This is a genomic window from Pseudomonas sp. NPDC088444 (genome assembly GCF_044900175.1).
GTDB lineage: Bacteria > Pseudomonadota > Gammaproteobacteria > Pseudomonadales > Pseudomonadaceae > Aquipseudomonas.
The window spans coordinates 114,856-172,526 of sequence record NZ_JBJDNK010000009.1; the positions used below are offsets into that span (position 1 = coordinate 114,856).

Annotated in this window: 52 protein-coding genes and 1 riboswitch (2 of these 53 only partly in view); of the genes, 26 read left to right on the forward strand and 26 right to left on the reverse strand. The window is 60.3% G+C overall.

The window, feature by feature from the left end; genetic code table 11:
* A protein-coding gene (gene tkt, locus ACI2KB_RS18605) for a transketolase (protein WP_404636661.1) crosses the window boundary here: on the reverse strand, positions 1-1,966 show its 5' portion. 32 nt of this gene lie to the left of the window's left edge; only the first 1,966 of its 1,998 coding nucleotides appear in the window; the start codon lies at positions 1,964-1,966; its stop codon lies off the left edge, out of view.
* Between the two features lie 259 nt (positions 1,967-2,225).
* Here tkt and ACI2KB_RS18610 point away from each other — a divergent pair, with 259 nt between their 5' ends.
* The 4 genes from ACI2KB_RS18610 (at position 2,226) to ACI2KB_RS18625 (ending at position 6,845) form a co-directional block, all read left to right on the forward strand.
* Positions 2,226-3,221 carry an ArsR/SmtB family transcription factor gene (locus ACI2KB_RS18610; RefSeq protein ID WP_404636662.1) on the forward strand — a complete coding sequence of 332 codons (996 nt, stop codon included), beginning with the start codon at positions 2,226-2,228 and terminating at the stop codon, positions 3,219-3,221.
* Positions 3,222-3,241: 20 nt separating this feature from the next.
* Positions 3,242-4,432 (forward strand): methionine adenosyltransferase, encoded by a 1,191-nt coding sequence (gene metK, locus ACI2KB_RS18615; protein ID WP_404636663.1) that lies wholly within the window; start codon positions 3,242-3,244, stop codon positions 4,430-4,432.
* 260 nt (positions 4,433-4,692) lie between these two features.
* Positions 4,693-6,378, forward strand: a complete 1,686-nt coding sequence (ligB, locus tag ACI2KB_RS18620; RefSeq protein WP_404636664.1) for an NAD-dependent DNA ligase LigB — start codon at positions 4,693-4,695, stop codon at positions 6,376-6,378.
* A 62-nt stretch (positions 6,379-6,440) separates the two neighbouring features.
* Positions 6,441-6,845 carry a DUF1090 domain-containing protein gene (locus ACI2KB_RS18625; RefSeq protein WP_404636665.1) on the forward strand — a complete coding sequence of 135 codons (405 nt, stop codon included), beginning with the start codon at positions 6,441-6,443 and terminating at the stop codon, positions 6,843-6,845.
* Between the two features lie 153 nt (positions 6,846-6,998).
* Here ACI2KB_RS18625 and ACI2KB_RS18630 read toward each other — a convergent pair whose 3' ends face one another.
* From ACI2KB_RS18630 to ACI2KB_RS18640, 3 genes are all read right to left on the reverse strand, one after another.
* Complete coding sequence (locus ACI2KB_RS18630; protein ID WP_404637013.1) at positions 6,999-7,451, reverse strand: c-type cytochrome; 453 nt, start codon at positions 7,449-7,451, stop codon at positions 6,999-7,001.
* A 98-nt stretch (positions 7,452-7,549) separates the two neighbouring features.
* Positions 7,550-7,936: an MAPEG family protein gene (locus ACI2KB_RS18635; RefSeq protein ID WP_404636666.1), complete on the reverse strand. Its 387-nt coding sequence runs from the start codon at positions 7,934-7,936 to the stop codon at positions 7,550-7,552.
* 30 nt (positions 7,937-7,966) lie between these two features.
* Positions 7,967-8,806, reverse strand: a complete 840-nt coding sequence (locus tag ACI2KB_RS18640; protein WP_404636667.1) for an EamA family transporter — start codon at positions 8,804-8,806, stop codon at positions 7,967-7,969.
* 236 nt (positions 8,807-9,042) lie between these two features.
* On the opposite strand from ACI2KB_RS18640, the gene ACI2KB_RS18645 reads away from it, so the two are divergent.
* From ACI2KB_RS18645 to otnI, 6 genes are all read left to right on the forward strand, one after another.
* A complete protein-coding gene (locus ACI2KB_RS18645; RefSeq protein WP_404636668.1) occupies positions 9,043-9,861 on the forward strand; it encodes a DeoR/GlpR family DNA-binding transcription regulator in 819 nt (272 codons plus the stop codon).
* Between the two features lie 212 nt (positions 9,862-10,073).
* Positions 10,074-11,108 carry an L-threonate dehydrogenase gene (gene ltnD / locus ACI2KB_RS18650; protein ID WP_404636669.1) on the forward strand — a complete coding sequence of 345 codons (1,035 nt, stop codon included), beginning with the start codon at positions 10,074-10,076 and terminating at the stop codon, positions 11,106-11,108.
* Positions 11,109-11,118: 10 nt separating this feature from the next.
* Complete coding sequence (gene otnK, locus ACI2KB_RS18655; RefSeq protein WP_404636670.1) at positions 11,119-12,411, forward strand: 3-oxo-tetronate kinase; 1,293 nt, start codon at positions 11,119-11,121, stop codon at positions 12,409-12,411.
* Positions 12,408-13,046: an aldolase gene (locus ACI2KB_RS18660; protein ID WP_404636671.1), complete on the forward strand. Its 639-nt coding sequence runs from the start codon at positions 12,408-12,410 to the stop codon at positions 13,044-13,046. Before otnK ends, ACI2KB_RS18660 begins: the two co-directional genes overlap by 4 nt.
* A 91-nt stretch (positions 13,047-13,137) precedes the next feature.
* Positions 13,138-14,595 (forward strand): SLC13 family permease, encoded by a 1,458-nt coding sequence (locus ACI2KB_RS18665; RefSeq protein WP_404636672.1) that lies wholly within the window; start codon positions 13,138-13,140, stop codon positions 14,593-14,595.
* A gap of 18 nt (positions 14,596-14,613) precedes the next feature.
* Positions 14,614-15,405 carry a 2-oxo-tetronate isomerase gene (gene otnI / locus ACI2KB_RS18670; protein WP_404636673.1) on the forward strand — a complete coding sequence of 264 codons (792 nt, stop codon included), beginning with the start codon at positions 14,614-14,616 and terminating at the stop codon, positions 15,403-15,405.
* Positions 15,406-15,531: 126 nt separating this feature from the next.
* On the opposite strand, the gene ACI2KB_RS18675 is transcribed toward otnI, so the two are convergent.
* Positions 15,532-15,936 (reverse strand): acyl-CoA thioesterase, encoded by a 405-nt coding sequence (locus ACI2KB_RS18675; RefSeq protein WP_108237708.1) that lies wholly within the window; start codon positions 15,934-15,936, stop codon positions 15,532-15,534.
* 200 nt (positions 15,937-16,136) lie between these two features.
* Positions 16,137-16,238, forward strand: a riboswitch (S-adenosyl-L-homocysteine riboswitch).
* Positions 16,239-16,259: 21 nt separating this feature from the next.
* On the opposite strand from ACI2KB_RS18675, the gene ahcY reads away from it, so the two are divergent.
* The 5 genes from ahcY to ACI2KB_RS18700 all read left to right on the forward strand — a co-directional run bounded on the left by ahcY (position 16,260) and on the right by ACI2KB_RS18700 (position 22,932).
* The gene (ahcY, locus tag ACI2KB_RS18680; protein WP_404636674.1) at positions 16,260-17,669 is read left to right on the forward strand and encodes an adenosylhomocysteinase; all 1,410 of its coding nucleotides are present in this window, start codon (positions 16,260-16,262) and stop codon (positions 17,667-17,669) included.
* Positions 17,670-17,863: 194 nt separating this feature from the next.
* Positions 17,864-18,709, forward strand: coding sequence for a methylenetetrahydrofolate reductase [NAD(P)H] (gene metF, locus ACI2KB_RS18685; protein WP_404636675.1), 846 nt, complete (start codon positions 17,864-17,866; stop codon positions 18,707-18,709).
* A 107-nt stretch (positions 18,710-18,816) separates the two neighbouring features.
* Complete coding sequence (locus ACI2KB_RS18690) at positions 18,817-19,905, forward strand: hypothetical protein (protein ID WP_404636676.1); 1,089 nt, start codon at positions 18,817-18,819, stop codon at positions 19,903-19,905.
* 82 nt (positions 19,906-19,987) lie between these two features.
* Positions 19,988-20,812: a substrate-binding periplasmic protein gene (locus tag ACI2KB_RS18695; protein WP_404636677.1), complete on the forward strand. Its 825-nt coding sequence runs from the start codon at positions 19,988-19,990 to the stop codon at positions 20,810-20,812.
* Positions 20,813-21,021: 209 nt separating this feature from the next.
* Positions 21,022-22,932 (forward strand): DEAD/DEAH box helicase, encoded by a 1,911-nt coding sequence (locus ACI2KB_RS18700; protein ID WP_404636678.1) that lies wholly within the window; start codon positions 21,022-21,024, stop codon positions 22,930-22,932.
* Positions 22,933-23,181: 249 nt separating this feature from the next.
* Here the strand turns inward: ACI2KB_RS18700 and ACI2KB_RS18705 are convergent, their stop codons facing one another.
* The 3 genes from ACI2KB_RS18705 to ACI2KB_RS18715 all read right to left on the reverse strand — a co-directional run bounded on the left by ACI2KB_RS18705 (position 23,182) and on the right by ACI2KB_RS18715 (position 26,497).
* Positions 23,182-23,778, reverse strand: a complete 597-nt coding sequence (locus ACI2KB_RS18705; protein WP_404636679.1) for a YceI family protein — start codon at positions 23,776-23,778, stop codon at positions 23,182-23,184.
* A 25-nt stretch (positions 23,779-23,803) separates the two neighbouring features.
* Positions 23,804-24,355, reverse strand: a complete 552-nt coding sequence (locus tag ACI2KB_RS18710) for a cytochrome b (RefSeq protein WP_404636680.1) — start codon at positions 24,353-24,355, stop codon at positions 23,804-23,806.
* 363 nt (positions 24,356-24,718) lie between these two features.
* On the reverse strand, positions 24,719-26,497 hold the full coding sequence (locus ACI2KB_RS18715) for a flavin monoamine oxidase family protein (protein ID WP_404636681.1): 1,779 nt from the start codon (positions 26,495-26,497) through the stop codon (positions 24,719-24,721).
* 213 nt (positions 26,498-26,710) lie between these two features.
* Between ACI2KB_RS18715 and ACI2KB_RS18720 the strand changes: the two genes are divergently transcribed.
* On the forward strand, positions 26,711-28,117 hold the full coding sequence (locus ACI2KB_RS18720; protein WP_404636682.1) for an adenosylmethionine--8-amino-7-oxononanoate transaminase: 1,407 nt from the start codon (positions 26,711-26,713) through the stop codon (positions 28,115-28,117).
* Positions 28,118-28,293: 176 nt separating this feature from the next.
* The gene (locus tag ACI2KB_RS18725) at positions 28,294-29,013 is read left to right on the forward strand and encodes a 16S rRNA (uracil(1498)-N(3))-methyltransferase (protein WP_404636683.1); all 720 of its coding nucleotides are present in this window, start codon (positions 28,294-28,296) and stop codon (positions 29,011-29,013) included.
* 154 nt (positions 29,014-29,167) lie between these two features.
* Here the strand turns inward: ACI2KB_RS18725 and ACI2KB_RS18730 are convergent, their stop codons facing one another.
* The gene (locus ACI2KB_RS18730; protein WP_404636684.1) at positions 29,168-29,785 is read right to left on the reverse strand and encodes a hemolysin III family protein; all 618 of its coding nucleotides are present in this window, start codon (positions 29,783-29,785) and stop codon (positions 29,168-29,170) included.
* 167 nt (positions 29,786-29,952) lie between these two features.
* Between ACI2KB_RS18730 and ACI2KB_RS18735 the strand changes: the two genes are divergently transcribed.
* Positions 29,953-30,873: a LysR substrate-binding domain-containing protein gene (locus ACI2KB_RS18735; RefSeq protein WP_404636685.1), complete on the forward strand. Its 921-nt coding sequence runs from the start codon at positions 29,953-29,955 to the stop codon at positions 30,871-30,873.
* Positions 30,874-31,079: 206 nt separating this feature from the next.
* Here ACI2KB_RS18735 and madM read toward each other — a convergent pair whose 3' ends face one another.
* From madM to pilG, 15 genes are all read right to left on the reverse strand, one after another.
* On the reverse strand, positions 31,080-31,844 hold the full coding sequence (gene madM / locus ACI2KB_RS18740; protein WP_404636686.1) for a malonate transporter subunit MadM: 765 nt from the start codon (positions 31,842-31,844) through the stop codon (positions 31,080-31,082).
* Between the two features lies 1 nt (position 31,845).
* Positions 31,846-32,289: a malonate transporter subunit MadL gene (gene madL / locus ACI2KB_RS18745; protein ID WP_404636687.1), complete on the reverse strand. Its 444-nt coding sequence runs from the start codon at positions 32,287-32,289 to the stop codon at positions 31,846-31,848.
* Positions 32,290-32,358: 69 nt separating this feature from the next.
* The gene (mdcH, locus tag ACI2KB_RS18750) at positions 32,359-33,294 is read right to left on the reverse strand and encodes a malonate decarboxylase subunit epsilon (RefSeq protein ID WP_404636688.1); all 936 of its coding nucleotides are present in this window, start codon (positions 33,292-33,294) and stop codon (positions 32,359-32,361) included.
* On the reverse strand, positions 33,291-33,929 hold the full coding sequence (locus ACI2KB_RS18755; protein ID WP_404636689.1) for a malonate decarboxylase holo-ACP synthase: 639 nt from the start codon (positions 33,927-33,929) through the stop codon (positions 33,291-33,293). The genes mdcH and ACI2KB_RS18755 overlap by 4 nt, the downstream gene beginning before the upstream one ends.
* Positions 33,923-34,723, reverse strand: a complete 801-nt coding sequence (gene mdcE, locus ACI2KB_RS18760; protein WP_404636690.1) for a biotin-independent malonate decarboxylase subunit gamma — start codon at positions 34,721-34,723, stop codon at positions 33,923-33,925. The genes ACI2KB_RS18755 and mdcE overlap by 7 nt, the downstream gene beginning before the upstream one ends.
* Positions 34,720-35,571, reverse strand: coding sequence for a biotin-independent malonate decarboxylase subunit beta (locus tag ACI2KB_RS18765; protein ID WP_404636691.1), 852 nt, complete (start codon positions 35,569-35,571; stop codon positions 34,720-34,722). The genes mdcE and ACI2KB_RS18765 overlap by 4 nt, the downstream gene beginning before the upstream one ends.
* Entirely contained in the window at positions 35,564-35,863 is a 300-nt protein-coding gene (locus tag ACI2KB_RS18770; RefSeq protein ID WP_404636692.1) for a malonate decarboxylase subunit delta, read from the reverse strand. The genes ACI2KB_RS18765 and ACI2KB_RS18770 overlap by 8 nt, the downstream gene beginning before the upstream one ends.
* Positions 35,863-36,750 (reverse strand): triphosphoribosyl-dephospho-CoA synthase, encoded by an 888-nt coding sequence (locus ACI2KB_RS18775; RefSeq protein WP_404636693.1) that lies wholly within the window; start codon positions 36,748-36,750, stop codon positions 35,863-35,865. Before ACI2KB_RS18775 ends, ACI2KB_RS18770 begins: the two co-directional genes overlap by 1 nt.
* Positions 36,750-38,423, reverse strand: coding sequence for a malonate decarboxylase subunit alpha (gene mdcA, locus ACI2KB_RS18780; protein ID WP_404636694.1), 1,674 nt, complete (start codon positions 38,421-38,423; stop codon positions 36,750-36,752). Before mdcA ends, ACI2KB_RS18775 begins: the two co-directional genes overlap by 1 nt.
* Before the next feature lie 284 nt (positions 38,424-38,707).
* Positions 38,708-39,196, reverse strand: a complete 489-nt coding sequence (locus ACI2KB_RS18785) for a chemotaxis protein CheW (protein ID WP_404636695.1) — start codon at positions 39,194-39,196, stop codon at positions 38,708-38,710.
* Entirely contained in the window at positions 39,189-45,164 is a 5,976-nt protein-coding gene (locus tag ACI2KB_RS18790) for an Hpt domain-containing protein (RefSeq protein WP_404636696.1), read from the reverse strand. The genes ACI2KB_RS18785 and ACI2KB_RS18790 overlap by 8 nt, the downstream gene beginning before the upstream one ends.
* Positions 45,165-45,200: 36 nt before the next feature.
* The gene (locus ACI2KB_RS18795; RefSeq protein ID WP_404636697.1) at positions 45,201-47,243 is read right to left on the reverse strand and encodes a methyl-accepting chemotaxis protein; all 2,043 of its coding nucleotides are present in this window, start codon (positions 47,241-47,243) and stop codon (positions 45,201-45,203) included.
* Between the two features lie 219 nt (positions 47,244-47,462).
* Entirely contained in the window at positions 47,463-48,002 is a 540-nt protein-coding gene (locus ACI2KB_RS18800) for a chemotaxis protein CheW (RefSeq protein ID WP_404636698.1), read from the reverse strand.
* A 16-nt stretch (positions 48,003-48,018) separates the two neighbouring features.
* Positions 48,019-48,384: a twitching motility response regulator PilH gene (gene pilH, locus ACI2KB_RS18805; RefSeq protein ID WP_404636699.1), complete on the reverse strand. Its 366-nt coding sequence runs from the start codon at positions 48,382-48,384 to the stop codon at positions 48,019-48,021.
* A 45-nt stretch (positions 48,385-48,429) separates the two neighbouring features.
* The gene (pilG, locus tag ACI2KB_RS18810; protein ID WP_404636700.1) at positions 48,430-48,840 is read right to left on the reverse strand and encodes a twitching motility response regulator PilG; all 411 of its coding nucleotides are present in this window, start codon (positions 48,838-48,840) and stop codon (positions 48,430-48,432) included.
* Between the two features lie 260 nt (positions 48,841-49,100).
* Between pilG and gshB the strand changes: the two genes are divergently transcribed.
* From gshB to ACI2KB_RS18845, 7 genes are all read left to right on the forward strand, one after another.
* Positions 49,101-50,054 (forward strand): glutathione synthase, encoded by a 954-nt coding sequence (gene gshB / locus ACI2KB_RS18815; RefSeq protein WP_404636701.1) that lies wholly within the window; start codon positions 49,101-49,103, stop codon positions 50,052-50,054.
* Positions 50,055-50,332: 278 nt separating this feature from the next.
* The gene (locus ACI2KB_RS18820) at positions 50,333-51,235 is read left to right on the forward strand and encodes a TonB family protein (RefSeq protein ID WP_404636702.1); all 903 of its coding nucleotides are present in this window, start codon (positions 50,333-50,335) and stop codon (positions 51,233-51,235) included.
* Between the two features lie 196 nt (positions 51,236-51,431).
* Positions 51,432-52,001: a YqgE/AlgH family protein gene (locus tag ACI2KB_RS18825; protein WP_404636703.1), complete on the forward strand. Its 570-nt coding sequence runs from the start codon at positions 51,432-51,434 to the stop codon at positions 51,999-52,001.
* Positions 52,001-52,441, forward strand: a complete 441-nt coding sequence (gene ruvX / locus ACI2KB_RS18830; RefSeq protein WP_404636704.1) for a Holliday junction resolvase RuvX — start codon at positions 52,001-52,003, stop codon at positions 52,439-52,441. Before ACI2KB_RS18825 ends, ruvX begins: the two co-directional genes overlap by 1 nt.
* Before the next feature lie 104 nt (positions 52,442-52,545).
* Positions 52,546-53,070, forward strand: coding sequence for a bifunctional pyr operon transcriptional regulator/uracil phosphoribosyltransferase PyrR (gene pyrR, locus ACI2KB_RS18835; RefSeq protein ID WP_404636705.1), 525 nt, complete (start codon positions 52,546-52,548; stop codon positions 53,068-53,070).
* A 12-nt stretch (positions 53,071-53,082) separates the two neighbouring features.
* Positions 53,083-54,087: an aspartate carbamoyltransferase catalytic subunit gene (locus ACI2KB_RS18840; protein WP_404636706.1), complete on the forward strand. Its 1,005-nt coding sequence runs from the start codon at positions 53,083-53,085 to the stop codon at positions 54,085-54,087.
* Positions 54,084-55,355: a dihydroorotase gene (locus ACI2KB_RS18845; protein WP_404636707.1), complete on the forward strand. Its 1,272-nt coding sequence runs from the start codon at positions 54,084-54,086 to the stop codon at positions 55,353-55,355. Before ACI2KB_RS18840 ends, ACI2KB_RS18845 begins: the two co-directional genes overlap by 4 nt.
* Before the next feature lie 156 nt (positions 55,356-55,511).
* Here the strand turns inward: ACI2KB_RS18845 and ACI2KB_RS18850 are convergent, their stop codons facing one another.
* Positions 55,512-55,931 (reverse strand): NINE protein, encoded by a 420-nt coding sequence (locus tag ACI2KB_RS18850; protein WP_404636708.1) that lies wholly within the window; start codon positions 55,929-55,931, stop codon positions 55,512-55,514.
* 250 nt (positions 55,932-56,181) lie between these two features.
* Between ACI2KB_RS18850 and ACI2KB_RS18855 the strand changes: the two genes are divergently transcribed.
* The gene (locus ACI2KB_RS18855) at positions 56,182-56,904 is read left to right on the forward strand and encodes a C40 family peptidase (protein ID WP_404636709.1); all 723 of its coding nucleotides are present in this window, start codon (positions 56,182-56,184) and stop codon (positions 56,902-56,904) included.
* A gap of 159 nt (positions 56,905-57,063) precedes the next feature.
* Here ACI2KB_RS18855 and ACI2KB_RS18860 read toward each other — a convergent pair whose 3' ends face one another.
* Positions 57,064-57,671 carry the 3' portion of a type IV pilus twitching motility protein PilT gene (locus ACI2KB_RS18860; RefSeq protein ID WP_081565107.1) on the reverse strand. The gene runs 427 nt beyond the window's last position, so 608 of the gene's 1,035 nt are visible here — the last part of the coding sequence; the start codon falls outside the window, past its right edge; its stop codon occupies positions 57,064-57,066.

Below are 57,671 nucleotides of genomic sequence, written 5' to 3' on the forward strand. Positions count from 1 at the left end.
TGACGTTTTCCAGCGTGAAGCCAAACTCTTCGAACAGCGCCGCCGCAGGAGCGGACTCACCGAAGGTGGTCATGCCGATCACGCGACCTTCCAGACCGACGTACTTGTACCAGTAGTCAGCGTGAGCGGCTTCGATGGCGATACGGGCGCTGACTTCCAGCGGCAGAACGGACTGCTTGTACAGCGCGTCCTGGCTTTCGAAGACGCTGGTGCATGGCATCGAAACAACACGCACGTTCTTGCCGTCAGCGGTCAGCTTGTCGAATGCCTGAACGGCCAAGCCGATTTCCGAACCGGTCGCGATCAGGATCAGGTCCGGCTCGCCGTTGCAGTCGCGCAGTACATAACCACCCCGGTTGATGTTCTCCAGTTGCTGCGCATCACGAGCCTGATGCGGCAGGTTCTGGCGGGAGAAGATCAGCGCCGACGGACCGTCGTTACGCTCGATGGCGTGTTTCCAGGCTACGGCCGACTCCACGGCATCGGCTGGGCGCCAGGTGTCCAGGTTCGGCGTGGTGCGCAGGCTGGTCAGTTGCTCGATAGGCTGGTGCGTCGGACCGTCTTCGCCCAGACCGATGGAGTCGTGGGTGAACACATAGATCGCGCGCTGTTTCATCAGCGAGGACATGCGCACCGCGTTGCGGGCATATTCCATGAAGATCAGGAAAGTCGCGCCGTACGGAACGAAACCGCCGTGCAGGGCGATGCCGTTCATGATGGCGCCCATGCCGAATTCGCGCACACCGTAGTGCAGATAGTTGCCGCTGGCGTCTTCGCCAGTGATGGACTTGCAACCTTTCCAGATGGTCAGGTTGGAACCGGCCAGGTCAGCCGAACCGCCCAGGAACTCAGGCAGCAGCGGGCCGAGGGCGCTCAGGGCATTCTGACTGGCCTTACGGCTGGCGATGGTTTCGCCCTTGGCGTTGACTTCCGCGACGTAAGCGGCGGATTTCTCGGCGAAGTCGGCTGGCAGCTCGCCGCTCATGCGACGGATCAGCTCGTTAGCCAACTCAGGGAAAGCAGCGGAGTAGGCCGCGAAACGCTGGTCCCACTCGGCTTCGGTCGCCAGACCTTTTTCCTTGGCGCTCCACTCTTTGTAGATGTCAGCCGGGATTTCGAACGGACCGTGGGTCCATTTCAGCGCAGCACGGGTCAGGGCGATTTCGTCGTTGCCCAGTGGCGCGCCGTGGCACTCTTCCTTGCCCTGCTTGTTCGGCGAACCGAAACCGATGGTGGTCTTGCAGCAGATCAGGGTCGGCTTGTCGCTCTTGCGAGCGGTGTCGATGGCGGTCTTGATCTCATCGGCGTCATGGCCGTCGACGTTGCGGATCACCAGCCAGCCGTAGGACTCGAAGCGCTTCGGCGTGTCGTCGGTGAACCAGCCTTCGACTTCGCCGTCGATGGAGATGCCGTTGTCGTCGTAGAAAGCGATCAGCTTGTTCAGGCGCAGAGTACCGGCCAGCGAAGCGACTTCGTGGGAAATGCCTTCCATCATGCAGCCATCACCCATGAACACGTAGGTGTGGTGGTCGACGATGTTGTGGCCCGGGCGGTTGAACTGTGCAGCCAGTGTCTTCTCGGCGACAGCGAAACCTACAGCGTTGGCGAAACCCTGACCCAATGGGCCGGTGGTGGTTTCAACACCTGGGGTGTAGCCATATTCCGGGTGACCCGGCGTGCGGCTGTGCAGTTGACGGAAGTTCTTCAGGTCATCGATGGACAGGTCGTAGCCGGTCAGGTGCAGCAGCGAGTAAATCAGCATCGAGCCGTGGCCGTTGGACAGGATGAACCGGTCACGGTCGGCGAACAGCGGGTTGGCCGGGTTGTGTTTCAGGTAGTCGCGCCAAAGGACTTCAGCGATATCCGCCATGCCCATTGGGGCACCTGGGTGGCCGCTGTTGGCCTTTTGCACGGCATCCATGCTGAGTGCACGAATGGCATTGGCACGCTCACGACGGCTTGGCATCGCTGATCTCCTGGGGCAGAAAGAAGTGGGATCTGAAAAAGGCGGCCATTTTCCCTCAGGCACTGCTTCGGGGCAATGACAGATCAAGGCTCAGACACGATTTTCCGCAGTTGTGCAGGATATTTCTCCAGCATTGCGTCGGATTTGCCCTTAAGTGACGTAATCGCCGCGACGGCAAATCACCACCCATCGAGCAATATCAAAACTTTTTGATATTGCCCTTGCGACACACGCAGTCGATCACTAGACTGCCAGCCTTATGAATCTCAGTGCGCCCACTTTCAGCCATGACCAAAGCGATGAACTGGCAGCCTTGTGCAAAGCCGGTGGCGATCCGTTGCGGCTGAACGTTTTGCGCGCACTCTCCAACGACTCGTTCGGCGTACTGGAACTGGCGCAGATATTTGCCATGGGCCAGTCGGGCATGAGTCACCATTTAAAGGTGCTGGCCCAGGCCGATCTGGTGGCAACCCGTCGCGAAGGCAATGCGATCTTCTATCGCCGCGCCCTGCCCCACATCGATCAGTTCGGCGGCAAATTGCACGCGGCCCTGCTGGAAGAAGCCGACAACCTGACACTGCCCGAAGACGTACAGGCCCGTATCGGCCTGGTTCACCGTCAGCGCGCCAATGCCAGTCAGGACTTCTTCGCACGCACCGCCGAAAAATTTCGGGCTCAGCAGGACCTGATCGCAGGACTGGCCCAATACCGCGACAGCCTGCTGTCGCTGCTGGACAAACTGAGCTTCGATGCCGACGCCACGGCGGTGGAAGTCGGTCCCGGCGATGGCGGTTTTCTGCCTGACCTGGCGCAACGCTTTCGGCATGTCACGGGGCTGGACAACAGCCCGGCGATGCTTGAACTGGCGCGTACGCTCTGTGAGCAGAAGGCACTGAACAACGTCGAGCTGAAACTGGCCGACGCCCTGTCCAGCGCTAACGTTTCGGGCGACTGCGTCGTTTTGAACATGGTGCTTCATCACTTTGCAGCGCCTGCCGATGCATTGAAACAACTGGCCAACCTGCTGCAACCCGGCGGTAGCCTGCTGGTGACAGAGTTGTGCAGCCACGACCAGAGCTGGGCCAAAGAAGCCTGCGGCGACCTCTGGTTAGGGTTCGAACAAGAAGATCTGGCCCGTTGGGCCCTCGCGGCGGGGTTGGTCCCCGGAGAAAGTCTGTACATCGGTTTACGCAATGGTTTCCAGATTCAGGTCCGCCACTTTCAGCGACCGACTGGCGACACTCACCATCGGTAACACTCAGGAAAATTGTCGAGATGAGCGAATACTCCCTTTTCACCTCCGAGTCCGTGTCCGAAGGGCATCCGGATAAAATCGCCGACCAGATCTCCGATGCGGTGCTGGACGCCATCATTGCTCAGGACAAACACGCGCGCGTCGCCGTGGAAACCCTGGTCAAGACTGGCGTGGCCATCGTGGCGGGCGAAGTCACCACCAGTGCGTGGGTTGATCTGGAGCAGATCGTTCGCGACGTGATCAGCAACATTGGCTACACCAGCTCCGATGTCGGTTTCGACGGCGCGACCTGCGGCGTAATGAACATCATCGGCAAGCAATCCCCTGACATCAACCAGGGCGTTGACCGTGCCAAGCCAGAGGATCAAGGCGCGGGCGACCAAGGCCTGATGTTCGGCTACGCCAGCAACGAAACCGCAGCGCTGATGCCTGCGCCGATCGCCTTCTCGCACCAACTGGTCCAGCGCCAAGCCGAAGCGCGTAAATCGGGCCTGCTGCCATGGCTGCGTCCGGACGCCAAATCCCAGGTCACCTGCCGCTATGAAAACGGCATCGTGGTCGGCATCGACGCGGTGGTTCTGTCGACTCAGCACAACCCGGAAGTGTCCTACGCCGACCTGCGCGAAGGCGTGATGGAACTGATCGTCAAGAACGTGCTACCAGCCAACCTGCTGCACAAAGACACCCAGTTCCACATCAACCCGACGGGCCAGTTCATCATTGGCGGCCCGGTGGGCGACTGCGGCCTGACCGGTCGCAAGATCATCGTCGACAGCTACGGCGGCATGGCTCGCCACGGTGGCGGCGCCTTCTCCGGCAAGGACCCATCCAAGGTTGACCGTTCGGCAGCGTACGCTGGCCGTTACGTGGCCAAGAACATTGTCGCTGCTGGCCTGGCCGAGCGTTGCGAGATTCAGGTCTCCTACGCCATCGGTGTTGCCCAACCGACCTCGATCTCGCTGAACACCTTCGGCACCGGCAAGATCAGCGATGACAAGATCATCAAACTGGTCCGCGAGCACTTCGACCTGCGTCCATACGCAATCACCAAAATGCTCGACCTGCTGCACCCGATGTACCAGGAAACCGCAGCCTACGGCCACTTCGGTCGCACGCCGCAAACCAAGACCGTGGGCGAAGATACCTTCACCACGTTCACTTGGGAAAAAACCGACCGCGCCGACGCCCTGCGCGCTGCTGCCGGTCTGTAATACGCCCTAGCGGCACCGAGTAAAGAAAAGCCCCTGACGATGTGAGTCGTCAGGGGCTTTTCATGCGTATATCGCAACGCCCTCCGTTTTAGCAGTAACAATGAGCAGCCTTTGTAAGGACACATCCCCGCACAAAACGAACCCGACCTGTATTTATTACACCCTGAACCACCCAGAAAAGCCTGGTAACGGATGACCGCTGAATCATCCCGCACGAAACCCTAGCCTTGACGCTTCCTGTTCTCAGCAAGGATGCACCGATGCTGCCCTTCTCCCGCTCAGTCCTCTGCGTTGCTATCGCCTTCTTCTCCACCCTCACAACCGCTAAAACCTGCCCTCAATGGCCTCCCGCCAAGGCCCAAAGCGAGATGCGCGGCCTACAAGAGCAGATCGCTCATTGGGACGACAGTTACCACCGGCAGGGCATTTCCCTGGTCGCGGATGAGTTGTACGACCAATCGGTGCGACGCTTGTCGCTCTTGCGCGAATGTTTCGCCGAAATTGGCTCCCCCGAGCCTGACCCGCTCAAGACGGCGAGGGGTAAGCACAGTCACCCGGTACCGCATACCGGGGTGAATAAGTTGCTGGACGAAAGCGCCGTACAGGCTTGGCTCAGGGGCAAAAGCGACCTGTGGATTCAACCGAAAGTCGATGGTGTCGCAGTGACGCTGGTGTATGAAAACGGAGAGTTCGTGAAGGCGATCAGCCGTGGAGATGGGAACAAAGGACAAGACTGGACAACACATGCGCGAAAGATCGATGCAATCCCCCGCACATTAAAAGAGAAGGCGCCCATGGTGCTGCAAGGCGAGTTGTATTGGCGCTTGCCCCGCCATGTGCAAGCCCGGGCGGGCAGTCTCAAGGCTCGCAGCAAGGTGGCCGGTTTGCTGGCACGAACGGACATCACCGAAGCCGAGGGCGCGCAGATTGGGCTGTTTGTCTGGGACTGGCCACAAGGCCCTGCCGACATGCGTGAGCGGCTGGACAGTTTGCGAGCATTGGGTTTTGAAGACAGCCTCAACTTGAGCGAACCCTTCGAGAGCTTCGTGCAGGCGAAGAAATGGCGCGAGCACTGGTACAAAAGCGCCCTGCCATTCGCGACCGATGGCGTCATCTTACGTCAGGGAAATCGCCCAACGGTCGATCGCTGGCGGGCCAAAGCACCCTACTGGATCGCCGCATGGAAATATCCGTTCGCTCAGGCTTTGGGAGCGGTGCGCAAGGTGGAGTTCAACATCGGGCGCAGCGGCAAGGTCACGCCTGTGCTGGATATCGAGCCGGTGCAGCTGGACGACCGCACGATCAGCCGGATCAGCGTGGGTTCTTTGAAACGCTGGAAAATGCTGGATATCCGGCCCGGCGATCAGGTAGCGATCAGCCTGGCGGGGCTGACCATTCCGCGTCTGGACGGCGTGGTGACGCGCAGTGTCGAACGGGTGCCCCTGAACGTGCCGGATACCGCCAAGTATCACGCCTTAAGTTGCTGGGAGCCGATTGAAGGCTGCGAGGGCCAGTTTCGTGAGCGCTTGAAGTGGCTCAGTGGCAAGAAAGGACTGGCAATGAGCGGTGTCGGTCCAGGGACGTGGGACAAGCTGATCGAGGGCGGGGAACTCAGTGGTTTACTGGACTGGATGCGCCTTGATGGTGCACAGATCGCTAACATTCCCGGCCTCGGCGAGCGAAGCAGCGCTAAACTGCTGAAGAGTTTTCAGGATGCCCGCGAACAATCGTTCGAAGTTTGGCTCAAAGCCATCGGTTTGCCGCCCACAGCGGGTGTGAACCTGGGTGATTCATGGGCCGTTTTGTCAGCGCGCAGTGTTGACCAATGGCGCGTTGAACCTGGAATTGGCCCGGGTCGTGCGAAGCAATTGGTAGCATTTTTTCAAGACCCGCAGGTGCAAGCGTTGGCGATGCAGTTGCGGGAATACGGTATTCACGGTTTTTAGTCATTTTTTCGCCCGGCCGGTGGTTTGCTGCCCGTCCGGGCCTGCGTTTTCAAGGAGCACTCATGAATTTTCTGTCCCCCCTGATGGTGTTCGCCGCCTGCGGGATTCTGGCGACCCCACTGTTCGCCGCTGAACCACTGTGCGAAGCCAAGCGCGCCGATATCCAGACCCAGATTGACCAGGCCAAAGCGGCCGGCAACGGTGAGCAACAGGCCGGACTGGAAAAGGCCCTTGCTGAAAATACCGACCACTGCACTGATGCCGGTTTGATCAAGGCCCAAGAGAAGAAAGTGCTGGAGGCCAAGCAGGAAGTCGGCAAGCGCCAGGCAGATCTGGACAAGGCGATGAAGAAAGGTGATGCGGACAAGATCAACAAGCGCAAGGACAAGCTGGCTGAGTCGCGCAAGGAGTTGCAAGACGAGCAGCAGAAGCTGGAAGAGATTCAGCCGGATGAAGACGACGAATGAGGCCAAACCCCTCCGCTGATACGCCTTCTGGCATGAGATAGATTTTGTGGGAGCCGGCTTGCTGGCGAATGCGGTGTATCAGCAGCAGATGATGGAGCTGACACAACGTTTTCGCCAGCAAGCCGGCTCCCACACGCTTATCCGCGGCTGCTTTCAGTGATCGCGAAACTCCTTGTGGCACACATCGCAGGCATCTTCGACGTTGTTCATCGGCGGGATCATGTTGGCGGGGTTCAGCTCAAGGGTTTTGGTCGCAATAACCAACTCCCCGGTCCGGGCCTCCAGCGCTCGGGCCAATTCCTGAAAACGCGCCTGTCGCTGCCAGACGGCGTCCTTGGCGCTGGTGTGCTCCGACTCTTTCACTGCGGGAAAATGCTTCCACGGTTCGTGAGACAACGCATCGAGCTTGACCGCACCCTCGGCGAATTTCGGCCCGTCGAATGGCAATCGACCGCGCAACATGCCGCCGGTGTCTTCGCTGGTCTTGAGCATCTGCTTGAAAATCGCCTTGCGCTGGCCGAGCGGCGAGTTTGGATCAACACCGCCGCAGGCACTCAACCCCACTGCGGCCATCAACAGCAGACTGATCAACCGAATGTTTTTCATGGCAACGCGCTTCGACTTCATGGCGGCTCATGGCTGAAAAAATGGCCGCCAGTATCTGCGCGCGCCATTGAAAACCCAAGTGAAGGATAGCTATCCCGTCAGACCGAGATGCCGAACAACGCAACGACCAGCGCCAGGCCAATGAACCACACCAGTGAGCGAAGGGCCGCAAGGTCGGTCAGGTAGAAAATGATATAGAGCAAGCGCGTGGTGACGAACAACACGGCCAACACATCGATGGTCACCAACTGCGCAACGCCCGCGATGTGGGCAATGATTACGCCCGCAGCGAAACCGGGAATGGCTTCAAAGCTGTTTTGCTGGGCAGCATGAGCTCGACGGGGCAGACCTTCTAGACGCTCAAGGAAATCCCGAGGGTTGTGGTTGTCGCGCAGGGCAAACCTGCCGCTGCCGAACTTGGCAATCGACGTGCATACGAGCGGCAGCAGAATCACGATCAACACGCACCAGAAGGCAACGGTCATTTGAATCTTCCTTTTTAAATATGAGCGTCTTTAAAACCTGAGCTTCATCAGAAGCATTCCGAGTAATACCAACCCACAGGCTAAGAGCCGTGGCCGACCGAAAGGTTCTTTCAGGTAGCGCATACCGAACAGCACCACCAGCACGACGCTGACCTCACGCAAGGCCGCCGCTTCTGCCACCGACCCCAGCTGCATCGCCCACAACACCAAGGCATAGCTCAATAACACGCAAAATCCTACGCTCAAGCCCAGTTTCCACTGCTCCCGCCAGAACAGGGTGAATGCGGGACGCTTGCTGACCATCGCCAACAGCGGAAAAGGCCACGCACTGATGAGCGTCAACCACACCATGTAATCCAGCGGCGCAATGCCGCGCTTGAGTGCCTGCCCGTCAATAAAGGTGTAGCAGCCGATGCACAGCCCGATCATTGCCACCACCGGTAGCATCGACCACGGCAACCGGTCTCCGCCGCCGCCCTGCCACAGCAGGCAGATCATGCCGCAGGGAATCAGCAAGATGCCGAGAATCTGCTGGGTCGTCAGGTGTTCCCCGGCGAAGATCAGCGTCAGGGCCAGCACCACCAGCGGTGAAAGTCCGCGCATCAACGGATAGACCAAACCCAGATCGCCCACCCGATAGGCCTTGATCAGCAGCACGCGATAAAGCAATTCGAACAATGCCGACGCCACCAACCATGGCCAGATATGCAAAGGAGGTGGCGAAACGAACCCCAGCGCCAATACCGCCAGCGCAAACGCGACGACGTCCATGCTGGCGATCACTAACACACGTTCGCCGCTGAATTTGATGAGGGTGTTCCAGGTGGCATGCAGCACCGCTGCGATCAGAACCAACGTTGTCGCGAGCACTTGCTCTCCTTATCCGCCCGAACGCAGGGCCGAGCGATTTTTTCTTCTTGTCGGGCAGGCATCGATTCGCCCTCACACCCCGTGGCGGTTGAGGATAAAGGATTCCCAAGGCAGGAACACGCGATGCAGGGGTGTGAATTTCGATGTTTTTCACTGCTGCGACCGCCCCGACGTTTGGCTAAGATGCCAGCCATCACAGCCGACACCGGCTGTACCGCAATGCCCCAGGAGCCTCAATGTCCAGCGAAGAAGACACCACCGTCAGTGGTGCAGCGCCCATGATTCCCGATCAGCGCCGTGAGCTGATGCTGCGTCAGTTACGCAAACACCAGGTGCTCAGCGTGCACCAGTTGATGGAAATGTTCGATTGCTCGCACATGACGATCCGCCGCGACATCGCATTGCTCGAACAGAGCGGCCGCGCGTATTCAGTGACGGGCGGCGTGCGCATCGCAAGCCAGGTGCACAGCGAGCCGAGCCATCAATCGAAAGCTGTCGTCGAACTGCCGCACAAGCAGGCCATGGCGCGTCTGGCTGCCGGACTGCTGCACCCGGAGATGACGGTCTATCTGGACGCGGGCACCAGCACGCTGGAGCTGGTGCCGCACATCGCCGCACTGGCTGGCATGACGGTGGTGACCAACGACTTTGGCGTGGTCAATGCGCTGGCCGATGCCACCCATGTGAACGTGATTCATACGGGCGGGCTGCTGGATCACCCGAACCGTTCCTGCGTAGGCGGGCTGGCGGCGGCGACCTTGCGCCATCTGGCGACCGACGTGGCGTTCATGTCCACCAGTTCGTGGGATTTGCAGCGCGGCACGACAACGCCTTCGGCGCTGAAAGTGGAGGTCAAGCAGGCAGCCATGCAGGCGGCGTCACGCAGCGTGCTGCTGACCACCAGTTCCAAATACGGCACGTTCGGCATGTACAAGGTGGCGAGTCTTGAGCAGTTCGACGCGATCATCAGTGACGACGGATTGGCCCAGGCGGCGGCTGACAGCATTCGTGCTCAGGGAGTTGAGTTGATGTTGGCGTCGGTCGACAAGCGCTGAATCCATGCCGTGAGATGGCCCTTGTGGGAGCCGGCTTGCTGGCGAATGCGTGAGATCAATCACAGATGAGTGGACTGACACACCGCCTTGGCCAGCAAGCCGGCTCCCACAGGTTCTGCGTCAAACAATAGGCCCAGTAAAACGCGACCTTTGCACCCTGAAAGCCCCGGCTCTAAACCGGGGCTTTTTTGTGTCTGATCAAAAAACGATCAATGTTAACTTTTGTTAAATTGAAAAACTGCTTCACATTATCCGCTCACAGGTTCACTATCTTTAACAGATCAGAACAAACACCGTTCGAGTGCTGGCTAAACTTCGGCGCTCAACCCGAGGAGAGACACATGAATAACAAGAACGTCGGCGTAATTGGACTGGGTGCCATGGGTCTTGGCATCGCACGCTCCCTGTTGCGCAGCGGATTCAACGTTCATGCCTGCGACGTACGTGCAGCGGTCACCGAACAATTCGCCAGCGAGGGCGGTGTTGCTTGTGCAACCCCGGCCGCCATGGCTGCCGCTTGCGACGTGATCATCACCGTCGTCGTCAATGCCGAGCAAACCGAAACCGTCCTGTTTGGCGAAAACGGCGCTGTCGCCGCGCTCAAGCCGGGCAGGCTGATCATCGGTTGCGCCACCGTCGCCCCTACTTTCGCCATTGAGCTGGGCCAGCGCCTGACCGAAAAAGGTCTGCTGTACCTCGATGCGCCAATCTCTGGCGGCGCTGCTAAAGCCGCAGCCGGTCAGATGACCATGATGACCTCCGGCCCTGCCGACGTTTACGCCAAAGCTGACGCTGTCCTGAATGGCATGGCGGGCAAGGTTTATCGTCTGGGAGACGCTCATGGCCTGGGCTCGAAAGTCAAAATCATCAACCAGTTGCTGGCGGGCGTGCACATTGCTGCGAGCGCCGAAGCCATGGCGCTGGGTCTGCGTGAAGGCGTTGACGCTGACGCACTGTACGAAGTGATCACCAACAGCGCCGGTAACTCGTGGATGTTCGAAAACCGCGTGCCGCACATCCTCAAGGCTGACTACACGCCTCTGTCGGCTGTGGACATCTTCGTCAAGGATTTGGGGCTGGTACTGGATACCGCCCGCGCCAGCAAATTCCCGCTGCCGCTGTCGTCCACCGCGCACCAAATGTTCATGCAGGCGTCGACCGCAGGCTTTGGCCGTGAAGACGACTCCGCCGTGATCAAAATCTTCCCGGGCATCACCCTGCCGGGCGCCAAAGCCGCCAACGACTGAGGAATCGCAGATGAGCACCACGACTCCGCGCCCTCTGCTGGGCTGCATTGCCGACGACTTCACCGGCGCCACTGACCTGGCCAACATGCTGGTACGCGGCGGTATGCGCACCGTGCAAAGCATTGGTATCCCGAGCGCTGACAGCTTGTCGGAGCTGGACGCCGACGCCATCGTCATCGCCCTGAAATCCCGCACCACGCCGACTGCCGAAGCGGTCGAGGAATCGCTGCAAGCCCTGCAATGGCTGCGTGATCGTGGCTGCGAGCAGATCTTCTTCAAATATTGCTCCACCTTCGATTCGACCGCCAAAGGCAACATCGGCCAGGTCAGCGAAGCGCTGCTGGAAGCACTGGGCAGCGACTTCACCCTCGCCTGCCCAGCGTTCCCGGAAAACGGCCGGACCATTTTCCGTGGTCACCTGTTCGTGCAGGACCAACTGCTCAACGAATGCGGCATGCAAAACCACCCGCTGACGCCGATGACCGACGCCAACCTGGTGCGCGTGCTGCAATCGCAGACCGAAAAGAAAGTCGGCCTGCTGCGTTACGACAGCATCGCCAAAGGCGCGGAAGGCGTGCGTGCGCGCATCGCCGAGCTGCGTGCCGATGGCGTGACCATGGCCATTGCTGACGCGTTGTCTGACGCTGATCTGTATGTGCTGGGCGAAGCCTGCGCTGATCTGCCGCTGCTGACCGGCGGTTCGGGTCTGGCACTAGGCCTGCCGGGCAACTTCCGCAAAGCGGGCAAACTGCGCAACATCGACGCCGCTCAGCTTGAGCCGGTCAACGGCGGCGAAGTGGTCCTGGCCGGTAGCGCTTCGGTCGCCACCAACGGTCAGGTCGCAGCGTGGCTGGAAGCCAAGCGCCCCGCCCTGCGCATTGACCCGCTGGCATTGGCCGACGGTAAGCCAGTGGTTGAAGACGCATTGGCCTTTGCTCGCGATGCCGGCCAGACCGTCCTGATCTACGCCACCAGCAGCCCGGATCAAGTCAAAGCCGTGCAGCAAAAGCTGGGTGTCGAGCGCGCAGGCGCGATGGTCGAGGAAGCCTTGGGCAAGATCGCCAAAGGTCTGCTGGAGTCGGGCGTGAAGCGCTTCGTTGTCGCAGGCGGTGAAACCTCAGGAGCCGTCGTTCAGGCGCTGGGCGTGAGCCTGCTGAAAATCGGCGCGCAGATCGATCCTGGCGTTCCGGCGACCATCAGCAGCGGCGAGCAGCCTTTGGCACTGGCGCTGAAATCCGGCAACTTCGGTGGCCGCGATTTCTTTGACAAGGCCCTGAAGCAGCTTGCAGGCGGTGCGAAATGAGCGCCGAAAACAAACTGCGTGAAGAGATTTGCGACATCGGCCGCCTGCTGTTCGGACGCGGCTACACCGTAGGCAGCGCTGGCAACATCAGCGCGCGCCTTGATGATGGCTGGCTGATCACCCCGACCGACGCGTGCCTGGGTCGTCTCGATCCGGCGGCCATCGCCAAGGTCAATCTGGCTGGCGAATGGGTTTCCGGCGACAAACCGTCCAAAACCCTGATGCTGCACCGCGAAGTCTACGACCGTAATCCGGGCGTCGGCGGCGTGGTGCACACCCACTCCACGCATTTGGTGGCGCTGACCCTCGCAGGCGTTTGGCGACCGGACGACATTCTGCCGCCCATCACCCCGTATCAAGTGATGAAAGTCGGTCACATCCCGCTGATCTCGTACGAGCGCCCTGGCTCGCCGAAAGTCGCCGAACAGGTGGCGAAACTGGCGAACAGCGTGCGTGGCGTGATGCTTGAGCGGCTGGGGCCGGTGGTCTGGGAAAGCTCTGTGGCCAAGGCGGCCTACGCCCTGGAAGAGCTGGAAGAGACTGCGCGTCTGTGGCTGATGAGCAATCCCAAACCCGAGCCGCTGGACGCAGCAGCACTGGACGATCTGCGTCAGGCCTTCGGCGTGACCTGGTAACGCCTTAAACAGTGTTTGACTGAAGGCCGTTTCGGCGGCCTTTGGCAACCCGGCACGCCGGAAACAATAACAACAGGACACCCAACACGACATGACCCCACTACTTCTCATGACCATCGCTGGAGCCGGTATCGCGCTGTTGCTCCTGCTCGTACTCAAATACAAATTCCAGCCGTTCGTGGCCCTGATGCTGGTCAGCATCATCGTCGCGCTGGTCGCCGGGGTAAAACCGGCCGATCTGGTGGCGACCATCGAAGGCGGCATGGGCAAGACCCTCGGCCACATCGCGATCATCATCGCGCTGGGTGCCATGATCGGTCGCATCATTGAACTGTCCGGCGGCGCGGAAGCGCTGGCCAAGACGCTGATCAATCGCTTCGGCAACAAGCGCACGCCGCTGGCGTTGACCGTGGCCGGTTTCATGGTCGGCATTCCGGTGTTCTTCGAAGTGGGCGTGATCATCCTCATGCCACTGGCCTACGGCGTTGCTCGCGCAGCTCGCAAGCCGCTGCTGATCTTCGCCCTGCCAATGTGCGCGGCGCTGCTGTCGGTTCACGCGTTCCTGCCGCCGCATCCGGGCGCTGTCGCGGCAGCCGGTCAACTGGGTGCTGATCTGGGCCGCGTGCTGATGTTCGGTATTCCGATGGTCGCAGTGCTGTGCCTGATCGGCTACGTGATTGCCGGTCGCATGACCCGCAAGACCGTCCCGATGACCGACGACATCCGCAGCGAAGTCTACGGTCCGCACATCACCAACGAAGACTTGGTGGCGTGGGCGAACAACGACTACTCCAACGCCAAAGAAGCTACCCACACCAAAGAGCTGGGTCTGGAAGAGAGCGCCAGCAGCCTGGCCGCTCGCTTGCCAAAGGCGCCAGCACCGGGCGCGGGCCTCATCGTGGCGCTGATTCTGCTGCCGATTATCCTGATCCTGCTGGGCACCCTGGCGACCACCATGCTGCCTGCCGACTCAGGCCTGCGCAGTGTGCTGACCGTTCTCGGCGCGCCACTGGTTGCGCTGCTGATCGACACCCTGCTGTGTGCCTGGATTTTGGGTTCGCGTCGCGGCTGGAGCCGTAGCCAAGTGTCTGACGTGATCGGTTCGGCCTTGCCGGGCGTGGCGATGGTGATCCTGATTGCCGGTGCGGGCGGCGTGTTCGGTAAAGTGCTGGTCGATACCGGTATCGGCGCCGTGGTGTCTGAAGCACTGCGCAGCACTGGCCTGCCGGTTCTGGCGCTGGGCTTCATCCTGACCCTGCTGTTGCGCGCTGTTCAAGGCTCGACCACCGTGGCGCTGGTGACCACTGCCGGTATCCTCAGCCCGCTGATCGCGACCCTGAACCTCTCCGCCAACCACATGGCCCTGCTGTGTCTGGCCATGGGCGGTGGCGGCCTGGCGATGTCCCACATCAACGACGCCGGTTACTGGATGTTCACCAAACTGGCGGGCCTGAACGTCGGTGACGGCCTGCGCAACTGGACCTTCCTGGTGACCGTTCTGGGTACACTGGGCTTCCTGTTCACTTTGCTGCTCTGGCCTTTCGTTTAAGCCCTTCTGGAGACAAACATGCCTCGTTTCGCTGCCAACCTCAGCATGCTGTATCCGCAACACGACTTCCTCGACCGCTTCGCTGCTGCGGCGGCAGACGGTTTCGAGGCGGTGGAATACCTGTTCCCGTACGATTTCACGGCGGCCGAAATCAAACAGCGTCTGGTCGACAACAAGCTGACTCAAGCGCTGTTCAACGCCCCTCCGGGTGATTGGGCCAAAGGTGAGCGCGGCATTGCTTCGCTGCCGGGTCGTGAAGAGGAATTCCGCGCTGGCATTCAGAAGGCGCTGGAGTACGCAGCGGTACTGGGCAACGATCGCGTCCACGTGATGGCAGGCTTGCTGCCGAGCGAAGACCTGCGCGAGAAGCACCACGCGGTGTACATCGAAAACCTGCGCTACGCGGCGCAGGAAGCGGCCAAAGTAGGTGTCACGGTGCTGATCGAGCCGATCAACACCCGCGACATGCCGGGCTTCTTCCTGAACCGTCAAGATCAGGGCCAAGCGGTGTGCAAGGAAGTGGGCGAGGCGAACCTGAAAGTGCAGTTCGACTTCTACCACTGCCAGATCGTCGAAGGCGATGTGATCAGCAAACTGCGTCGCGACTTCGCAGGCGTCGGCCACATCCAGATCGCGGGCGTGCCGGATCGTCACGAGCCGAATCTGGGCGAAGTGAATTACCCGTGGATCTTCGAAGAAATCGACCGCCTGGGTTACACCGGCTGGATCGGCTGCGAGTACCGTCCGAAGGGCGATACCAGCGAAGGGTTGCAGTGGTTGCGAGATTGGAAAGCTGCTAACCCGGCGTAACATACACCGCTAAACCCGTGGGAGCCGGCTTGCTGGCGAAGGCGTCAGGCCAGACAGCACAACGCTGAATGACACACCGCCTTGGCCAGCAAGCCGGCTCCCACAAGGTTTGTTCGTTTCGTCAAATCATTCGCCGATCACTTCTTCCTTGAACTGGTCCTTGATGTACGTAATCTCGGTCTTGCCATGCGGTGCGGGCAAACCGTCCTCTCCCAGATTCACGAACACCATTTTGTCGACCGTCAGAATGCTCTTGCGGGTGATCTTGTTGCGCACTTCACACATCAGGGTGATCGACGTACGGCCAAACTCCGTAGCGGTGATGCCCAACTCAATAATGTCACCCTGGCGCGAGGCGCTGACGAAGTTGATCTCGGAGATGTACTTGGTCACCACACGCTGGTTGCCCAGTTGCACGATGGCGTAGATCGCCGCCTCTTCGTCGATCCAGCGCAGCAGGCTGCCACCGAACAGCGTGCCGTTCGGGTTGAGGTCTTCGGGCTTTACCCACTTGCGAGTGTGGAAATTCATGATTCGCTCCTGTCATCTGCCTGTTGATGACCAGCATAGTGCCAGCCCTGGGCATTAACCTCCATTGAGCATCGACTATGGTCTCGATTAGTCGCTCGTCATTTATCTGAACGCGCCTCTTGGGCTGAACCAGAGACGCCGCTATACTCTCCCCCGCTTCAAAAAACGGTCATCACCGCTTGATACCGTTTTCCCGCCACCTGTCCGAGGGGCGCTGCAGCAGGTCAGACCTGTCAGGCTCGGATGGGGCGTTGTCTGCTCGCTTCGGGCAGGCCTTAAACGCACAACGGCGCCCATTCGCACACTACGAATGGAGACTCTTTATGAGCGCTGTACTGACGCCCAACGATTTCAACGACTACAAGGTCGCGGACATTTCCCTGGCTGCCTGGGGCCGTCGCGAAACCATCATCGCTGAATCCGAAATGCCAGCCCTGATGGGCCTGCGTCGCAAGTATGCCGGTGAGCAACCGCTCAAGGGCGCGAAGATTCTGGGCTGCATCCACATGACCATTCAGACTGCCGTGCTGATCGAAACCCTGGTTGCCCTGGGTGCCGAAGTACGCTGGTCGTCCTGCAACATTTTCTCGACTCAGGACCAGGCCGCTGCCGCTATCGCCGCTGCCGGTATCCCGGTGTTCGCCTGGAAAGGTGAAACCGAGCAAGAGTACGAGTGGTGCATCGAACAGACCATCCTGAAAGACGGTCAGCCTTGGGACGCCAACATGATCCTCGACGACGGCGGTGACCTGACCGAGATCCTGCACAAGAAATACCCGCAGATGCTGGAGCGCATCCACGGCGTCACCGAAGAAACCACCACCGGCGTTCACCGCCTGCTGGACATGCTGGCCAAGGGCGAACTGAAGATCCCTGCGATCAACGTCAACGACTCGGTCACCAAGAGCAAGAACGACAACAAATACGGCTGTCGTCACAGCCTGAACGACGCCATCAAGCGGGGCACCGACCACCTGCTGTCGGGCAAGCAAGCGCTGGTTGTCGGCTACGGCGACGTGGGCAAGGGCTCGGCTCAGTCCCTGCGTCAGGAAGGCATGATCGTTAAAGTCACCGAAGTTGACCCGATCTGCGCCATGCAAGCCTGCATGGACGGTTTCGAAGTGGTTTCGCCGTTCATCAACGGCGAAAACGACGGCACCGAAGCCAGCATCGACAAGGCTCTGCTGGGCAAGATCGACCTGATCGTGACCACCACCGGCAACGTCAACGTCTGCGACGCGAACATGCTCAAAGCGCTGAAAAAACGCGCTGTGGTCTGCAACATCGGTCACTTCGACAACGAAATCGACACCGCTTTCATGCGCAAGAACTGGGCATGGGAAGAAGTGAAGCCTCAGGTGCACAAGATCCATCGTACCGGCGCTGGCGAGTTCGACCCACAGAACGACGACTACCTGATCCTGCTGGCCGAAGGCCGTCTGGTGAACCTGGGCAACGCCACCGGTCACCCAAGCCGCATCATGGACGGCTCGTTCGCCAACCAGGTCCTGGCTCAGATCTTCCTGTTCGGCCAGAAATACGCTGACCTGAGCCCGGCTCAGAAAGCCGAGCGCCTGACCGTCGAAGTTCTGCCGAAGAAGCTGGACGAAGAAGTGGCACTGGAAATGGTACGTGGCTTCGGCGGCGTCGTGACCAAACTGACCAAGACCCAGGCCGACTACATCGGCGTGACCGTCGAAGGTCCGTTCAAGCCGCACGCTTACCGCTACTGATACGTCTGCGGGAGTGGCTTGCCCACCGTCATGGGCAAGCCACTCCCGCACGAACGACCGCTACTCTGTGGGAGCCGGCTTGCTGGCGAAAGCGTCAGGTCAGGCAAAATTGATGTGTCTGACCTGACGCTTTCGCCAGCAAGCCGGCTCCCACAGGATTTGAGTCAGGTTTTAGAGTTTCCCAGGATACGACCATGTCCCAAGACCGTCGCTACAGCTTCGAATTCTTCCCGACGAAGACCGACGCTGGTCATGAAAAACTGATGGCCGTTGCCCGTACGCTGGCAGGCTACAACCCTGACTTCTTCTCCTGCACCTACGGTGCGGGCGGGTCCACGCGCGAACGTACGATCAGTACCGTGATGCAACTGGAAAAAGAAGTGAACATTCCGTCCGCTCCGCACCTGTCGTGCGTGGGTGACAGCAAGGCCGATCTGCGCGGTCTGCTCAAGCAATATCAGGAAGCCGGCATCAACCGCATCGTCGCGCTGCGCGGTGACTTGCCATCCGGGATGGGCACCTCCGGCGGCGAATTGCTTCACGCCAACGATCTGGTGAGCTTCATCCGTGAAGAAACTGGCAGCCACTTCCACATCGAAGTCGCCGCTTATCCTGAAATGCATCCACAGGCGCGCAATTTCGAAGACGACATCAAGAACTTCGTGCGCAAAGCCAATGCCGGTGCCGACAGCGCCATCACCCAATACTTCTTCAACGCCGACAGCTATTTCTACTTCGTCGAGCGCGTGCAGAAGCTGGGTGTGAACATCCCGATCGTGCCGGGCATCATGCCCATCACCAACTACAGCAAGCTGGCGCGCTTTTCTGATGCCTGCGGCGCAGAAATCCCACGCTGGATTCGCAAACAACTGGAAGCTTACGGCGACGATTCAGCGAGCATCCTGGCGTTTGGCGAGCAGGTCGTGACACAGATGTGCGAGCGATTGTTGCAAGGCGGCGCACCGGGTTTGCACTTCTACACGATGAACCAGGCTGAACCTAGCCTGTCTGTCTGGAACAATCTGAAGCTGCCCCGGTAAATGGCGGAAATCTGTCTCGAACACCCCGGTCACTATAGGGTAATGTTCGTTCGGCAGGCTGATAGCACAGAGCCTGCCAATGCCCTACCGAGACGGATTCCAAGCAGTTGACCTCACCTAATAGCAGTACCTCTCGCCCGCAGTTGGTTTATCTGGTCTTCGGTGCCGAGACCTACCATCAAGAAGCGGTGTTCAGTATTGCCAGTGCATGGGCCAAAACCCGTGACCTGGCCGAGCGCCCTTTTGACATTCAGGTATTCACCGATAACCCCGAACCTTATCGAGAGCTGCCCGTTCGGATAAGGCCTTTCGATACTGAGCTACGCCACACCTGGAGCGGGCCGCATCAGTACCACTTCCGTTGCAAGCACATGGTGGCGCGCACGGTACTGGAAGAATCGGACAAAGCGATCCTGATCGACACCGATACATTCTTCCACCACTCCCCGATGGCACTGTTCGAGCGAATTCAGCCCGGCACCTTGCTGTGCAATGCGCTACGCCTGCGCTTTGTCGATTACAAAGAGTCCTCGCTTTACACCGTACTGGCCAAGGAGCTCGCACAGCGCAACCTGGCCGACGACCAGATGGTCCTCATCAACTCCGGCGTCATCGGTCTGATGCGTCAGGACATTGCTGTGCTGGATAAGTCGATCGCCTTGATGGACGAGTATTTTCCCCGCGTACCGGGCGCCGTGATCATGGAAGAGTTCTGCCTGGGAATCGCCGCCTATCGCTCCCTGAGCGTGGCCGAATGCCCCGACCTGATTCATCACTATTGGAGCCGCAAACAGCTGTTCCGGGCCAAGGTGCGCGCCTGGCTGAACAAGCACGCGAGCGATCCGTTGAGCGATCATGCGCTGGCGGACACCGTCAACGTTTCCGAAAAACTGCCTCGCCCGTCGACGTTCCAACGCCTGGTCTACAAAGGCGCGACACTTGCCGTACCTGCTCAGCAACGGCAGTTCGTTCGTGAAGTGCTTTATGGCTGCTGCGATTACCCGAACGAGTTCGACCGGGCATGCTCCCACGCCTGGTGGGAAAAGGCATTCAGCAACGCTGAACAGCGAATGAAACGCCGCATTCCGCAGGAACAGCTCAAACAGTGGCTCGACCACTGGGCCGTCCGACGACTGCTGGGACGTCAACGCGAGGCGATCTTCCAGCACCTGGTCAAAACACAAACCGAGCACTGACCTGCATTCCAGAGCGGCGGCTTTCATGCGTTGCTCTGGATTTTCGCTTCTCATCCCGAGGCGCGCGTCGTACTCTCGCGCCATGTCGCCGACCGCTCGCTTGCTGCTCACCCTCCTTCTCATTTGCCTGAGCTTCAACGTTCTGGGCGAGAAGCTGCGCATCGTGACCGAACCTTGGGCGCCTTATGCGATGGTCGAAAACGGCCAGGCCTCGGGGCTGGACTACGAAACCACGGCTATCGTCTTTCAGCGGCTGGGCATCGAAGTACAGTGGCAATTCCTGCCGTGGAAACGCTGCCTGCTGATGTTGCAACAAGGCGAAGCCGATGGCGCGCTGGATATCTTCAAGGTCAACGAGCGAGACGATTTGCTGCTGTACCCAAACGAACCCTTGTCCGACGTGAACTGGGTACTGTTTCAGGCCAACGCACGACCTCATCCCTTCAACCGCCTCGACGACCTCAAAGGCCTGACCGTGGGGATTTCTCCGGGCTACCTGTACACCCCGGAATTCGACAGTTCGACCGCATTCATTCGCGAACCCGCCCCCAGCCATGAAGCCAACTTTGGCAAATTGATCCGGGGCCGCATCGACTTGCTGGTGACAGACCGCCGCCTAGGCCAGCAAATGCTGGCGCAACTGGGGTTGAGCGATCAGGTAAGCCAATTGCCCACAGTCCTGAGCACCCGCGAGCAATTTCTCGCGCTGCGACGCAACGCGGGCATGGATTTTCTGGTACAACGCTTCGGTGCAGAACTGAAGCGTTTCAAGCGCGAACCCGCTTACGCTCAACTGGTGGAGCGCTACACTGGGGAAACGCTGGTGGCACCTGCAAATGCCCCGACCGGACCCGCGACGCACAGCGCTGAAAAAACCGTTGAGCAGCACGAACGCAGCGCATTGTGATTGCTCTGTTATACTCCGGCGTTCCCGCCAGGCTTACGCCCGGATGCTCGGTCTCCCAGAAGACTTCTCGATCACGTCAGCAGCGCATTTTTCATTCACGCGCCCCTGCCACGAGTTGAACTTACAGACCCCGGGATCGCGCGCCGATTCGTGCAGCGCAGATCATTCCTATTCGGGCCCCTTGGCCCCAACTTAAGACAGGATTACTCATGTCCTTTGCTTCCCTCGGTCTCTCCGAGGCTTTAGTCAGCGCCATCGAGGCTGCTGGCTATACCCAGCCTACTCCGGTGCAACAGCGGGCCATTCCCGCCGTGTTGCAAGGCCGCGATCTGATGGTCGCTGCTCAGACAGGTACGGGAAAAACCGGTGGTTTCGCGCTCCCGATTCTGGAGCGCCTGTTCCCCGCCGGTCACCCGGACAAATCCCAACGCCACGGCCCGCGTCAGCCGCGCGTACTGGTCCTGACCCCGACGCGTGAACTGGCCGCGCAGGTTCACGACAGCTTCAAGATCTACGCCAAGAACCTCAAGTTCGTCAGCGCCTGCATCTTCGGCGGCGTTGGCATGAACCCGCAGGTTCAGGCCATGGCCCGTGGTGTCGACGTGCTGGTCGCCTGCCCGGGCCGTTTGCTGGACCTGGCCGGTCAGGGCAGCGTCGATCTGTCCCACGTCGAAATCCTCGTTCTCGACGAAGCCGACCGCATGCTCGACATGGGCTTCGTCCATGACGTGAAAAAAGTCCTTGCGCGCCTGCCCGCCAAACGCCAGAACCTGCTGTTCTCGGCCACCTTCTCGGCGGACATCACCGCGCTGGCCAGCAAGCTGCTGCACGACCCTGAGCGCATCGAAGTCACGCCGCCGAACACCACGGTCGAGCGCATCGAGCAGCGCGTTTTCCGCCTGCCTGCCAACCACAAGCGATCGCTGCTGGCGCACCTGATCACTCAGGGCGCGTGGGAACAGGTGCTGGTCTTCACCCGCACCAAGCACGGCGCCAACCGTCTGGCCGAGTACCTGGACAAACACGGCCTGAGCGCTGTGGCGATCCACGGCAACAAGAGCCAGAACGCCCGCACCAAAGCCCTGGCCGACTTCAAGGCAGGCAGCGTGCGCATCATGGTCGCGACCGACATCGCGGCACGCGGCCTGGACATCGACCAACTGCCTCATGTGGTCAACTTCGAGCTGCCTAACGTCGACGAAGACTACGTGCACCGCATCGGTCGTACCGGCCGTGCGGGCCGTACTGGCGAGGCGATCTCCCTGGTTGCGCCAGACGAAGAGAAACTGCTCAAAAGCATCGAGCGCATGACCAAACAGAAGATCCCGGATGGCGATCTGATGGGCTTCGACATCAACTCGGTCGAAGCTGAAAAGCCTGAAGTACGCGAGCGCCCTGATGTGCGCAACCCGCGTAACGGCCGTGGCCAGCGTGGCGAAAACGCCAACGGCGGTCGCAAAGACAAAGGCAAGGACAAGGGCAAAGAGAAAGACAAGGAAAAACCGGCTGCTGCCGCGACCGCCGAAGGTGAACAACGCCCGGCCCGCAATCAGCAGCGTCGGCAGAAGCCTCGTCAGGGTACGCCATCCGCCGAAGCACGCCCTTCCAAGCCGCCAGCGCCTCGCGCTGATCGCGATCCGGAAGAGTTTCTGGATGATGATGTTGATAACTTCGGCAACCGCGCCGATTACGTCAGCCCATACCAGAACAAGAACTCGCAAGGCCGCAACCGCCGTCCGGGCGCTCCTGCTGCCGCAGGTTCGACGCAGGCACCGCGCGGTCAGTCCGCAGGTCGCAACGGTTCGCGCAATGGTTCAGGTGGTGGCGCGAGCAAAGGCACAGCAGCAGGTGCGGGTACTCAAGGCAAGCGCAATGGCCAACCTCGTAACGGTTCTGGCCGTCGCGAAGACCAGCCACGCAACCGCCGCCCGTCCCGCGACGACCAACAAGCGCGCCAGGAGCCCGCTGTCCGTGGGCCTCGCGATGGCCAGCCTGGGCCGAAGATCATGCACAAAGAGTCCAAGATCGACCGGTTCCCGTCTGCTGAAATGCTTGATCAGTTGCCAAGCCGTCCACGGGGTGAAAAGCCAGCGCTGCTGACGCGTAACCGCGACAGCTAACGCCTGCGGGGAATCTTGTTGCCTGGCCGGGCGCCTTCACCAGCAAGCCGGCTTCCACAGTAAGGCGTGTCGAGCCATAGATTTGTGGTCGACGCCGGTTCTGTGGGAGCCGCCTTGGTGGCGAAGGCGGTAGATCGGACACACCTCCATTGGCTGACACGCCTCCCCCGACCAGTTCGTAGGAATCGCGCTGTGAGCTGAAACAAAAACGCCGACCCTGAGGTCGGCGTTTTTTTTGGCAAGCCCGTATTACTTGGCTTTCACACCTTCGAACGAGATGTCGAAGGTCACAGTGTCAGACTGTGGACCCAGGTCCATCATCTTGCCGAAGTCGGAACGTTTGATGGTGGTGGTGCCGTTGAAGCCAGCACGGTAGCCGCCCCATGGATCCTTGCCTTCGCCGTTGAAGACGGCCTTGATGACGATTGGCTTGGTGACGCCATGCAGAGTCAGATCGCCGGTCACGTCAGCAGTGTCTTTGCCATCGGCGTTTTTGCCGGTCGACTTGACGCTGGTGGAGACGAACTTGGCGTCAGGGTAGGTCGCGACGTCCAGGAAGTCCTTGCTGCTGATGTGTTTGTTACGCTCAGCGTGGTTGGTGTCGACACTGGCAGTTTTGATGTCGATGCTGATTTTGCTGTCTTCAGGTTTGGCAGCGTCGAAGCTGAACGTACCGCTCCAGTCCTTGAATGTACCGGTGATGAAGCTGTAGCCCAGGTGGCTGATCTTGAAATCGATGAAGGCGTGTTGGCCTTCCTTGTCGATGGTGTAGTCAGCGGCCATTGCCTGACCCGCTGTCAGCAGCGCGGAACCCAGAGCCAGTGCAGCAAGTGTCTTTTTCAACATACGTCTTCTTCCTTCTGAGTTGAATTCAGGCCTTGCGGCCAAGCATACGAATGAGTGTGGCATCACGGTCGATGAAGTGATGCTTCAAGGCGGCCAGCCCGTGGAGTACCGCAAAGATCACCAGCGTCCAGGCCAGGTACAGGTGCACTTCACCGGCAACATCCGCCTGGTCGGGCAGTCCGCTGATCAGCGCAGGCACTTCAAACAATCCGAACACCGGAATCCCGACACCTTCGGCGGTGGAAATCAGGTAACCGGCAAACATCACCAGGAACAGGTCCAGATAAAGGAACGCATGCCCCAGTTTGGCGGCGATCCGCACGAACCGACTGTGGTTGGCCGGAGCAGGCGGCGGTGGGCTGACGAAGCGCCAGACCACGCGAATCAGCATGAACAAGAACAGGGTGATGCCGATGCTCTTGTGCAGATCCGGACCCGCCTTGCGCCAGGCATCGTAGTAGCCCAGACCGACCATCCACAGCCCCAGCGCGAACAATCCGAAAACAGTCAGCGCGACACCCCAGTGCAAAACAATGCTGACCCAGCCATAGCGTGAAGAAGAGTTGCGTAACTGCATGCTAGCGTTCCTGTAAGAGCAGCCCGTTAAAGCTGTGAGCAAGACTATCGGTTTACCTATCGAAAGAAAGCGCAAAATTTCGCTACGAAATATCGGGAAATACGATTGAAATTTCCCGTCATATTTTTCTTCGAAGAGGATTAACGCAACGTTATGGCTCTCCCTCGCTCACCGTGGGAGTCGGCTTGCTGGCGAATGCGGTGTGACAGTCGACATCAATGTAGATGAACCACCGCTTTCGCCAGCAAGCCGATGCCCACAGGATGTGCACCTCCTGACAACACTCTAGACGCTCGCCTTATTCGCGAGACGAAAAAAAGCGCGGTATGTAACCGCGCCTTTTTCATAGCTCGAACTCAGCGATCAGTTCTTGCTGTCCGCTGCCGGAGTGGCTGCCTTCTCAGTTGTCTTGGCAGGCGCTTTCTTGGTGGCATCAGCCTTGGTCGCAGGCTTGTGCGTCGCGGCAGGTTTGGCTGGGGCCTTTTTTGCAGGCTCCTTGTGCGCCGCTTCTTTCTTGGCAGGCGCCTTCTTCGCAGGCTCGGCAGCAGGCTTGGCTGGCTCAACCACTGGAGCAGGCGGCGCAACCGGAGCAGGTGCCGGGGCTGGAGCAGGAACCGGTGCAGGTTCTGGCGCTTTCTCAACCGGTTTCGGCTCGGGTTTGGAACCACCGAACATGTTCGAGAAGAAGCCACCAATGCCACCGCCGCTTTCCTTCGCTGCAGGCTCAGGTGCTTTTGCAGGCTCGACCTTCACGGGCTCGAACGACTTGCCTGCCGCAAGATCCTGAACCTGACCCGCCGCCCGCTGACCGGTACGCAGCGCACCTTCCAGCGTGCCCGGGTACAGGCTGTCGGTGTGTTCACCCGCAAACGCAATGCGTTGCAGTGGCTTTTCCCACAGGCGCCAGTATTTGCTGATCTGCCCTGGACCGAACGCCAGATACGCGCCGCCGGTGGACGGATCGACGCTGGAGCGGCGGATCTCGTAACCGGTGAATGCACCCCGCGCTTGTGGATAGAACGCATGCAGACGAATCAGTACCTGATCCACCATCTGCTTGTCGCCAAACGCCTGCATGATCCGCGCATTGTCGCCGGACAGGTTGATCACAGCGTTCGCACCACCTTTGAGCGCAGGCTCGATCCATAGCATGCCCAGACCGGTGTTGCTGTAAATCTCACCGGACATCCGCGCCTTGCTGTCCCAGACCGGGGTTTTGAACTTCAACATGATCTGGTCGTGCCAGCCGTAGTTGGTGCTCTTGATCGCGCCCTGATGCTGGGCATCCAGCGCCGGGGTCAGCTGAATCTTGCTCAACGCGCGCAAGGGTACGGCGAGGACCACATACTCGGCCTCGTAACCCACCGAACCCACTTTGACGGTCACGCCGTCCTTGTCCTGGTTGATGGCCGACACCGGCGAGTTGGTCTTGATCACTTTCAGCTGTTTGACGAATGCCTCGGCGAGTACCGCGCTGCCGCCTGGCAGACGTGCAGCACGACGATCACGGTCGTCCACGTTGCGATTGACCCGCGATTGCTGGGCGAAATACAGCAGCGACAGGCGCGAAGGCTCGTCGTAACGGGTACGAATCTGCTGGTTGATCAACTGACGTGCGGTCGGTGGCAGGTTTAGACGGTCCAGCCAGTTGGACACGTTGATCTGATCCAGCGCGAACAACGTGCTGTTGGCGGCAGGGTTTTCCGGATCGGTGATGGATTTGGCCAGATCGTCCAGCGTCGTTTCGTAACGTTTGATCGCTTCGGCCGTCGCCGGTTGCTTGGTGGCCAGATCGGCGGCGGAGAAATACTCGCCTTCGATCAGGTAACCCGGTGTCCGCACAAACTCAGGCGCAGGCACCGGTTTGAGGTTGAAGCGGTCCAGGTATTGATTGAGAACAGGTTGCGCCTTGGCATTGCCGATCCATTCACTGCCTGCCAGGCCCGAACGGCCGCCGACGGTGGGCTTGGCTTCCAGCAGCGTGACTTGCCAGCCCTTGCTTTGCAACTCATAGGCTGCCGTCAGGCCCGCCAGACCACCGCCCACGACAATCGCCGTATGCGGTTTTTCCACAGCCAGCGCCGACGCGCTGACCAGCCCAACCATCACCAGCGCACAGGCGCGCAGCCAACCAGAAAGCATTCGGGGAAACTCCGGAGTGAAACGAGGGAATTATCGGATTCAGACGTCCGATTCTTCGAAGAGCGCGCAGGATACGCCAGCCGCGAAAGCCCCGCTAGCGGTGTCCATCAAGCCGATTTCTGACGGTTAAAGGTTGTCCCCTCGCCATGCATTGCATAGGCTTGCGCGATTGTTTTGCCCTCGCCTCGGGCGAGCCGTACCTGGAGATGACCAATGGGCCTGAATGACCAGTGGATGCAGCGTGACCTCAAGGTCCTGTGGCACCCCTGCACCCAGATGAAAGACCACGAACAGCTGCCGCTGATCCCGATCAAACGCGGTGAAGGGGTGTGGCTGGAGGACTTCGAAGGCAAGCGTTATCTGGACGCTGTCAGCTCCTGGTGGGTCAATGTGTTTGGCCACGCCAATCCACGCATCAATCAGCGCATCAAGGACCAGGTCGATCAACTGGAACACGTGATTCTCGCTGGCTTCAGCCATCAGCCCGTCATCGAACTGTCCGAGCGTCTAGTGGCCATGACGCCAGAGGGCCTGACCCGCTGCTTCTACGCCGATAACGGCTCGTCCTGCATCGAAGTCGCGTTGAAAATGAGCTTTCACTACTGGCTCAACCGCGGCAAACCAAACAAGAAACGCTACATCACCCTGACCAACAGCTACCACGGCGAAACCGTGGCGGCGATGTCGGTGGGTGATGTGCCGCTGTTCACCGAGACCTACAAAGCGCTGTTGATGGACACCATCAAAGTGCCGAGCCCCGATTGCTACCACCGCCCGGAAGGCGTGAGCTGGGAAGAGCACACCCGCACGATGTTTGCGGTGATGGAGCAAACCATCGCCGAGCATCACGACACCGTTGCGGCGGTGATCATCGAGCCGTTGATTCAGGGCGCGGGCGGCATGCGCATGTACGACCCGATTTACCTCAAGCTGCTGCGGGAGGCCTGCGATCGTTATGGCGTGCATCTGATTCATGACGAAATCGCCGTGGGCTTTGGCCGCACCGGGACCATGTTCGCCTGTGAACAGGCCGGTATTCGCCCGGACTTCCTGTGCCTGTCCAAAGCGTTGACCGGCGGTTACCTGCCACTGGCGGCGTGCCTGACCACCGATGACGTCTATGAGGCGTTCTACGACGACTACCCGACCCTGCGCGCCTTCCTGCACTCCCACAGCTACACCGGCAACCCGCTGGCCTGTGCGGCGGCGCTGGCGACGCTGGACATCTTCGAGCAGGACAACGTCATCGAGAATAACAAGACGCTGGCGCAGCGCATGAAGACCGCGACGGCGCACCTGGTGGATCACCCGAACGTCGCCGAGGTGCGCCAGACCGGCATGGCGCTGGCCATCGAAATGGTGCAGGACAAGGCCAGCAAAGCGGCGTATCCGTGGCAGGAGCGCCGTGGCCTGAAAGTCTTCGAACACGCCCTGACCCGTGGCGCCCTCCTGCGCCCGCTCGGCAGCGTGGTGTATTTCCTGCCGCCGTATGTCATCACCCCGGAGCAGATCGACTTCCTCGCCGAAGTGGCCAGCGAAGGCATCGACATCGCCACCCGCAGCAGCATCAGCGTGGCCGTGCGTGAGAACTTCCATCCGGATTTCCGTGATCCGGGTTGATTGGAACTGAACGCTCCCCTGTCAGGTTGCCCCTGACTTGTGGGAGCCGGCTTGCTGGCGAAGGCGGTGTGACAGTCGACATCAATATAGATGACCCATCGCTTTCGCCAGCAAGCCGGCTCCCACAGGAATATGCGCAGTACCTGAAGAATTCACTGATTCACAGAGAAACAACCATGAGACTCTCCCGCTTTTTCATCGACGCCCCACTGAGCATCGGCGAACACGAATTGCCTGAAGCCCAGGCGCATTACATCGGTCGTGTGTTGCGCATGGCCGAGGGCGACGCGGTGCAGTTGTTCGACGGCTCAGGCCTGGAGTTTCGCGCCGCGCTGGTGGAAGTTGGTAAGAAGCGGGTCCGCGTGCAGGTCAGCGAAAGCTTCGCGGGCCTGACCGAGTCGCCCTTGCAGATCCACTTGGGTCAGGGCCTGTCCCGTGGCGAGCGCATGGACTGGGCGATTCAGAAAGCCACCGAACTGGGCGTTTCGCAGATCACCCCGATCATCAGTGAACGCTGCGAAGTTCGACTTAAAGATGAACGCGCCGAAAAGCGCCAGGCCCACTGGCAACAGATCGCGATCAGCGCTTGCGAGCAATGTGGACGGTCAGTGGTGCCGGTGATCAACGCACCGGTCACAGTGGCTGACTGGCTCAAGCAGACCGAAGCCGATTTGAAGCTGGTGCTCCATCCGGTGGCCGAACCGCTGGTCAGCCATGAAAAGCCCGGCACGCTGGCGTTTCTGATTGGCCCGGAAGGCGGACTGAACGATGCGGAAGTCGATCAGGCAAAAAACGCAGGTTTCCATGCCGCCCGCCTCGGCCCGCGTGTACTGCGCACCGAAACCGCGCCGGTCGTGGCGCTGAGCGTTGCGCAGCAGTTGTGGGGGGATTTCTGAACGATAGGGGCCTGGTGTGAAAAACCGATTTCGACACCAGCACCGAACCTTGTGGGAGCCGGCTTGCTGGTGAATACGGTGAGTCAGTCATGAATCAGTTGCCTGACACCCCGCTTTCGCCAGCAAGTCGGCTCCCACAAGGGAAGCAGTGTGATTACAGTACATACCGCGTAATCGCCACAAAATGCAGCAGACTCCCGGCGATCACGAACAGGTGCCAGATCCCGTGCCAGTGCCGAAAGCGCTTGTCGTAGGCAAAGAAAATAATCCCCACGGTGTACAAGACCCCACCCAGCGCCAGCCAGGTGAACCCCGCCGTTCCCAAGGCAGCCATTAACGGTTTAACCGCCACCAACACGATCCACCCCATGACGGCGTAGATCACAATGGACATCACCCGCGCTTCTGAACGCGGTTTGATCTCCTGCAACATACCGACCACCGCCAGCCCCCAGACGATCCCGAACAACGTCCAGCCCCACGGCCCGCGCAGGGTCACCAGACAGAACGGGGTGTAGCTGCCTGCGATCAACAGATAAATCGACAGATGATCGACCTTCTGCATGATCACCTTCGCCCGCCCACGCACGCTGTGGTACACGGTCGAGGCGCTGTACAACAGCACCAGCGCCACGCCGTACACCGCGACGCTGACAATCTTCCACACATCTCCGGCAATACTGGCGATCACCAGCAACCACACCGCACCGATGGACGCCAAAACGGCACCCACAAGATGGGTCCAGGCGTTGAATTTTTCTCCGTAGTACATCCGTAAACGACCTCGCTCAGTTGCACGACATGCCTCAAGGCTCCAGCTTATGACCCAAAAGCGCAATCCATGTGTCAGTGTTAATGAGAATTTAATGCAGCCAGCCAGAGACGAGTTGGGCACAATCGAGCCTGCGAACAACAAGAATCCGCGGCGGAAACCAGACGATGCAGATCGATGAAGAACTGACCCTCAAGAAGCTGGAAATCTTTCTGGCCTTCATGCGCACCGGCAATCTTGGGCGTGCGGCGTCGGAATTGCAGACGAGCACGGTCAGCGTTCATCGGGCGATTCACTCACTGGAGAACGCGCTGCGCTGCCCGTTGTTCAAACACGAAGGTCGCAACCTGACGCCACTCGAAAGCGCATACGTGCTGGAAGAGAAAGCGCAGAAGCTGGTGCAGGACACCGTGGGGATGGTCGAGCAGACTCGCGCAGCGGCAGGGTTTTCAGCAGCGCGCTTCAAGCTGGGCGCGCTGTACTCGCTGACGGTCAAAACCGTGCCGCAGTTGATCATGGGCCTGAAGATCCGCCGCAGCGAGCTGAACATCGATTTGATTCTTGGCTCGAACATCGACCTGTTTTACAAGCTGAAGAACATGGAAGTGGACGCAATTCTGGTGTCGCTCAACGAAAGCGTGAGCGACCCGGATTGCGAGCAGTTGCCGCTGTTCTCCGACGACATTTTTCTCGCAACACCCGCTGACTCGCCGTTTGCACAACAGAGCGAAGTGGACCTGAGTGATCTGCGGGAAATGACCTTCATCACCCTGACCCAAGGCTTCGCCACCCACCGTGACGGCACGCGAGTGTTTCTACAGGCGGGGTTCGAACCAAAAGTAGCGATGCAGGTGAACGACATCTTCACCCTGCTGAGCATGGTCAGTTCGGGGGTGGGCTACGCGCTGCTGCCGGGCCGCATCGCCGCCGTGTACGAAAACCGCGTGCGCCTGATCCCCCTTCAGCCGCGGTATCGCATGCAGCAGCACATTGGTTTGGTGTTTCTCAAGGCCAGGGAGCGCGATCCGAACCTGTTGGCGTTGTTGGCAGAGTGCCGGATGTATTCGAATCGGTTGGCCGAGGGGTAGCTGCAGGGGTGCGCCCTGTAGGAGATTCCATGTTGACTGATCAACCCCTTTCGCCAGCCGGCTCCCACAGAACCGGGGCCGATCCGTGTGGGAGCCGGCTTGCTGGCGAATGCGGCGTGTCAGGCCACTCATTTGTTACTGACACACCTCTTCGCGGGCAAGCGCGCTCCTACGGCCTTCGGCCAGAATCAAGTGCAGATCCGGGCTTAACCCAAAATCCCGCGCACGATGAAATACAGCAGCGAAGGCCCCAGCAAACAGCCCAGCCCGGTGTGAAAGGTTGCGGTCAACGCGCCATACGGCACCAACCGCCGATCCGTCGCCGCAAGGCCCGCTGTCACGCCGCTGACCGTACCTGCCAAGCCACCGAACACCATCGCTGAACGCGGGTTGTCCAACGCCATCCAGCGTGCCGCCATGGGGGTGCCGACCATCACCAGAATCGCCTTGATCAGCCCAGTCGCAATCGACAACGCCATCACATCCGAACTCGCACCCAACGCCGCCCCAGTCACTGGCCCAACGATATACGTCACCGCGCCCGCACCGATGGTGGTGATGCTCACCGCATCGCGGTAGCCAAACGCATAGGCCACACAGCAACCGACGATGAACGGCAGCACAGTGCCCAGAAATAAAGAGAATGCGCCGATCAACCCGGCCTTTTTCGCCTCAGTGGCCTGCACCTCGAATGCCGTGGCCACGATCGCAAAGTCGCGCAGCATCGCACCGCCCATCAAACCAACACCGGAGAACAGCGCGAGGTCAGCGAGGCCTTTCTGGCCGCCGGTCATCACGCCACCGACCCACGCCAGTACCAGGCCGATCACGATGGCGATGGCCGAGCCGTGGATGCGTCCGAAGGTCAGATGCTTGGACAGCACCACGGAAATCCACATCACCACGCCGACGACAGCGAACGCCGTGATCAGGCCCTGACTGATGAGGTCTTTCTGAATGAGATCCCACATATCAGCGACCTCCTGCCGGTGCGGTGGTCGGCGCGATCACCGAGCTTTCGTGTTTAGGCTCGTGTTTGGGTTCCTCTGCGGGCAATGGCTCACCCTTGTTGATCCGACTGATCAACGCAATCGTGCAGCCGCAAACGACCACCGAACCAATGGCCGCGATCACTGCAATCGGGCCGCCTTTCAACGCCGTGACGACGTTCTGCTGCGCGGCCATGGCCACGACCACCGGAATGTACATCGCGCCCCAGAAGCCGACGCCCATTTCGCAACCCTGGCTCATGCCTCCGCGCTTTTGCATGTAGAGACGGGCGCAGATCAGCAGGATCATCGCGATCCCGACACCGCCCACGTTGGATTTGACCCCCAGCAGCACGCCGAGCAAGTCACCGAGAATCACCCCCGCGAGGGTGCAGATAGCGAGTAACGCAACGCCGTAGATAATCATTGTTTTGCCCTCAATCGTCGAAGTTGTTGTTTTTGTGTTCCTTCGAAAGCAGCAGCCGGTTCAGCCCGTTTATAGTTGGCGACGTTCCTCCTCTCGCGACAGCGCGCTCAGCGTATCCAGCCGGGCGCCCTGAAAGGCGACAGCCGATCCTTGTTCAAACACTCTTCTCGCCAATCCCGTCAAGACAGTGCCAGGCGGTAATTCGATCTGCAGACGCGCACCGCGCTCGTAGGCGGTTTGCACGGTGCTGCGCCAGTCGATGACCCGGCACATGTTGAAGGCCAGGTCGTCGCGTAATTTGTCCGCGGTGAACAGCGGGCGAGCGGTGCTGCCGCTCAGGTATTTCAGCGTCGGCACTTGAATCGACACCTCTGCGAACGCCTGCGCCAGCGCCCGTGCGGATTCGCTCAACAGCTCGCAGTGAGAGGGCACGCTGACCGCCAAACGTTTCGCCGTCGCAGCGCCCTCGCCCTTTGCCAGTGATGCAACGTCAGCCATGGCCTGATCATTGCCCGCAATGACGAACTGGTTGTCCGCATTGATATTGGCTAGGTACACCGGGCTGCGCGGGCTGTGGACTTGCGCGACGAGACGTTCGACTACACCCTGATCCAGCCCGATCAACGCTGTCATGCCATAGCCCTGTGGATAAGCACCCTGCATCAATTCACCCCGCAGAGCGACCAGCCGTACGGCGTCGGCGAAGCTCAAGGCACCTGCGATCACCGCTGCCGGGTAGGCACCAATCGACAGCCCTGCCACGTAATCCGGGGCATTGCCCCGCGCCATCAATAATCGCGAACAGGCGACGCCTGCGATCAGCAAACACAGCTGAACGCTGCGAGTGGACTGCAAGGACTCGGGGGAATCCAGATCCAGTACTTCCTCATTCAGCGCGTCGCTGGCTTCGCGCAGGCATTCGCCAATCAACGGATCGCTCGGCAGCGCGTGCAACATGTCCGCCTGCTGCGCGCCTTGGCCGGGAAACGCCCAAAAGCTGCTCATGCTGCGCACTCCTGGGCCAGCCACGGGTTGCTCACCAGTCGCGCGCCCTCGTCCGCTTTGAGCAATACCTGCCGCGCGGAACCCGCCCATTCGCGCAAAGCCACCGCCCCGAATGGAGTTTGCAGTTGCAGGTCAATGCGACAGGCCGCGCCGTCCAGCGCTTCGAGCAGTTCAACGGCCCGTTGGCGGCTGAAGAACGACTCGGCGCGCAAGATCAAATCCAGATCGCTGTCCTGATGCAGCACCTTGATGCCCGTCGCCAACTCAAAACCGGCGCTGCCCGCAATACCCCACGGCAAACTCACGGCATCCAGCATCGGACGTATCTGTTTCAGCACACGCAACGCTGGCCACTCGGTGCCCAGGTTGTCCACAGCATCGACCAACTGCTCAGGTCGGACCTGCCGCGCGATGTCGGCCAGTTTCATCACCATCGCGAAGCGCTGATCCCGCGTGCGACCTCGAACCCCCACAGCTATGCAGCCCGCCGCTACCTGCGCCCGGCGCACTACCACTGGATGCCCAAGGCTGACCGCCTCGACCACCCACGCAGGCGCGTCGGCAGGCAAAGCGGCCACCGGCATGCCCCACAACAAATCGTGGGGCTGCACGTGCAGGTTGAGGCGCATTACCACTGCGCCCGCAACAGTTCGCGGACTTTCGAAGACGCCGCCCGGTTAGGCGCGCCCAGCCGCGAACTCAAATCGTTGCTGCCGCCTTGAACGTCTTTGATCGCCGCGATCAGGCACTCCTGAACCACGCTGATATCCCCGGCAGCCGGTTGTTCGATCTGGCTCACCGAAAGGGTTTCCCAGAGCAGGCCCAGCCCCGCGTAGCTGTCGATGTCATAGGCCATCGGCGGGATGCTCGCGGCGAGCTTTTCCAGTTCTTCGACACTGCGCAAGGTGACGCGGGCTGCCGAGGCTTTGCCCATCGCGTGCACCATCACACCCGGATCGCGAAGGGCGATCAAACGGTTGGCCTGGTAGCCATGAGCGAGAAACGCGCCGGACATTGCCTTACCCACCAGTAAGCCAATCACCGGATGCCCAGCCAGCCGCGCGCGAGCATACGCATCGACTGCCCCGGCCAGCGCCTGATGAATACCCAATGCCTCTTCGCGACGGCCATAGGCCTGGCTCGGCACGTCGATGATGGCTACCAATGCACGCTTTTGCGGGTTTTGCCGATCCAGTTCGATGGCGGCATCGACAGCTTTCGCCAGCCCCCAGCCTTCCAGCAAGCCGACCTCGCCGTTCCGGGCGCGAGGGAAGCGGTTGCTTGAGTCAGCCACTACCGCGAGAAAACGCGCAGGCTGAGCGCCCAACTGGCCATCGGCAACTTTGACCGATGCGGGCAAACCCACCACGTGCGAAGCGCCAGCGCTCAGGGCATTGAACCAGTTCAAACCGCGGACGGACGCACTCATGGCTGTTCTCCTTTGTAGAGCGCGCGCACAGCAGCAGGCTCGATTTGCGAGGCAGTGTCCAGACCGGACAGCCGTTGCAGGAACACTCCGTACTGTCTGCTGCGTTCGTGCTCGGGTTTGCCTTTTTGCAGCAGCGTTTCCACCTGCTGAGAAATGGCAGCGATGTCGTCGGCGACGTAAGCGTCTACCAGACCGCTGGCGTAACGCTGCTCGCCCCCGGTCAGGCTCCAGATGAAAGGCCGGTCGCGGGAGTCATATTCTTCGATGCCTGCTTCCTGCTCGATCACCTGCGGGCCGTTCAGCCCGAGACGCGCCTCTTGAGTCACCACCAGATAGCTGCACAGCCCGGCGGCGATGGACATGCCGCCGAAGCAACCGACGCTGCCCGCCACCACGCCGATCACCGGCTGATAACGACGCAGATCGACAATGGCTGCATGAATTTCGGCAATCGCAGCAAGCCCCAGATTGGCCTCCTGCAAGCGCACGCCACCGGTTTCCAGCAACAGAACGGCTGCGGTCGGGATGCCTTTACGGTTGTCTTCAGCCGCCAGCTCCAGTGCACCGGCCATTTTCGCGCCGCCGACTTCGCCCAGGCTGCCGCCCTGAAAGGCTCCTTCAATGGCGCAGATCACCACCGGCTGACCACCGATCGAACCTTTGGCGACTACCACGCCGTCGTCAGCCTGGGGCACCACGCCCTGCTTCGCCAACCAAGGCGACGTAACGCGCGCAAAGGGATCGATCAGTTCGCGAAAGCTGCCTTCGTCGAGCAGTGCACGGGCACGTTGCCGAGCACCGAGTTCGACGAAGCTGTGTTGTTTGAGCAGACGGGCGCTGTCAGTCATGACCGATCTCCTCGAAACCTTGCTCCAGACGCAGGCGCACCACGCCGGGGGTCGCGCCGAAGTCGTGGATATCGATGCTCAGGGCAGGCGGCGTCTGACCGTCGAACATGCGCTCGAACAGGTGCTGCCAGCGCGCCGAACTGCCGTTCACTGACGTCAGCACTTGAATCGTCAACCTGCCCGGCAGGCCGGGTTCAAGCAGCACTTCCAGATCGCCGGAACCCACACAGCCCACCAGCGCACGCCCCAAAGGCGGTTGGCCCGCCGGGAATTCGAAAGACAGGGTTTCCATCACATAGTCCTCGTTTCAATGCCGAGCGCAGGCTCAAGGCAATCGATAAACAGGCAAGCGGCCAGCAGATCGGCAGCGCCTCCCGGAGATGCGTTCAGGCTCAGCAGTTGCTGATCCAGCTCATGCAAGGCGCGACGACCGCTGAGGGTCGCACTGCCACCGGCGTCGAGCACCCGTTGCGCACCAAACTGCGTGGCCTGCAAGCCCCGTTCGCCTGCGCGATACAGCACGCAGGTGTCGGAGAGCGTGGTCATGATTGCCAGCAAGGCATCGAGCCGAGCGTTCTGTTCACCATGCCCCGCTGTGCGGCTGCGCTGGAGTTGCGGCAAGCCGGTTTGCGTGACGGACGGAAAGCCCATCTGCGCCTGCTCTCTGGCGCCCATCGCGCCGAACTTGCGAGCGACCTGCGCGCCATGACTGTTGGTGGCAGGCTGCTGACGATCCTCGATCAACGCCAGACAACCCGCGCGCAGGCCCAAGCCCGCAGGTGACAGATCCTCTGGATCAAGCGCGGCTGCCGTGACCAGCAAACCCAGTGCCCAGATCGCGCCGCGATGGGTATTCACGTCGCCCGTGGTGCGCATCATGGCGGCCTCGCCTTCGCGACCGATCCGGCCAATCGCCTCTCTCAACGGCTGGTTGATTTCACCGATCTCAATGGCCACTTCGGCCATCTCTTTGAACGCAGGCCAGAGGGACAGGGCCGAGGCGTGCATCAAACCCAGATGCAGGTCTTTGTGGGCGCCACTGCTGCGACGGTCCACCAGCGCGGGTTTGGGCGAGAGGTCAGCCTCGTCGATCAGCGCGTCCACCGCCAGATCTGCGAGCCGCTCGGCCAATGGCAGCGAACGTGGTGCTTCGTTGAATGCAACGTTAAGTGCACGCATCACCAGCTCCTGAATTTCGCAGGCGGGTTGTACAAGCCTGCGGACCACTCCACCAGTTCAGCAATGCTCTTGGCGGCCAGCAGTTCACGCGTGGCGTCGGTGCGGCGAATACCCAGGTCTTCCGGCAGCGCGATCAAGCCTTCACGGCGCATGCGAGCGGTGTCTTTGGGGTTGTGGCGCAAGCCGATGGCCGTGACGCCTGCAACGGCGGCGATCATCGCCTGGCGCTCTTCGAGGCTGCGCGCTTTGTACAGATAGGCAATGCCTTCTTCAGTCAGCAGGTGGGTAACGTCGTCGCCATAGACCATGATCGGCGCCAGCGGCATGCCGCTCTTCTTCGCGACTTCGATGGCGTCCAGCTTCTCGACGAAGGTCGGTTTGCCGCCCTCCTGGAAGGTTTCGACCATCTGCACCACCAACTTTTTACCCCGTGCCAGATAAGCGTCGGTATCGGGGGTTTGCTGGCGCATGTCGAGCCAGGCCGGGGTGCCATGACGACGACCGCGCGGGTCATGGCCCATGTTCGGCGCGCCGCCGAAACCGGCGAGGCGGCCCCGAGTCACGGTGGAGGAATGGCCATCGCCGTCTACTTGCAGCGTGGCGCCGATGAACAGATCCACCGCATACTGCCCGGCCAGTTGGCACATCATGCGGTTGGAGCGCATCGAGCCGTCGTGGCCAGTGAAGAACACATCAGGCCGCGCCGCGATGTAGTTTTCCATGCCCAGTTCGGTGCCGAAGCAATGCACGCTTTCCACCCAGCCGCTTTCAATCGCAGGGATCAGGGTTGGATGTGGATTGAGCGTCCAGTTGCGGCAGATTTTGCCTTTAAGGCCGAGGGATTCGCCGTAGGTGGGCAGGATCAGCTCTATGGCGGCGGTGTTGAAGCCAATGCCATGGTTCAGCGACTGGACGTTGTGTTTCTCGTAGATCCCGCGAATCGCCATCATCGCCATCAGCACATGCACCGGCTTGATGTGGCGCGGATCGCGGGTGAACAGCGGTTCGATGTAGAACGGCTTGTCGGCCACCACCACGAAATCGACCCACGACGCCGGAATGTCCACGCGGGGCAGATCGCTGACGTCGTCCACCAATTGGTTGACCTGCACGATGACGATGCCATCGCTGAACGCGGCCGGTTCGATCAAGGCCGGGGTGTCTTCGGTACTGGCACCGGTGTAGATGTTGCCTGCGCGGTCGGCCATGAAACCGGCAGACAGCACGACGTTGGGAATCAGGTCGACCAACAGGCGGGAATACAGCTCGATGTAGGTGTGAATCGCACCGACTTCCAGCAGGCCGTCTTCCAGCAACTGGCTGATGCGCAGGCTTTGCGTACCGGCGAAGGAGAAATCGAGCTTGCGGGCGATGCCGCGTTCGAAGAGATCCAGATGCTCGGCGCGCCCGACGCTGGGCATGATCATGTGCAGGTCATGCAACTTGCCGGGGTCGGCCCTGACCAGCGAACGTGAAAGAAAATCCGCCTGTTTCTGGTTGTTGCCTTCCAGCACCACCCGGTCACCGGGCGCAATCAACGCCTCCAGCGCCGCGACGATCTTGTCGGTGGGCAGAACCACGCCATCGGCGAGGGAACGCACTTGCTCGAGCCGCCGCTGCTTTTCGCTGCGACGACGCGACCAGCGCGGGTCAAGGTTTGTTGTAGTCGTCATGCTGACTCCACGGGTTCGCTGTCGTGGGTCACCTTAGGAGGATGGCGGGGGGGTATCAATCAAGTAGCGGGCGGGATCGTTACGGTTGGAGTAATGATTTGCCAGAAAGTGGCTCCAATCCCCCGATCTGCCTGACACGACGCGGGTGTATGGTTTTGCTGCCGCTTCGCGCCAGATCGCGGGCAAGCGCCGCTCCTACGAGCTTCGCCCAGAATCAAAAGTCATGCGTCGACCCTCATCTGCATCAAAAGCCATGCGCGAACCCCGCAAGGCTCCACACTGAATCAAAAGCTACCCGACACCTGCACCAACCCCGCATCCACCAACCACTGTTCCAACGCCACCAGATCCGGAATCTTCGCCACCGTATCCCCCACCTGCACCGCCGCCAGTTCCAGCTCGGACAACGGCACATCGACATAACTGAGTTGGCTGTCGAGCTTGCAGGAGCGAGGAATACCCTGAGTCAGCAAGGCGATGAATTTCAGATCAGGCCGTCCACCCAACGCATTGAGCACGACGATCCGTGCCCGTCCGCCTACCCGCGCGCGGCCACCGCAGGCGGCTTCGAAGCTGAGTAACGGCAGGCTGCGATGCCGCCAGTCGATCGGCCCCAGATACCACTGAGGCGCAGCGGGATCGGCGATGCTGTCCTGATAATCGATCAATTCAGCCACCGCCACGTTGGGCAGCAGCAGATGCCGGTCGCTCAAGGGGATGAGCAATCCGGTGAGGCTGGTCAGGCGTGCGGTCTGGCTGGTGGTGTCAGACATGGGCGTGACTCCAGTGGGCGATGCTCTCCAGCAAAGCCGCTTCCTGATACGGCTTGCTCATGTAGTCGTTCACGCCCAACGCCATGGCGCGGTCTCGGTGTTTCTGGCCCGAACGGGACGTAATCATGATGATCGGCAGGTGTTTGAGCGCTTCGTCTTCGCGGACTTTACTGGCGACCTCAAAGCCGTCCATGCGCGGCATCTCGATGTCCAGCAACATGACGTCGGGGGTGTGCTCCTGCAACAGGGCCATGGCGTCGACACCGTCCTTGGCCGTCAGCACGTTCATGCCGTTACGCTCCAGCAAGCGCCCGGTGACTTTGCGCACAGTGACCGAGTCGTCCACCACCATCACCAGCAATGGGCGGGTATGCTCGGCTTCGATATACGGCGTCGGCGCCTGCCCGGACACGTGCAAGGCGAGCCTCTGCGCGTGGTGGCGGCGAATATGGGCAAACAGGTCCAGAATCAGCACGACGCTGCCGTCTCCCAAAATCGTAGCGCCGGTAATCCCCTGAACGCCTGAAAACTGCGGCCCGAGGTTCTTGACCACGATTTCCCGCGACCCCGCCAGCGCGTCCACCTGAACCGCTACCCACTGATCGTGAACGTGAACCAGCAACACGGGCAGCGGCTGGGTCTGCCCGATCAACTTGGGCGGCTGGCTGTTGTGCAACAGTTCGCCCAGATAGCGCAACTCATAGGTCCGGTCACTATATTGGTAGCGAGCGGGCGAAGACTGATAACAGGCCTCCAGTTCACTGGGCATGACCCGCACGATGCCTTCGACGCTGTTCAGCGGGACCGCGTATTGCTCATCGCCGCATTGCACCATCAAGGCCTGATTGACCGACACCGAAAACGGCAGGCGGATACGGAATCGCGCGCCTTGCCCGGCTTTCGAGTCGATGACCATCGAGCCGCCCAGCTCTTTGACCTCGGCGTGCACCACGTCCATGCCCACGCCGCGCCCGGAAATCTGGGTGATGGTTTCGGCAGTGGAAAAACCGGCCTGCAAGATGAATTGCAGCGTGTCGTGCTCGCTCAACTCTGCATCCGGCGCGATGAGACCGCGCTTGATCGCCTTGCGCCGCACGGCCTCGAAATCGACGCCCGCGCCGTCGTCGCTCATCTCGATGACGATATCGCCGCCTTCGTGGGCCAGGCTCAATGTGATATGCCCGACTTCGGGCTTGCCCGCCGCAAGGCGTTTTTCCGTGCTTTCCTGACCGTGATCCACCGCGTTTCGCAGCATGTGTTCCAAGGGCGCGACCATGCGCTCCAGCACGTTGCGGTCCATTTCGCCCTCGGCGTTGATCACGTCGAATCGGACCTTCTTGTTCAATTCGCCCGACACCTGCCGTACGATCCGACGCAAGCGCGGCACCATGCGCTCAAACGGCACCATGCGCGTGCGCATCAGGTTTTCCTGAAGCTCGGTGTTCACCCGCGCCTGTTGCTGCAACAGGGTTTCGGCGTCGTGAGCGCGGGTGTCGAGGGTTTCCTTGAGGTCCATCAGGTCCGAGGCCGATTCGAACAGGGCGCGCGAAAGCTGCTGCAACTGCGAATGGCGGTCCATTTCCAGTGGGTCAAATTCCTCATAACCCAGCCGCTCGGCCTGATGATCTCGGCTGAGAATCCGTCCTTGCGTTTCGATGTCCAGCCGACGCAACTGGTCGCGCATCCGCTCGATGGTGATTTCCATCTCGGCCAGCGTGGCTTGAGCATCGCTGACTTGCTGCTCGATACGCCCACGAAAGATCGAGGTTTCACCGGCCAGGTTCACCAGGTCTTCCAGTTGCTCGGCGGGCACCTTGACCATTTCGGGCCCTGCACGCTCGGCGTCGGGCTCGGGCGTGACAGGTGCCGACTCAACCGCTGGAGGCGGCGCAATGACGGGCTCTTCCAGCGGTTTGACCGCCACCTCATGGATCGCTCCCGAGGCGGAATACTGAGCAATGCTGTCGATCAGTAGCGCCGGGTTGGGCAGCGGCTCATAGCCACGAACGGCATCGACCATGTCGGCAAGCATGTCATGGCCGCTTTGCAGCAAGCCGTTGAGCAGCGCGCCGTTTTTCAGCGCACCGGAGGAAAGCCCCTCGTACAGCGACTCCAGTTCATGAGCCAGATCGCCAATCGACGTGATTTCCACCATCCGCGCGCCACCCTTGAGGGTGTGCAGGTCGCGCAGCAGGTTTTCCACTTCCACGGTGTTCTGTGGCTCGGCCTGCCAGCGCACCAGCGCCGCGCTGGAACTTTCGATGATGTCGTCGGCTTCTTCGAGGAAGATTTCCAGCAGCTCGGGGTCGCGCTCGTCCAGCGGCTGGATCATCGAACCAACATTGCGCGGCTCGCTTTCCGGCACGGCTGCGAAACTGGATTGGCGGAACTCGCGGATTTCCTCGATCAACGCATCGGCGGTGGTCAGTTCGGCACGGTTTTGCAGTTGATCGAGCATGGCGGCCAACTGGTCGTGACTGCGCACCAACAACGCCGCGAGCGGAGACGAATACATACAGCGCCGGTCGATCAACGCCTCGTACAGCGATTCAAGCTCATGACCCAGATCGCCCACCGGGCCAATCTCCGCCATGCGCGCGCCACCTTTGAGGGTGTGCAGATCACGCTGAAGCGACGACAGTGGCATCGCGTTGTCCGGATCATCCAGCCAGCGCTGCAAGGCCTTGCCCGCGCCATCGAGGATATCGACGGCTTCTTCAAGGAAGATGTCGACGATCTCCTGATCGATATCGTCCCGCTCGACAGGCGCAACCTGGCTCTCAAGGGCTTCGGTCGCTTGATCCAGCTCGATGACACGGCTGGCCAATCCACCGTCGCGCTGCACGATGCCCATCGCCGCAGGGTCCAAAGCCTCATCGAGCAGCTCTCGCAGCGCCTGAATGCGCTCGGGGCAGGCCTGAACCTCCTGACCGGCCGCCACCTGATCGAGCATGTTGATCAGTGCCTCGTGGGCGCTTTCTGCCTCATCGAAAAACCGCTCGCTGACCGCAAGACTGCTTTCTTCCACCGCGCCATAGAGGTCCAGCAGGGCTTCGCACAGCTCGTCCACCTGTGGCAGATCAGCCATGTGCGCGCCCTGGCCGAGCATGGTCAGTTCATCCAGCAGCGCGTTGAGCTCCTGCCGCTCGCCAGGGTGTTTGCGCCAACGGCTGAGCAGGGTTTCGGCGTCCAGCAGAATGTCCATGCCTTCGGCAAGAAAGCTGGCAATCAATTGCGGGTTACGACGACGGCGCAAACCGTGGCCATCCGCGTTGAGGGCTTCAGCCAGTTGCTGATCGAGCAACGCCCGAGCCATTTCGATCAACGCCGCAGCGCCCTCGATCGGCATCAGCGGGTCGATTTTCAGGTTCGCCAACCCCTGATGGAACAATGGCTCGGCTGAGCGCAACAGCTCGATTTCGGGCTGGCCGACACTCATCAGATTGGTCTTGTACTCGCGAATCAGCAGGTCCAGCGGCCCCGCCAGTTCCGCCATCGGCAGCACACCGGCCATGTAGGCACTGCCTTTCAAGGTGTGCATCGCGCGCAGCAAATCGTCGCTGAACGTGGGCGAGTCATCGTGCTGAACGGCGTCCAGATAGCGGTTCAGCGTGTCCAGATGCGCCAGGGCTTCCTGACGGAAAATCTCCAACAACTGCGGGTCGAAGCCTTCTTCCGGCTCCACAGGGTCGGGCGATGCAACCACTTGCACCTCGTCCTCTTCACCCTGCGCCAGCGCATGGGCACGGGCCGCCAACAGGTCGACATCGTCCCGCTGGCGCTGAACGTCTTCGGCAAAGTCACGAATCACATCCGGCAGCAGCGCCTGCATGTCTTTGAGCAGTTGCTGGACGCGTTCGTCAGGCTCGACGCTGCGCTCCAGCACCCGGTTCAACAGGTTTTCTACCGCCCAGGCCAACTCACCCAGCACCAGCGCCCGCACCATGCGCCCGCTGCCTTTGAGGGTGTGAAATGCCCGGCGAATTTCGCCCAACGCGGAAAAATTCTGTGGATCACTCAGCCAGCGCGGCAGGTATTCGTGCAGGGCTTCGAGAACTTCGTCAGCCTCTTCGAGAAACACATCACGCAGGTCGTCATCGACCGCAGGCTCACTCTTCGGTGGCGGCAGCAGGCTGGCGGGAACGTGACGAGCCGGAGGGTTGACCGCCGAAACCGGGCTGGCCAGCACTTCAGCCAGGCTCTGACTTTCGACCGACGCAGGAGGCGTATCGTGCTGCGCTGCGTGGGCGATGACCTGATCGAGCATCGGCACCTCCACCTCATCGGTGACAGGCGAATACCCCAGCCTGGCCAGACTCTCCTGAGCCAGATCCAGCACACGCTCCCCTGGCGCTTCCGGGTCTTCGGCCATGCGCTCCAGGTAATACTCGATACCGATGATCACGTCGGCCAGATGATCGAGTTGCGACCAGCTCGGACGCTCCTGATCCTGCAACAGATGCTCGATGATGTATTCGTTGCATGCCGCCAACAGACCAGAGGCGCGGGTCAGCGGAATCATCGCCAACGCACCACGCACCTGTATCAGTTGCGCCGACAGCGGCGCCAGTCGCTGACGATCCAGATCGCCGACGATGTAATCGTCAATCACATCCTTGGCCTGCTGCAAAACGAGCCGCGCTTCCTTGATCACCAGTTGATGAATCTGGCTCAGGTCGGTGGTCGGCAAACGACTTTCTTCGGGGCTGCTCTGATCGACCGTCCCAGCCATGCCCGCCAGCGTCGCCTCGACGTACAGCAGGGCACCCGCCACATCCATCAGGCTCGGATCACTCGGCTCCCGTTGCCCCTGAGCCATGCCCTGCACCACCGTGAGCTGGTCGATGATGACCTTGCGCGGCTGACCGAAACCCAGCACCGCCAGCGTGTCGGCGATTTGCCTCAGCGGCGGCAACAGCGCATTGAGTTCACTGACGTGCTGGCGGTCGCCCCGCACGAACACGTCCAGCCGCTCCTTGGTGCGCACCAGTTCGTCACACAATGCAATGATCACCGAACGCATCGCATCGCGGTCGGGCGCGGCCATTCGCGCGCGCTCCTCATCGACCAGCGCGCTTTCGGGAAGGGCCTCGTCAAGACCGTATTGATCCTTCAAATCCATCATTTTCTGAGCCTGACTGTCAGATTTGGCGATGTAGAACAGCAGACTTTTCAGCAACTCATCGGGTGCTGGCTGATTGATCCCCGCGATCCCCTGCTCGAACAACCTTTTCAATTCCTTGTCCGCGTCCTTGAAGAGACTGCGCAAGGCCGGGCTGTTGGTGAAATTGCCACTCGCCATACCGTCCACCAGGGCGGAGGCGATGCGCCAGAGCGGTTCAAGGGGCGCATCCTTGCACAAGGTTTCGAGACGCGCGAAGACCCTGGTCATGTAATCGAGTTGTTTCTGCACATCCTGCTCGCGCATCAGACCGACCAGCGCGGTTTGCAGGGTCTGGCGCCATTTGCGCAGTTTTCCGGGCAGTTCGGGGCTGTCGCGCTCGGCGAGGGCTTGCGTGTCGAGAGCGGGAACGGTCAGCAATTGCGGCGAGAACAGGCTGGTTTCCGAGAGCAGACTCTCGCCTCGGGCGCTGCGCAGATCGTTGAGCAGCGGCAGCACCACCAGCGGCAGGTCACGGCGGGCCGAGTGCACGCGCTCCAGATAAACGGGCAACTGGCTCATGGCCTGATGCAGCAACTGCACCGCCTCAGCCTCTTGCCCCACATGACCGCACTGCAACGCCAACGCCAGTTGTTCGATCTCTTCGGCGAACAAAGCAGCGCCATAGAACTCGATCATTTGCAGGCTGCCGTGCACCTGATGAATGAAGTCCAGACAGACTTCCATCGTCGACGGATCGTGAGGGCGCGAGACGTACGCATCCAGCGCCTGTCGGGCGTGTTTGAGCGTATCGGCGATTTCACCCTTGACCCACTCTAGGGCCACGTAGTCGTGACGGTCAGCCATGATGGCTCCAGTTGCCCAAGTCGTGAGGCCTGACGATCAATGCGTATCCCGCGATGCGGGCAGTGTAAAACCGGACACCGAGCGGCGCATCTCACTGGCCATTTTCGCCAGATTGCCCATGCTCTGCGCAGTGGCGGCGGTTCCCGAGGTGGTCTGCGTGGTGGTCTGCTGAATCACCTGCATCGTTGCGGAAATCTGCTGCCCCAACGCCGCCTGCTGCTGCGCCGCGTTGGTGATACTTTCGACCAGCGCCGCCAGCACTTTCGAAACCCCTTCGATTTCTTCCAGCGCCACCCCCGCATCCTGCGCCAGCCGCGCGCCGCGCACCACCTCGGAGGTGGTCTGCTCCATGGAGATTACCGCTTCATTGGTGTCATTTTGAATCGCGCGGACCAACGTCTCGATCTGCTTGGTGGCTGAAGACGAACGCTCGGCCAGACGCTGGACTTCATCCGCAACCACCGCGAAGCCACGTCCGGCATCGCCCGCCATCGACGCCTGAATCGCAGCGTTAAGCGCCAGAATGTTGGTTTGATCGGCAATGTCATCGATCAAGCTGACAATATCGCCGATTTCCTGCGAAGACTCGCCAAGGCGTTTGATGCGCTTGGAGGTGTCCTGAATCTGCTCGCGAATGTTGTCCATGCCATGGATGGTGTTGTGCACCACCTCGTTACCCTTGTTGGCGATGGCCACGGAACGCTCGGCCACCGCGACGGATTCCGAAGCATTGGCCGAAACCTGCTCGACAGAGCGGGACATGTCATTCACCGCCGTGGACGCGGCAGCGATTTGCAACGCCTGATGCTCGGAGGCCGCCGCCAGTTGCGTCGCCGTGGTCTGGGTGTCCTTCACCGCGCCGAAGACCTGCTCGGCAGTGAGGTTGATGGTCGCCACCAGTTCACGCAGTTGATCGATGGAATAGTTGATGGAGTCTGCAATCGCCCCGGTGAAGTCTTCGGTCACAGACGCGGCCACGGTCAAATCGCCGTCGGCCAGGTCTTCGATTTCATCGAGCAAACGCATGATCGCAGTCTGGTTGCGGTCGTTCTTTTCGGCGGTCTCACGCAGTTGACGGTTGGTCTCGCGAACCATGACCAAACCGATCAGGATGATCGACATCAAGGCCAACAAGCCCAGAATGTAGCCGCCGTAACTGTTGGTCGCCCGACCGCCGGCCATGTGCTCGAAGCTGTTTGCCAGCACCGAGGCTTCATCGAGCAGGGTCTGGGACAGGGTGAAGATATTCCCGGACGCCTCTCGCACTTCGAGCAACTCCGGCGATGTTTCCAGAATTTCGTCGACCGATCCCGACACAAACTGGAACAGTTCGGCAATTTCAGCCAATCGCGCGCGCGCATCCCGATCCTCGACCTGAGCGATTTTCAGGGTCGCGTTACCTTCGAGCATGCCGTTCAGTACACGCCCGAACTGGCTGGCGTCGCGACCAAAGCCATCGGCGGCCTGAACGGCAGACTCATCCCCGGACAACACGGTGTTCACAGCACCGAGAATTCGCTCGGCGAGCAAAGACTGACGTTGCGCCAATGCCACCTGACTGGCGGGAGCACGATTCTGCAGAAGGATATCGACGACTTTTTCCGACTCGATCTGCAACTGCGGAATGGTCTCGGCCAACGTCGCAGCGACCTGATGCAGTGACAACACCGTTTGTTCGCGGGAAAGAATCACATCGGTGCTTTTCCGCAGATTTTCCCAGTCGTTCTGCACCGCTTTCAGCTCATCCGTCACTTCAGCCGGTGCCGCAGGCAGACCGGTGTTTTTATCGCCTTTCTTCAAATACTGCCAACGGGTGTCGAAATCGTTGCGCGCATCGGCCAGCAACTTGAATGCGGCGGCCTTGCCAGCAGCAGCTTCAGTGGCGTTTTTGGCGATCCGTTGGGACAGCACGCGCAACTCGCCCGCGTGGCCTATGTACTGTTTGTCGTAGTTGGACTGGGTGCTCAGATACGCGAAGTTGACGAACAACAGCATGATCAGCACGATCAGGCCGATGAACAGTGCAACGATCTGCGAGCGGCTGCGCAGACCTTCCAGAGACTTGCCGGTTTTACTCATTGCTCAGGGCTCCGCCTGAAGATCGGTGTGTTTGACTCACAGAATCGACTGTGGGAGCCGGCTTGCTGGCGAAAGTGGCGGGTCAGTTGCGGGCAAGTCGCCTGACTCGCCGCCTTCGCCAGCAAGCCGGCTCCCACAGAATTCGCGGCAGGCCTGGTATTGAAGTATTGACGAGAGCCGCTGTGCGGACGAATACCACAAAGCCCCTCTTGACCTTGATTAAAGGGCGACATTCATAAAACCCGGGGACTGCACCAGACTTCGGGGGCTGAACACCCGCCAGGCCTGCTCACGCAGGAAACAGCCCTGAATATACGGTGCGATATCGGGATCGCTTTCACCCGACGGTTCGGGCATCAGACTCCGCTCGCTGAAATGCTGCATGCCCAGCACCTCATCCACCAGCAGCCCGACGAAGACATCCTGATCGTCAATCACCAATACGCGACGTTGCTTGCGCTGAGGGGAGAGTTCGTGGCCGAAAAACGCGTACACGTCCATGATCGGCAACAGGCGCCCACGCAGGTTAGCAATACCCTTGACCCAGTGTTTGACGCCCGGCATCACGGCATAGCGCGGTTCGTGAAGAATTTCGTCGACCTCGCCCATGGGCGCAACGTAGTAACGCTCACCCATGCGAAAACCGATGCCGCTCCAGCCTTGCTGCCGGGTTTCCTGCAAGGGCAAGCCGGCAGCCAGCGAGCGGCAGCGCTGGTCGATGTCGAGCAGCAGTTGAAAGGCGGTTTGCGACCGGGCCATGAACGCGGGCCAGGCTTCAGCCCGCCAGAACCGCGTTCAGGGTTTTCAAGAGGGTTTCTTCGTCCACCGGCTTGGTCAGGTAATCCCGGGCGCCCTGGCGCTTGCCCCAGACCTTGTCGGTTTCCTGATCCTTGGTGGTGATCATGATCACCGGAATGGCACTGGTGTCTGCATCCTTGGTGAGCTGACGAGTCGCCTGAAAACCGTTGAGGCCCGGCATGACGATGTCCATCAGCACGGCATCGGGCTTTTCCTGACGCGCCAGCGCCACGCCGTCAGCGCCGTTTTCAGCCTTGAGGACCTGATGGCCGTGTTTTTCCAGCATCCCGGTCAGCTTGTACATCTCAGTCGGCGAGTCATCGACGATCAGAATTCGAGCCATGGTGCTTCCCTATAGAAACAGCCGTCCCCGCGCAAGGGCCCGGCATCAAGATAGTTGTTGTTCTACTGCAACGAACTCAGGCACGTGGGCCTTGATCGTACTGAGCAGCTCTTCCTTGCTGAACGGCTTGGTCAAAAACTGATCAGAACCGACGATACGCCCCTTGGCCTTATCGAATAGCCCATCCCTGGAGGACAACATGATCACCGGGGTGGATTTGAACGCCCGGTTGTTCTTGATCAACGCACACGTCTGATACCCGTCCAGCCTGGGCATCATGATGTCGACAAAAATGATTCTCGGATGATTATCAGCGATCTTCGCCAGCGCATCGAAGCCGTCCACCGCGGTGATCACCTCACAGCCGACGTTTTGCAACAAGGTCTCGGCGGTGCGACGAATCGTTCGCGAGTCATCGATAACCATGACCTTCAATGGGGCTGAATGCTGTTCCATATCTGCTCTACCATCGCCGCGGCGATTCAGATGGGTTGCCTTCGGCCGTCTGGTGTTGTTCGAAATCGCTGAACCCCCATCTAGAGGGGTATAGGACAACTGGCCTCACGCCAGATGCCGAGCCTTTTTAGCACACTCTAAAGACGCAATCCATAAAGCATATACGCCACGCTTGCCCCTTGACCCGAAGCCTGCGCGGCGCCACCCTGACGCGTATTTTCAGGCCCGCAAAGGCCATTACCGAACAGAGGATATTACCCATGAGCGTTCGCGTTGGCATTGTCATGGACCCTATCGAGCGCATCTCCTATAAGAAGGACAGCTCGCTGGCCATGCTTCTCGCAGCGCAAGCGCGCGGCTGGTCGCTGTTTTACATGGAGCAGCAGGATCTGTATCAGGCCAAGGGCCAGGCCCGCGCCCGTATGAAACCGCTGAAAGTCTTCGCCAATCCCGAGAAGTGGTTCGAATTCGAAGCCGAAATCGACAGCGGCCTGGACGATCTGGACGTGATCCTGATGCGCAAGGATCCGCCGTTCGACATGGATTTCATCTACACCACCTATCTATTGGAGCAGGCCGAACGCGCTGGCACGCTGATCGTGAACAAGCCGCAAAGCCTGCGCGACTGCAACGAAAAGCTGTTCGCCACCCTGTTTCCGCACTGCACCCCGCCAACGCTGGTCAGTCGCCGGGCAGACATTCTGCGCGCCTTCGCGGCAGAGCATGGCGACGTGATCTACAAACCGCTGGACGGCATGGGCGGCACCTCGATCTTCCGCCACCGCCCCGAAGACCCGAACCTGTCGGTGATTCTGGAAACCCTGACCGTCAACGGCGCGCACCAGATCATGGCACAGGCCTACCTGCCCGCGATCAAGGATGGCGACAAACGCATTCTGATGATCGACGGCGAGCCAGTGCCATATTGCCTGGCGCGCATTCCGGCTGCTGGCGAAACCCGTGGCAACCTGGCCGCAGGTGGTCGTGGCGAAGCGCGCCCCCTGACCGACCGTGACCGCTGGATCGCCGCTGAAGTCGGCCCGACGCTGCGCGAGAAGGGCCTGCTGTTCGTCGGCCTGGACGTGATTGGCGAGAACCTGACCGAAATCAACGTCACCAGCCCGACCTGCATCCGCGAGATCGACAATGCATTCGGCACTGACATCGGCGGGATGTTGATGGATGCGATCGAGAAGAAACTAGAAGCCCGCTAATACTCCCACAGGGTGTGCGCATTACCCTGTGGGAGCGAATTCATTCTGGGCGGCATCCCGACGATTGGGGCGTCACATCCGATAAATGTCTATCGGCTGTACTGGCGTCTCGCGAATGAATTCGCTCCTACAGGTGTCATGCGTCGACTGGCCTATCCACACATCGGCCAACCCGCATCAAAGACAAAGTCCCCACTCACATTGCGTTATTATGCGCGGCCTGATTTTCGCCCTAGGTGGGTTTTCACAATGCTGGCTCATGTGATGCCGGAGCGTCGATGAACGCTGCGGTCGATAGAGATCTCCCGATGGCCCTGACTCGCACCTCCGTGCGTCCGGCCGATCGCCTGGGTTTTACCCTGCTGATCGCGGCGCTCGTGCATCTGGCGCTGATCCTTGGTGTGGGCTTCACCTACGTCAAGCCGGAAAAGATCAGCCAGACACTGGAAATCACCCTCGCCCCATTCAAAAGTGACACCAAGCCCAAGGACGCCGACTTTCTCGCCCAGGAAAACCAGCAAGGCAGCGGCACCCTCGACAAAAAAGCCGTTCCCAAGACAACAGAAGTCGCGCCCTATCAGGACACCCAGATCAACAAGGTAACGCCTCCGCCTGCCGCCAAACCGGTGGTCAAACAGGAAGCACCGAAAACCGCCGTGGCCACCAAGGCACCCGCGAAAGAAAAGACCGTCGCCAAGCGCGAAGAGGTCAAGCCGGACGAGCCGAAGAAAGCAGCACCCACCTTTGACAGCACTCAGTTGAACAGCGAAATCGCCAGCCTCGAAGCCGAACTGGCCGATGAGCAACAGGCCTACGCCAAGCGGCCGAAGATTCATCGCCTGAGCGCGGCCTCGACCATGCGCGACAAGGGCGCCTGGTACAAAGAAGACTGGCGCAAGAAAATCGAGCGCATCGGCAACCTCAATTACCCCGAAGAAGCCCGACGCCAGCAGATCTACGGCAGCCTGCGGATGATGGTGTCGATCAACCGCGACGGTTCTTTGTATGAAGTACTGGTACTTGAGTCTTCCGGCCAGCCGTTGCTGGATCAGGCCGCGCAACGCATCGTGCGCCTGGCCGCGCCGTTTGCGCCGTTCACCGGGGATCTGTCGGACATCGACCGCCTGGAAATCATCCGCACCTGGAAATTTGCCCGCGGGGACAAACTTTCCAGTAATTGAATGAACCCACCCGCCCCTGTGGGAGCCGGCTTGCTGGCTCCCACAGCTACAGTGCCCGGCCGGAATCAATTGGTGCATGTAGTCGTGCGCTCGCCCCTCATCAGCAACATGAAACCTGAACCCCGTCGCGATTTATCCACCCCTGTGTCGGTTCTGCCAGTTGTCACAACTGCCCCACGGCGCCACACTAGGGCTCATGAAAAACGTCCCTCCGTCGTACCTCAAGCACCAATTTCTGATCGCCATGCCACACATGCACGATGAGAACTTTTCCCAGACCTTGACCTACATCGTCGAGCACAACGCCAATGGCGCGATGGGGCTGGTGATCAACCGCCCGCAAAGCCTGTCACTGGCAGACATCCTCGAACAATTACGCCCGGAAATGACGCCGCCTGCGCGCTGTCAGCACATCCCCATTCATGTCGGCGGCCCAGTGCAGACCGACCGCGGCTTCGTCCTGCATCCGCCCGGCCAAGTATTCCAGGCCACGGTCGATCTGGGTGGCGTAGCGCTCTCCACCTCGCAAGACGTACTGTTTTCCATCGCCGACGGTTACGGCCCTGATCAAAATCTGATCACTCTGGGCTACGCAGGCTGGGACGCAGGCCAACTGGAAGCCGAATTCGCCGCCAACGCCTGGCTGAACTGCGCGTTCGACCCGGCCATTCTCTTCGAACTCGACAGCGACCAGCGCCTCAATGCCGCTGCCGCAAAACTGGGCGTGAACCTGAACCTGCTGACCAGCCAGGCGGGGCACGCCTGATGGCCGCGTTGCGTCTACTGCTAGGGTTCGACTACGGCACCAAACAGATCGGCGTCGCTGTCGGGCAGGTCATCACCGGCCAGGCCCGCGAGCTGTGCACCTTGAAAGCCCAGAACGGCGTGCCCGACTGGGACAGGGTCGAGGCGCTGATCAAGGAATGGAAACCCGACGCCATCGTGGTCGGCCTGCCCTTGAACATGGACGGCACGCCCAGTGAGATGAGCGCCCGCGCCGAAAAGTTCTCGCGCAAGCTCAACGGCCGCTTCAACCTGCCCGTCTACACCCACGACGAACGCCTGACCACCTTTGAAGCCAAGGGCGAGCGCATGTCCCGAGGCGGTCAGCGCGGCAGTTTCCGCGACAATCCGGTGGATGCCATCGCCGCAGCGCTTCTGCTGCAAGGCTGGCTGGAAGCCAATGGCGCACTGTTTGAAGACTGAGCGTGACGGCTGAGTTTGAAACCTGAGCGCTATACACTGCACCGAATCTGAGTTTTGGCCCGGTCCGTTGCCGTCTGCACGACCGGGCTCTTGAAGGAGCGACCATGAGCAGCCTGCCGAACCCCGCCGAACTGATCAGCCAGATGGCGATCGACCTGACCGCATACCTGAATAAAAGAAGCATCAGCGAGCCACGCTTCATTGGCATTCGCACAGGTGGCGTGTGGGTCGCTCAAGCCCTGCTTGAGGCCTTGGGCAGCCAGTCGCCGCTGGGCACGCTTGACGTGTCGTTCTACCGCGATGACTTCAGCCAGAACGGCCTGCACCCGCAGGTGCGCCCATCGGAGCTACCTTTCGAGATCGAAGGCCAGCATCTGGTGCTGATCGACGATGTGCTCATGAGCGGGCGCACCATTCGCGCCGCCCTCAACGAGTTGTTCGACTACGGCCGCCCTGCCAGCGTAACGCTGGTCTCGCTGCTGGATCTGGACGCCGCCGAGCTGCCGATTCGCCCGAATGTGACCGGAGCGACGCTGAACCTGTCTCCCAACGAGCGCGTCAAGCTGTCCGGCCCGACGCCGCTGACGCTTGAACTGCAAGACCTTTCCACCGATTCCGCCGCCCTCTAAGAGTCCTTTGCGATGACGCCTCTCGACGCCAAGCGCCCGCTGCAACTGAACCATCAGGGTCAGTTGCAACATTTTCTCTCGCTCGACGGTTTGCCCCGCGAACTGCTCACCGAAATCCTCGACACCGCCGACTCGTTCCTTGAAGTCGGCGCGCGGGCGGTGAAGAAAGTCCCGTTGCTACGCGGCAAGACCGTGTGCAACGTGTTCTTCGAAAACTCCACGCGCACCCGCACCACCTTCGAGCTAGCGGCGCAACGGCTGTCGGCGGACGTCATCACCCTGAACGTCTCGACTTCGTCCACCAGCAAAGGCGAGACCCTGTTCGACACCCTGCGCAACCTTGAGGCCATGGCCGCCGACATGTTCGTCGTGCGCCATGCCGACTCGGGTGCCGCGCACTTCATCGCTGAACACGTCTGCCCACAGGTGGCGATCATCAACGGCGGCGACGGCCGTCATGCGCACCCGACTCAGGGCATGCTCGACATGCTGACCATTCGCCGCCACAAGGGCGACTTCAAGAACCTCTCGGTGGCCATCGTCGGCGACATCCTGCACTCCCGCGTGGCGCGCTCGAACATGATCGCGCTCAAGGCACTGGGCTGCCCGGACATCCGCGTGGTCGCCCCAAAAACCCTGCTGCCGATTGGCGTCGAGCAGTATGGTGTGAAGGTCTACACCGATCTGGCCGAAGGCCTGAAAGACGTCGACGTGGTGATCATGCTGCGCCTGCAACGCGAGCGTATGTCGGGTGGCCTGCTGCCGAGCGAGGGCGAGTTCTACCGCCTGTTCGGCCTGACCACTGCGCGTCTGGCCGGTGCCAAGCCGGACGCCATCGTCATGCACCCCGGCCCGATCAACCGGGGCGTGGAAATCGAGTCGGCAGTGGCCGACGGCGCCCACTCAGTGATCCTCAATCAAGTCACCTACGGCATCGCAGTGCGCATGGCCGTCTTGTCCATGGCCATGAGCGGCCAAACCGCACAACGTCAGTTCGAGCAGGAGAACGCCCAGTGAAGTTCAGCATCCTTGGCGCTCGCGTCATCGACCCTGTCAGCGGTCTGGACCAGGTTCTCGACATTCACCTGGAAGCCGGAAAGGTCCTCGCCCTCGGTGCGGCCCCAGCCGATTTCGTTCCAACGCAAACCATCGACGGCAAAGGCCTCGTCGCCGCACCCGGCCTGGTCGACCTGAACGTATCCCTGCGCGAGCCGGGCTACAGCCGCAAAGGCAGCATCGCCAGCGAAACCCGCGCCGCCGCAGCGGGTGGCGTGACCAGTCTGTGCTGCCCGCCCCGGACCAAGCCGGTTCTGGACACCTCGGCGGTTGCAGAGCTTATTTTGGACCGCGCCCGCGAGGCCGGGCACAGCAAGGTGTTTCCAATCGGCGCGCTGAGCAAGGGCCTCGAAGGCGAGCAACTGGCCGAACTGATCGCCCTGCGCGACGCAGGCTGCGTGGCGTTCACCAACGGCCTGACCCACTTCGGCAGCAACCGCACGCTGTGCCGCGCGCTGGAATACGCGGCGACGTTTGACCTGACCGTGATCTTCAACTCGCAAGATCATGATCTGGCCGCAGGCGGTTTGGCTCACGATGGCCCGACAGCGGCTTTCCTCGGCCTGCCGGGCATTCCGGAAACCGCAGAGACCGTGGCGCTGGCTCGTGATCTGCTGTTGGTCGAACAAAGTGGCGTGCGTGCGCACTTCACGCAACTGACCAGCGCCCGTGGCGTTGAATTGATTGCTCAGGCGCAAGCTCGCGGCCTGAAAGTCACCGCTGACGTTGCGCTGTATCAACTGATTTTGACCGATGAAGCACTGATCGACTTCTCAAGCCTCTATCACGTGCAACCACCGCTGCGCACCCGCGCTGATCGCGATGCGCTGCGTGAAGCGGTCAAGTCCGGCGTGGTGCAGGCAATCGCCAGTCATCACCAGCCCCATGAACGAGATGCGAAGCTGGCCCCGTTCGGCGCAACCGAGCCGGGTATCAGCAGCGTGGAGCTGTTGTTGCCACTGGCAATGACACTGGTGGAAGACGGCCTGCTGGACCTGCCGACGCTACTTTCGCGCCTGAGCGCAGGTCCGGCTGCGGCATTGCGCTTGCCAGCGGGTCAGATTGCAGCGGGGGCTGCGGCGGATTTGGTGTTGTTCGACCCGGCGGCGTCGACCGTCGCTGGCGAGAAGTGGCTGTCCAAAGGCGAAAACTGCCCGTTCACAGGGCATTGCCTACCGAGCGCGGTGAAGTACACCTTTGTGGATGGACGCATCAGCTACATCGCGTGATGTAGTCCCGCGTCTGATTGACACAATCGGCCCTAACGGCAACGCAAAACCTGTGGGAGCCGGCTTGCTGGCGAAAGTGGAGTGTCAGTCAGCTGATTCATAGCTGACCCACCGCTTTCGCCAACAAGTCGGCTCCCACAATTGTCCCGCGTGCCTTCAATGACGCTCTGCGTTTTTCACTGAGACCTGGTCATTCAGCGTCCAGAAGTCATACAGCACCCCTAGAAACGCCAACCCGCCGGTCAAGAGGTAAAGGATCCCGGTGATCCATTTGCCCTGATACATCCGATGCACGCCAAACACACCGAGAAACGTCAGCAGAATCCAGGCGACGCTGTAATCGGTTGAGCCTGCATGAAAACGCAAGTCCGCCTCGCGATCCATCGATGGAATTAGAAACAGGTCGATCAGCCAGCCAATCCCCAGCAAACCGAAAGTGAAAAACCAGATCGTCCCGGTCACAGGTTTGCCGTAATAAAAGCGATGAGAACCGGTGAAGCCGACGATCCACAACAGATAGCCCATCACTTTGCTATGCGTGTCCGGGCGCTGGCCGTCAGGGTAATAGGTGTTCATTGGGTTCCTCTTTTGCACCGATAGAAAAAAATATGCGTAACTTTTGTGACTTTAGTAGCGCCGTCCGACGTATGGTTTGAACATCTGCGACTTCGTGCAAACCCTTGATACGTAAGGCGTTGACTACAGTCATTTGACAGTTTTACCGCCAAATCTGACTTTCAGGGCAGTAAATTGTTCGACAAATGGGATCAGCGCGCTTGAAAAAGCTGTTATAAAGTTGCGCGCTGACCCACATGAGCCCTGCCTAATGCGTCCATTTTTAAAGACATGGCTGACTATTTGTCTATTTATGCCACTGGCCGCCCACGCCACCAATCGTGAGCAATCGCTACCACCGAGCTTCACCGGTTTCACCGCGAAAAGTCATCCTTCGCAAACCACGGTAGCCAGCAACATCGCCACTCAGGAGGCCATCGAAGAAACCGCAACACCTCTTGAGACGTCCAGCAAGAAAAGCCGAGCGACCAAAGGCAAGAAAGCCCAAAGCACTCGCAAGATTTCGAAGAACACCGTCGCCCTCGCTTCTGCCGGGCAGGCGGGGACCAAGCAAAGCAGCAACGTGGTGAACCGGGCCGTCAAGGCCATCGGCACCCCGTATCGTTGGGGTGGCACCAGCCCGACGAAAGGCTTCGATTGCAGCGGTCTGGTGAAATACGCGTTCAACGATGTGAGCGAAGTGGACCTGCCTCGCACCTCCAACGCCATGGCTGAAGGCCATGGGCAGAAGGTCGATCGCAAGGACCTGAAACCGGGCGACTTGCTGTTCTTCAACATCAAGAGTCGCAAGGTGAACCACGTCGCGATCTACCTGGGTGATGGCCAGTTCGTGCACGCCCCTCGTCGCGGCAAGGCCGTGACCGTCGACACGCTGAACAAGCCGTACTGGGACAGCCACTACGTGATCGCCAAGCGCGTATTGCCCAAACAGCCGCCGAGTCATAAAGGCACGGTGCGGGTCGCGCAGCGCTGATACGCGGCATTCTGTCTGACGACGGAAAAACTTGTGGATTGCAATATCTGTGGGAGCGAATTCATTCGCGAGACAGTCGTACAGCCGATAGAGATTGATCGGATGTACCGGCCAATCGCGAATGAATTCGCTCCCACAATTGTTTGCAGCGTCTGAGCGCTAGAAATTATCCGGCGTCTTCGCCTTCTCGCGAGCGCTCTCCCGCGTGATCAGCCCCTTGCTAATCAGATCTTTCAGACACATGTCCAGGGTCTGCATCCCTAGCGCCCCGCCGGTCTGAATAGACGAGTACATCTGCGCCACCTTGTCCTCTCGAATCAGGTTACGGATCGCCGAAGTGCCGATCATGATTTCGTGCGCCGCCACTCGACCGCCGCCCACCTTCTTCAACAGCGCCTGAGACACGATGGCATGCAGCGACTCGGAGAGCATCGAGCGAATCATCGATTTCTCCTGCGCCGGGAAGACGTCCACGATCCGGTCGATACTTTTCGCCGCCGACGTGGTGTGCAGCGTGCCAAACACCAAGTGGCCCGTTTCCGCAGCCGTCAGCGCCAGACGAATGGTTTCCAGGTCCCGCAGCTCGCCCACCAGAATCACGTCCGGGTCCTCCCGCAGTGCCGAGCGCAATGCTTCAGCAAAGCCGTGAGTGTCGCGGTGGACTTCACGTTGGTTGATCAGGCTTTTCTTGGACTCGTGAACGAATTCGATAGGGTCTTCGATGGTGAGGATGTGGTGATGCTTATTGGCGTTCAGGTAATCGACCA

Coding starts and splice junctions, on each gene's coding strand:
- ltnD (WP_404636669.1), top strand. CDS start 10,074: ATGTTAACTTTTGTTAAATTGAAAAACTGCTTCACATTATCCGCTCAC.
- ACI2KB_RS18855 (WP_404636709.1), top strand. CDS start 56,182: ATGCGTCCATTTTTAAAGACATGGCTGACTATTTGTCTATTTATGCCA.
- ACI2KB_RS18710 (WP_404636680.1), bottom strand. CDS start 24,355: ATGCAGTTACGCAACTCTTCTTCACGCTATGGCTGGGTCAGCATTGTT.
- pilH (WP_404636699.1), bottom strand. CDS start 48,384: ATGGCTCGAATTCTGATCGTCGATGACTCGCCGACTGAGATGTACAAG.
- ACI2KB_RS18730 (WP_404636684.1), bottom strand. CDS start 29,785: ATGTACTACGGAGAAAAATTCAACGCCTGGACCCATCTTGTGGGTGCC.
- ACI2KB_RS18700 (WP_404636678.1), top strand. CDS start 21,022: ATGTCCTTTGCTTCCCTCGGTCTCTCCGAGGCTTTAGTCAGCGCCATC.
- ACI2KB_RS18785 (WP_404636695.1), bottom strand. CDS start 39,196: ATGTCTGACACCACCAGCCAGACCGCACGCCTGACCAGCCTCACCGGA.
- gshB (WP_404636701.1), top strand. CDS start 49,101: ATGAGCGTTCGCGTTGGCATTGTCATGGACCCTATCGAGCGCATCTCC.
- ACI2KB_RS18800 (WP_404636698.1), bottom strand. CDS start 48,002: ATGGCCCGGTCGCAAACCGCCTTTCAACTGCTGCTCGACATCGACCAG.
- mdcH (WP_404636688.1), bottom strand. CDS start 33,294: ATGAGCAGCTTTTGGGCGTTTCCCGGCCAAGGCGCGCAGCAGGCGGAC.
- ahcY (WP_404636674.1), top strand. CDS start 16,260: ATGAGCGCTGTACTGACGCCCAACGATTTCAACGACTACAAGGTCGCG.
- ACI2KB_RS18630 (WP_404637013.1), bottom strand. CDS start 7,451: ATGAAAAACATTCGGTTGATCAGTCTGCTGTTGATGGCCGCAGTGGGG.
- ACI2KB_RS18765 (WP_404636691.1), bottom strand. CDS start 35,571: ATGACTGACAGCGCCCGTCTGCTCAAACAACACAGCTTCGTCGAACTC.
- ACI2KB_RS18790 (WP_404636696.1), bottom strand. CDS start 45,164: ATGGCTGACCGTCACGACTACGTGGCCCTAGAGTGGGTCAAGGGTGAA.
- mdcE (WP_404636690.1), bottom strand. CDS start 34,723: ATGAGTGCGTCCGTCCGCGGTTTGAACTGGTTCAATGCCCTGAGCGCT.
- ACI2KB_RS18695 (WP_404636677.1), top strand. CDS start 19,988: ATGTCGCCGACCGCTCGCTTGCTGCTCACCCTCCTTCTCATTTGCCTG.
- ACI2KB_RS18665 (WP_404636672.1), top strand. CDS start 13,138: ATGACCCCACTACTTCTCATGACCATCGCTGGAGCCGGTATCGCGCTG.
- metF (WP_404636675.1), top strand. CDS start 17,864: ATGTCCCAAGACCGTCGCTACAGCTTCGAATTCTTCCCGACGAAGACC.
- ACI2KB_RS18820 (WP_404636702.1), top strand. CDS start 50,333: ATGAACGCTGCGGTCGATAGAGATCTCCCGATGGCCCTGACTCGCACC.
- ACI2KB_RS18705 (WP_404636679.1), bottom strand. CDS start 23,778: ATGTTGAAAAAGACACTTGCTGCACTGGCTCTGGGTTCCGCGCTGCTG.
- ACI2KB_RS18840 (WP_404636706.1), top strand. CDS start 53,083: ATGACGCCTCTCGACGCCAAGCGCCCGCTGCAACTGAACCATCAGGGT.
- ACI2KB_RS18645 (WP_404636668.1), top strand. CDS start 9,043: ATGTCCAGCGAAGAAGACACCACCGTCAGTGGTGCAGCGCCCATGATT.
- ACI2KB_RS18610 (WP_404636662.1), top strand. CDS start 2,226: ATGAATCTCAGTGCGCCCACTTTCAGCCATGACCAAAGCGATGAACTG.
- ACI2KB_RS18795 (WP_404636697.1), bottom strand. CDS start 47,243: ATGAGTAAAACCGGCAAGTCTCTGGAAGGTCTGCGCAGCCGCTCGCAG.
- ACI2KB_RS18720 (WP_404636682.1), top strand. CDS start 26,711: ATGGGCCTGAATGACCAGTGGATGCAGCGTGACCTCAAGGTCCTGTGG.
- ACI2KB_RS18770 (WP_404636692.1), bottom strand. CDS start 35,863: ATGGAAACCCTGTCTTTCGAATTCCCGGCGGGCCAACCGCCTTTGGGG.
- ACI2KB_RS18660 (WP_404636671.1), top strand. CDS start 12,408: ATGAGCGCCGAAAACAAACTGCGTGAAGAGATTTGCGACATCGGCCGC.
- pilG (WP_404636700.1), bottom strand. CDS start 48,840: ATGGAACAGCATTCAGCCCCATTGAAGGTCATGGTTATCGATGACTCG.
- ACI2KB_RS18675 (WP_108237708.1), bottom strand. CDS start 15,936: ATGAATTTCCACACTCGCAAGTGGGTAAAGCCCGAAGACCTCAACCCG.
- ACI2KB_RS18625 (WP_404636665.1), top strand. CDS start 6,441: ATGAATTTTCTGTCCCCCCTGATGGTGTTCGCCGCCTGCGGGATTCTG.
- ACI2KB_RS18735 (WP_404636685.1), top strand. CDS start 29,953: ATGCAGATCGATGAAGAACTGACCCTCAAGAAGCTGGAAATCTTTCTG.
- otnI (WP_404636673.1), top strand. CDS start 14,614: ATGCCTCGTTTCGCTGCCAACCTCAGCATGCTGTATCCGCAACACGAC.
- ligB (WP_404636664.1), top strand. CDS start 4,693: ATGCTGCCCTTCTCCCGCTCAGTCCTCTGCGTTGCTATCGCCTTCTTC.
- metK (WP_404636663.1), top strand. CDS start 3,242: ATGAGCGAATACTCCCTTTTCACCTCCGAGTCCGTGTCCGAAGGGCAT.
- ACI2KB_RS18635 (WP_404636666.1), bottom strand. CDS start 7,936: ATGACCGTTGCCTTCTGGTGCGTGTTGATCGTGATTCTGCTGCCGCTC.
- ruvX (WP_404636704.1), top strand. CDS start 52,001: ATGGCCGCGTTGCGTCTACTGCTAGGGTTCGACTACGGCACCAAACAG.
- ACI2KB_RS18775 (WP_404636693.1), bottom strand. CDS start 36,750: ATGCGTGCACTTAACGTTGCATTCAACGAAGCACCACGTTCGCTGCCA.
- mdcA (WP_404636694.1), bottom strand. CDS start 38,423: ATGACGACTACAACAAACCTTGACCCGCGCTGGTCGCGTCGTCGCAGC.
- madL (WP_404636687.1), bottom strand. CDS start 32,289: ATGATTATCTACGGCGTTGCGTTACTCGCTATCTGCACCCTCGCGGGG.
- ACI2KB_RS18825 (WP_404636703.1), top strand. CDS start 51,432: ATGAAAAACGTCCCTCCGTCGTACCTCAAGCACCAATTTCTGATCGCC.
- ACI2KB_RS18850 (WP_404636708.1), bottom strand. CDS start 55,931: ATGAACACCTATTACCCTGACGGCCAGCGCCCGGACACGCATAGCAAA.
- ACI2KB_RS18725 (WP_404636683.1), top strand. CDS start 28,294: ATGAGACTCTCCCGCTTTTTCATCGACGCCCCACTGAGCATCGGCGAA.
- otnK (WP_404636670.1), top strand. CDS start 11,119: ATGAGCACCACGACTCCGCGCCCTCTGCTGGGCTGCATTGCCGACGAC.
- pyrR (WP_404636705.1), top strand. CDS start 52,546: ATGAGCAGCCTGCCGAACCCCGCCGAACTGATCAGCCAGATGGCGATC.
- madM (WP_404636686.1), bottom strand. CDS start 31,844: ATGTGGGATCTCATTCAGAAAGACCTCATCAGTCAGGGCCTGATCACG.
- ACI2KB_RS18715 (WP_404636681.1), bottom strand. CDS start 26,497: ATGCTTTCTGGTTGGCTGCGCGCCTGTGCGCTGGTGATGGTTGGGCTG.